This window comes from Sphingobium sp. TomTYG65 (genome assembly GCF_055395525.1).
Window position 1 is genome coordinate 1,676,941 of sequence record NZ_AP027330.1, and the last position, 53,711, is coordinate 1,730,651.

59 protein-coding genes (1 of these 59 running past the window's edge) are annotated in these 53,711 nt (G+C 62.9%); 20 read left to right on the forward strand and 39 right to left on the reverse strand.

Annotated elements, in window-relative coordinates; genetic code table 11:
• The 10 genes from mraY to ACZ5Y5_RS08260 form a co-directional block, all read right to left on the reverse strand.
• Positions 1 to 303, reverse strand: the 5' portion of a protein-coding gene (gene mraY, locus ACZ5Y5_RS08215) for a phospho-N-acetylmuramoyl-pentapeptide-transferase (RefSeq protein WP_464808162.1). Its footprint begins 771 nt before the window's first position; 303 of the gene's 1,074 nt are visible here — the first part of the coding sequence; it begins with the start codon at positions 301 to 303; the stop codon falls past the left edge of the window.
• Positions 303 to 1,679 (reverse strand): UDP-N-acetylmuramoyl-tripeptide--D-alanyl-D-alanine ligase, encoded by a 1,377-nt coding sequence (locus tag ACZ5Y5_RS08220; RefSeq protein ID WP_464808163.1) that lies wholly within the window; start codon positions 1,677 to 1,679, stop codon positions 303 to 305. Before ACZ5Y5_RS08220 ends, mraY begins: the two co-directional genes overlap by 1 nt.
• A complete protein-coding gene (locus ACZ5Y5_RS08225; protein ID WP_464808164.1) occupies positions 1,676 to 3,118 on the reverse strand; it encodes a UDP-N-acetylmuramoyl-L-alanyl-D-glutamate--2,6-diaminopimelate ligase in 1,443 nt (480 codons plus the stop codon). The genes ACZ5Y5_RS08220 and ACZ5Y5_RS08225 overlap by 4 nt, the downstream gene beginning before the upstream one ends.
• A 1-nt stretch (position 3,119) precedes the next feature.
• Positions 3,120 to 4,832 (reverse strand): peptidoglycan D,D-transpeptidase FtsI family protein, encoded by a 1,713-nt coding sequence (locus ACZ5Y5_RS08230; RefSeq protein ID WP_464808165.1) that lies wholly within the window; start codon positions 4,830 to 4,832, stop codon positions 3,120 to 3,122.
• The gene (locus ACZ5Y5_RS08235) at positions 4,832 to 5,482 is read right to left on the reverse strand and encodes a colicin transporter (RefSeq protein ID WP_464808166.1); all 651 of its coding nucleotides are present in this window, start codon (positions 5,480 to 5,482) and stop codon (positions 4,832 to 4,834) included. The genes ACZ5Y5_RS08230 and ACZ5Y5_RS08235 overlap by 1 nt, the downstream gene beginning before the upstream one ends.
• Positions 5,479 to 6,435 carry a 16S rRNA (cytosine(1402)-N(4))-methyltransferase RsmH gene (rsmH, locus tag ACZ5Y5_RS08240; RefSeq protein ID WP_464810504.1) on the reverse strand — a complete coding sequence of 319 codons (957 nt, stop codon included), beginning with the start codon at positions 6,433 to 6,435 and terminating at the stop codon, positions 5,479 to 5,481. Before rsmH ends, ACZ5Y5_RS08235 begins: the two co-directional genes overlap by 4 nt.
• Positions 6,435 to 6,932, reverse strand: coding sequence for a division/cell wall cluster transcriptional repressor MraZ (locus ACZ5Y5_RS08245; RefSeq protein WP_464808167.1), 498 nt, complete (start codon positions 6,930 to 6,932; stop codon positions 6,435 to 6,437). The genes rsmH and ACZ5Y5_RS08245 overlap by 1 nt, the downstream gene beginning before the upstream one ends.
• Before the next feature lie 183 nt (positions 6,933 to 7,115).
• A complete protein-coding gene (locus tag ACZ5Y5_RS08250) occupies positions 7,116 to 8,042 on the reverse strand; it encodes a Gldg family protein (protein WP_464808168.1) in 927 nt (308 codons plus the stop codon).
• A 333-nt stretch (positions 8,043 to 8,375) separates the two neighbouring features.
• Positions 8,376 to 8,681 (reverse strand): hypothetical protein, encoded by a 306-nt coding sequence (locus tag ACZ5Y5_RS08255; protein ID WP_464808169.1) that lies wholly within the window; start codon positions 8,679 to 8,681, stop codon positions 8,376 to 8,378.
• 41 nt (positions 8,682 to 8,722) lie between these two features.
• Positions 8,723 to 9,718 carry a cysteine synthase A gene (locus ACZ5Y5_RS08260; protein WP_464808170.1) on the reverse strand — a complete coding sequence of 332 codons (996 nt, stop codon included), beginning with the start codon at positions 9,716 to 9,718 and terminating at the stop codon, positions 8,723 to 8,725.
• A 163-nt stretch (positions 9,719 to 9,881) separates the two neighbouring features.
• Between ACZ5Y5_RS08260 and ACZ5Y5_RS08265 the strand changes: the two genes are divergently transcribed.
• Positions 9,882 to 10,811 carry a cell wall hydrolase gene (locus ACZ5Y5_RS08265; protein WP_464808171.1) on the forward strand — a complete coding sequence of 310 codons (930 nt, stop codon included), beginning with the start codon at positions 9,882 to 9,884 and terminating at the stop codon, positions 10,809 to 10,811.
• A gap of 344 nt (positions 10,812 to 11,155) precedes the next feature.
• Entirely contained in the window at positions 11,156 to 11,284 is a 129-nt protein-coding gene (locus tag ACZ5Y5_RS08270; protein ID WP_066527336.1) for an entericidin A/B family lipoprotein, read from the forward strand.
• A gap of 50 nt (positions 11,285 to 11,334) precedes the next feature.
• On the opposite strand, the gene tatC is transcribed toward ACZ5Y5_RS08270, so the two are convergent.
• From tatC to ACZ5Y5_RS08315, 9 genes are all read right to left on the reverse strand, one after another.
• Positions 11,335 to 12,114: a twin-arginine translocase subunit TatC gene (tatC, locus tag ACZ5Y5_RS08275; protein ID WP_464808172.1), complete on the reverse strand. Its 780-nt coding sequence runs from the start codon at positions 12,112 to 12,114 to the stop codon at positions 11,335 to 11,337.
• The gene (tatB, locus tag ACZ5Y5_RS08280) at positions 12,111 to 12,521 is read right to left on the reverse strand and encodes a Sec-independent protein translocase protein TatB (protein ID WP_464808173.1); all 411 of its coding nucleotides are present in this window, start codon (positions 12,519 to 12,521) and stop codon (positions 12,111 to 12,113) included. The genes tatC and tatB overlap by 4 nt, the downstream gene beginning before the upstream one ends.
• A gap of 31 nt (positions 12,522 to 12,552) precedes the next feature.
• The gene (locus tag ACZ5Y5_RS08285; protein ID WP_464808174.1) at positions 12,553 to 12,792 is read right to left on the reverse strand and encodes a twin-arginine translocase TatA/TatE family subunit; all 240 of its coding nucleotides are present in this window, start codon (positions 12,790 to 12,792) and stop codon (positions 12,553 to 12,555) included.
• 29 nt (positions 12,793 to 12,821) lie between these two features.
• A complete protein-coding gene (gene scpB, locus ACZ5Y5_RS08290) occupies positions 12,822 to 13,415 on the reverse strand; it encodes an SMC-Scp complex subunit ScpB (RefSeq protein WP_464808175.1) in 594 nt (197 codons plus the stop codon).
• Entirely contained in the window at positions 13,412 to 14,194 is a 783-nt protein-coding gene (locus ACZ5Y5_RS08295; protein WP_464808176.1) for a segregation and condensation protein A, read from the reverse strand. The genes scpB and ACZ5Y5_RS08295 overlap by 4 nt, the downstream gene beginning before the upstream one ends.
• 106 nt (positions 14,195 to 14,300) lie before the next feature.
• Positions 14,301 to 15,314, reverse strand: a complete 1,014-nt coding sequence (gene nagZ, locus ACZ5Y5_RS08300; protein ID WP_464808177.1) for a beta-N-acetylhexosaminidase — start codon at positions 15,312 to 15,314, stop codon at positions 14,301 to 14,303.
• Positions 15,315 to 15,415: 101 nt separating this feature from the next.
• A complete protein-coding gene (locus ACZ5Y5_RS08305) occupies positions 15,416 to 16,126 on the reverse strand; it encodes an SPOR domain-containing protein (RefSeq protein WP_464808178.1) in 711 nt (236 codons plus the stop codon).
• 19 nt (positions 16,127 to 16,145) lie between these two features.
• The gene (gene argS, locus ACZ5Y5_RS08310) at positions 16,146 to 17,873 is read right to left on the reverse strand and encodes an arginine--tRNA ligase (RefSeq protein ID WP_464808179.1); all 1,728 of its coding nucleotides are present in this window, start codon (positions 17,871 to 17,873) and stop codon (positions 16,146 to 16,148) included.
• A gap of 99 nt (positions 17,874 to 17,972) precedes the next feature.
• The gene (locus ACZ5Y5_RS08315) at positions 17,973 to 18,581 is read right to left on the reverse strand and encodes a hypothetical protein (protein WP_464810505.1); all 609 of its coding nucleotides are present in this window, start codon (positions 18,579 to 18,581) and stop codon (positions 17,973 to 17,975) included.
• A gap of 154 nt (positions 18,582 to 18,735) precedes the next feature.
• On the opposite strand from ACZ5Y5_RS08315, the gene ispH reads away from it, so the two are divergent.
• The 3 genes from ispH to rnhA all read left to right on the forward strand — a co-directional run bounded on the left by ispH (position 18,736) and on the right by rnhA (position 21,181).
• Positions 18,736 to 19,683 (forward strand): 4-hydroxy-3-methylbut-2-enyl diphosphate reductase, encoded by a 948-nt coding sequence (ispH, locus tag ACZ5Y5_RS08320; protein ID WP_464808180.1) that lies wholly within the window; start codon positions 18,736 to 18,738, stop codon positions 19,681 to 19,683.
• A 3-nt stretch (positions 19,684 to 19,686) separates the two neighbouring features.
• The gene (thrB, locus tag ACZ5Y5_RS08325) at positions 19,687 to 20,661 is read left to right on the forward strand and encodes a homoserine kinase (RefSeq protein ID WP_464808181.1); all 975 of its coding nucleotides are present in this window, start codon (positions 19,687 to 19,689) and stop codon (positions 20,659 to 20,661) included.
• A 73-nt stretch (positions 20,662 to 20,734) separates the two neighbouring features.
• Positions 20,735 to 21,181, forward strand: coding sequence for a ribonuclease HI (rnhA, locus tag ACZ5Y5_RS08330; RefSeq protein WP_464808182.1), 447 nt, complete (start codon positions 20,735 to 20,737; stop codon positions 21,179 to 21,181).
• Positions 21,182 to 21,217: 36 nt separating this feature from the next.
• On the opposite strand, the gene ACZ5Y5_RS08335 is transcribed toward rnhA, so the two are convergent.
• The 3 genes from ACZ5Y5_RS08335 to ACZ5Y5_RS08345 form a co-directional block, all read right to left on the reverse strand.
• The gene (locus ACZ5Y5_RS08335; RefSeq protein WP_464808183.1) at positions 21,218 to 21,583 is read right to left on the reverse strand and encodes a UrcA family protein; all 366 of its coding nucleotides are present in this window, start codon (positions 21,581 to 21,583) and stop codon (positions 21,218 to 21,220) included.
• A 180-nt stretch (positions 21,584 to 21,763) separates the two neighbouring features.
• On the reverse strand, positions 21,764 to 22,867 hold the full coding sequence (locus ACZ5Y5_RS08340; RefSeq protein WP_464808184.1) for an NAD(P)/FAD-dependent oxidoreductase: 1,104 nt from the start codon (positions 22,865 to 22,867) through the stop codon (positions 21,764 to 21,766).
• Positions 22,864 to 23,829: an alpha/beta fold hydrolase gene (locus ACZ5Y5_RS08345; RefSeq protein WP_464810506.1), complete on the reverse strand. Its 966-nt coding sequence runs from the start codon at positions 23,827 to 23,829 to the stop codon at positions 22,864 to 22,866. Before ACZ5Y5_RS08345 ends, ACZ5Y5_RS08340 begins: the two co-directional genes overlap by 4 nt.
• Positions 23,830 to 23,870: 41 nt before the next feature.
• On the opposite strand from ACZ5Y5_RS08345, the gene ACZ5Y5_RS08350 reads away from it, so the two are divergent.
• The 7 genes from ACZ5Y5_RS08350 (at position 23,871) to ACZ5Y5_RS08380 (ending at position 30,948) form a co-directional block, all read left to right on the forward strand.
• Entirely contained in the window at positions 23,871 to 24,344 is a 474-nt protein-coding gene (locus ACZ5Y5_RS08350) for an A24 family peptidase (protein ID WP_464808185.1), read from the forward strand.
• Positions 24,345 to 24,394: 50 nt separating this feature from the next.
• The gene (gene cpaB, locus ACZ5Y5_RS08355) at positions 24,395 to 25,411 is read left to right on the forward strand and encodes a Flp pilus assembly protein CpaB (protein ID WP_464808186.1); all 1,017 of its coding nucleotides are present in this window, start codon (positions 24,395 to 24,397) and stop codon (positions 25,409 to 25,411) included.
• A 1-nt stretch (position 25,412) separates the two neighbouring features.
• Complete coding sequence (locus tag ACZ5Y5_RS08360) at positions 25,413 to 26,930, forward strand: type II and III secretion system protein family protein (RefSeq protein ID WP_464808187.1); 1,518 nt, start codon at positions 25,413 to 25,415, stop codon at positions 26,928 to 26,930.
• 17 nt (positions 26,931 to 26,947) lie between these two features.
• Positions 26,948 to 27,592 (forward strand): CpaD family pilus assembly lipoprotein, encoded by a 645-nt coding sequence (locus ACZ5Y5_RS08365; protein ID WP_464808188.1) that lies wholly within the window; start codon positions 26,948 to 26,950, stop codon positions 27,590 to 27,592.
• 2 nt (positions 27,593 to 27,594) lie between these two features.
• Positions 27,595 to 28,881: an AAA family ATPase gene (locus tag ACZ5Y5_RS08370; protein ID WP_464808189.1), complete on the forward strand. Its 1,287-nt coding sequence runs from the start codon at positions 27,595 to 27,597 to the stop codon at positions 28,879 to 28,881.
• 62 nt (positions 28,882 to 28,943) lie between these two features.
• Positions 28,944 to 29,942 carry a type II secretion system F family protein gene (locus ACZ5Y5_RS08375; protein WP_464808190.1) on the forward strand — a complete coding sequence of 333 codons (999 nt, stop codon included), beginning with the start codon at positions 28,944 to 28,946 and terminating at the stop codon, positions 29,940 to 29,942.
• Between the two features lie 16 nt (positions 29,943 to 29,958).
• Entirely contained in the window at positions 29,959 to 30,948 is a 990-nt protein-coding gene (locus tag ACZ5Y5_RS08380; protein ID WP_464808191.1) for a type II secretion system F family protein, read from the forward strand.
• 64 nt (positions 30,949 to 31,012) lie between these two features.
• Here the strand turns inward: ACZ5Y5_RS08380 and ACZ5Y5_RS08385 are convergent, their stop codons facing one another.
• The 5 genes from ACZ5Y5_RS08385 to ACZ5Y5_RS08405 all read right to left on the reverse strand — a co-directional run bounded on the left by ACZ5Y5_RS08385 (position 31,013) and on the right by ACZ5Y5_RS08405 (position 34,086).
• Positions 31,013 to 31,705, reverse strand: a complete 693-nt coding sequence (locus ACZ5Y5_RS08385; RefSeq protein WP_464808192.1) for an aspartate/glutamate racemase family protein — start codon at positions 31,703 to 31,705, stop codon at positions 31,013 to 31,015.
• Between the two features lie 57 nt (positions 31,706 to 31,762).
• Positions 31,763 to 32,416, reverse strand: coding sequence for a hypothetical protein (locus ACZ5Y5_RS08390; RefSeq protein ID WP_464808193.1), 654 nt, complete (start codon positions 32,414 to 32,416; stop codon positions 31,763 to 31,765).
• Complete coding sequence (locus ACZ5Y5_RS08395; RefSeq protein ID WP_464808194.1) at positions 32,413 to 32,694, reverse strand: proton-translocating transhydrogenase family protein; 282 nt, start codon at positions 32,692 to 32,694, stop codon at positions 32,413 to 32,415. Before ACZ5Y5_RS08395 ends, ACZ5Y5_RS08390 begins: the two co-directional genes overlap by 4 nt.
• Before the next feature lie 122 nt (positions 32,695 to 32,816).
• Positions 32,817 to 33,935, reverse strand: a complete 1,119-nt coding sequence (locus ACZ5Y5_RS08400; protein ID WP_464808195.1) for an NAD(P) transhydrogenase subunit alpha — start codon at positions 33,933 to 33,935, stop codon at positions 32,817 to 32,819.
• A 25-nt stretch (positions 33,936 to 33,960) separates the two neighbouring features.
• Positions 33,961 to 34,086, reverse strand: coding sequence for an aa3-type cytochrome c oxidase subunit IV (locus ACZ5Y5_RS08405; RefSeq protein ID WP_464808196.1), 126 nt, complete (start codon positions 34,084 to 34,086; stop codon positions 33,961 to 33,963).
• Between the two features lie 154 nt (positions 34,087 to 34,240).
• Here ACZ5Y5_RS08405 and ACZ5Y5_RS08410 point away from each other — a divergent pair, with 154 nt between their 5' ends.
• Together ACZ5Y5_RS08410 and ACZ5Y5_RS08415 are read left to right on the forward strand one after the other, a co-directional pair.
• Complete coding sequence (locus tag ACZ5Y5_RS08410) at positions 34,241 to 35,689, forward strand: sigma-54-dependent transcriptional regulator (protein ID WP_464808197.1); 1,449 nt, start codon at positions 34,241 to 34,243, stop codon at positions 35,687 to 35,689.
• An 89-nt stretch (positions 35,690 to 35,778) separates the two neighbouring features.
• Complete coding sequence (locus ACZ5Y5_RS08415) at positions 35,779 to 36,411, forward strand: hypothetical protein (protein ID WP_464808198.1); 633 nt, start codon at positions 35,779 to 35,781, stop codon at positions 36,409 to 36,411.
• 45 nt (positions 36,412 to 36,456) lie between these two features.
• Here the strand turns inward: ACZ5Y5_RS08415 and folP are convergent, their stop codons facing one another.
• Both folP and ACZ5Y5_RS08425 read right to left on the reverse strand, forming a co-directional pair.
• The gene (folP, locus tag ACZ5Y5_RS08420) at positions 36,457 to 37,581 is read right to left on the reverse strand and encodes a dihydropteroate synthase (RefSeq protein WP_464808199.1); all 1,125 of its coding nucleotides are present in this window, start codon (positions 37,579 to 37,581) and stop codon (positions 36,457 to 36,459) included.
• Positions 37,582 to 37,679: 98 nt separating this feature from the next.
• Entirely contained in the window at positions 37,680 to 38,804 is a 1,125-nt protein-coding gene (locus ACZ5Y5_RS08425; RefSeq protein WP_464808200.1) for a DNA methyltransferase, read from the reverse strand.
• A 287-nt stretch (positions 38,805 to 39,091) separates the two neighbouring features.
• On the opposite strand from ACZ5Y5_RS08425, the gene ACZ5Y5_RS08430 reads away from it, so the two are divergent.
• From ACZ5Y5_RS08430 to ahpF, 4 genes are all read left to right on the forward strand, one after another.
• Positions 39,092 to 39,436, forward strand: a complete 345-nt coding sequence (locus ACZ5Y5_RS08430) for an ArsR/SmtB family transcription factor (RefSeq protein WP_464808201.1) — start codon at positions 39,092 to 39,094, stop codon at positions 39,434 to 39,436.
• Positions 39,437 to 39,568: 132 nt separating this feature from the next.
• On the forward strand, positions 39,569 to 40,231 hold the full coding sequence (betI, locus tag ACZ5Y5_RS08435; protein ID WP_464808202.1) for a transcriptional regulator BetI: 663 nt from the start codon (positions 39,569 to 39,571) through the stop codon (positions 40,229 to 40,231).
• 118 nt (positions 40,232 to 40,349) lie between these two features.
• Complete coding sequence (gene ahpC / locus ACZ5Y5_RS08440) at positions 40,350 to 40,913, forward strand: alkyl hydroperoxide reductase subunit C (RefSeq protein WP_464808203.1); 564 nt, start codon at positions 40,350 to 40,352, stop codon at positions 40,911 to 40,913.
• 166 nt (positions 40,914 to 41,079) lie between these two features.
• A complete protein-coding gene (ahpF, locus tag ACZ5Y5_RS08445; RefSeq protein WP_464808204.1) occupies positions 41,080 to 42,663 on the forward strand; it encodes an alkyl hydroperoxide reductase subunit F in 1,584 nt (527 codons plus the stop codon).
• 597 nt (positions 42,664 to 43,260) lie between these two features.
• On the opposite strand, the gene ACZ5Y5_RS08450 is transcribed toward ahpF, so the two are convergent.
• From ACZ5Y5_RS08450 to glmM, 5 genes are all read right to left on the reverse strand, one after another.
• The gene (locus ACZ5Y5_RS08450) at positions 43,261 to 43,932 is read right to left on the reverse strand and encodes a L,D-transpeptidase family protein (protein ID WP_464808205.1); all 672 of its coding nucleotides are present in this window, start codon (positions 43,930 to 43,932) and stop codon (positions 43,261 to 43,263) included.
• Between the two features lie 101 nt (positions 43,933 to 44,033).
• On the reverse strand, positions 44,034 to 44,633 hold the full coding sequence (locus ACZ5Y5_RS08455) for a ribonuclease HII (RefSeq protein WP_464808206.1): 600 nt from the start codon (positions 44,631 to 44,633) through the stop codon (positions 44,034 to 44,036).
• On the reverse strand, positions 44,626 to 45,387 hold the full coding sequence (gene thiD / locus ACZ5Y5_RS08460) for a bifunctional hydroxymethylpyrimidine kinase/phosphomethylpyrimidine kinase (protein WP_464808207.1): 762 nt from the start codon (positions 45,385 to 45,387) through the stop codon (positions 44,626 to 44,628). The genes ACZ5Y5_RS08455 and thiD overlap by 8 nt, the downstream gene beginning before the upstream one ends.
• Positions 45,384 to 45,608, reverse strand: coding sequence for a DUF1272 domain-containing protein (locus ACZ5Y5_RS08465; protein ID WP_464808208.1), 225 nt, complete (start codon positions 45,606 to 45,608; stop codon positions 45,384 to 45,386). Before ACZ5Y5_RS08465 ends, thiD begins: the two co-directional genes overlap by 4 nt.
• Before the next feature lie 105 nt (positions 45,609 to 45,713).
• On the reverse strand, positions 45,714 to 47,054 hold the full coding sequence (glmM, locus tag ACZ5Y5_RS08470) for a phosphoglucosamine mutase (protein ID WP_464808209.1): 1,341 nt from the start codon (positions 47,052 to 47,054) through the stop codon (positions 45,714 to 45,716).
• Positions 47,055 to 47,143: 89 nt separating this feature from the next.
• On the opposite strand from glmM, the gene ACZ5Y5_RS08475 reads away from it, so the two are divergent.
• Positions 47,144 to 48,550 carry an alanine/glycine:cation symporter family protein gene (locus ACZ5Y5_RS08475; RefSeq protein WP_464808210.1) on the forward strand — a complete coding sequence of 469 codons (1,407 nt, stop codon included), beginning with the start codon at positions 47,144 to 47,146 and terminating at the stop codon, positions 48,548 to 48,550.
• A 49-nt stretch (positions 48,551 to 48,599) separates the two neighbouring features.
• Here the strand turns inward: ACZ5Y5_RS08475 and ACZ5Y5_RS08480 are convergent, their stop codons facing one another.
• The 5 genes from ACZ5Y5_RS08480 to ACZ5Y5_RS08500 all read right to left on the reverse strand — a co-directional run bounded on the left by ACZ5Y5_RS08480 (position 48,600) and on the right by ACZ5Y5_RS08500 (position 51,420).
• Positions 48,600 to 48,782, reverse strand: a complete 183-nt coding sequence (locus ACZ5Y5_RS08480) for a CsbD family protein (protein WP_464808211.1) — start codon at positions 48,780 to 48,782, stop codon at positions 48,600 to 48,602.
• 142 nt (positions 48,783 to 48,924) lie between these two features.
• Entirely contained in the window at positions 48,925 to 49,449 is a 525-nt protein-coding gene (rpsI, locus tag ACZ5Y5_RS08485) for a 30S ribosomal protein S9 (protein ID WP_464808212.1), read from the reverse strand.
• Positions 49,449 to 49,928 (reverse strand): 50S ribosomal protein L13, encoded by a 480-nt coding sequence (rplM, locus tag ACZ5Y5_RS08490; RefSeq protein WP_464808213.1) that lies wholly within the window; start codon positions 49,926 to 49,928, stop codon positions 49,449 to 49,451. The genes rpsI and rplM overlap by 1 nt, the downstream gene beginning before the upstream one ends.
• Positions 49,929 to 50,059: 131 nt before the next feature.
• On the reverse strand, positions 50,060 to 50,380 hold the full coding sequence (gene cutA / locus ACZ5Y5_RS08495; protein WP_464808214.1) for a divalent-cation tolerance protein CutA: 321 nt from the start codon (positions 50,378 to 50,380) through the stop codon (positions 50,060 to 50,062).
• Positions 50,377 to 51,420, reverse strand: coding sequence for a COX15/CtaA family protein (locus ACZ5Y5_RS08500; RefSeq protein ID WP_464808215.1), 1,044 nt, complete (start codon positions 51,418 to 51,420; stop codon positions 50,377 to 50,379). The genes cutA and ACZ5Y5_RS08500 overlap by 4 nt, the downstream gene beginning before the upstream one ends.
• A 141-nt stretch (positions 51,421 to 51,561) precedes the next feature.
• Here ACZ5Y5_RS08500 and ACZ5Y5_RS08505 point away from each other — a divergent pair, with 141 nt between their 5' ends.
• Positions 51,562 to 53,598, forward strand: coding sequence for a hybrid sensor histidine kinase/response regulator (locus tag ACZ5Y5_RS08505; protein WP_464808216.1), 2,037 nt, complete (start codon positions 51,562 to 51,564; stop codon positions 53,596 to 53,598).
• The last annotated feature ends 113 nt before the right edge of the window (positions 53,599 to 53,711 follow it).

The following is a 53,711-nucleotide window of genomic DNA, read 5'->3' on the forward strand; positions in this document are numbered from 1 at the left end:
GCAAGCCCATACATAGATGGACGACAGATCCATCCACAGAAGGACGGACGAGATCATCGACGTCAGGATCATCAAGCCGCCCATCGTCGGCGTACCGCGCTTGGCGAGATGGGTCTGCGGACCATCGTCGCGGATAGGCTGACCCTTGCCCTGGCGGACGCGCAGCCAACCGATGAAACGGGGGCCGAGGACCAGACCAATGATGAAGGCGGTGGCGATCGTCGCGCCAGCGCGGAAGCTCAAATAGCGGATGAGGTTGAACACCCCCGCAAAGTCCATGGTCTGGGCGAGCCAGTAGAGCATCAGTTCTTATGTTCCCCAAGCGCGGCGACCAGGCGCGACAGGCCGATGCCGTTCGACCCTTTCACCAGGATTGCGTCGCCCGCGCGCATTTCAGTCTGTATGAGAGTGGTGGCCGCAGCTGCGTCTGCCACGTGATCAAAAGCAAGCATGCCGCCCAGCGCGTCGGCCAACGGTTTCATCTCGTCGCCCACCAGAATGGCGTAGTCCACCTGCCCTGCCGCTAGCGGCTCGGCGAGCCCTGCGTGCAGTTCCCGGCTGCGATCGCCAAGTTCACGCATGCCGCCCAGCACCGCGATGCGGCGGCTTGCATGTTCCTTGCCCAATTGCTTGAGCGTTGCCGCCATGCTGAGCGGATTGGCATTGTAGCTCTCGTCGATCAGCAGCGCTTCGCCGCCCGCGATGGACAAGGTCTTGCGTTCGCCCCGGCCCGGCAGACCGGGCATCTCGGCAAGAGCGAGACCCGCAGCCGCCAAATCGCCGCCCAGCGCCTCCACCGCTGCCAGTACGGCAAGCGCGTTTGACACCCAATGTTCACCTGGCGCCCCCACGGTGAAGCAAAGCTCTGCACTCGGCAGGGTCGCGGTAACCAGCGTGCCGCCATTCGCGGCAGGGACCATGTCGCGCGCGCGGACGTCAGCCTCTTCATCAAAGCCGAAGGTCAGGATGCGTGCGGCGTGCTGCTCCGCCTTGGCGTAAAGCGTGGCCACATGGGGACTGTCGTAGGGGATGATCGCAGTGCCGTCCGGCTCCAACCCTTCGAATATCTCAGCCTTAGCCTCCGCTATCTTCTCCTCAGTGCCGAAGAACTCGATGTGCGCAGGCGCGATGGCGGTGACGATCGCGACATGGGGGCGAACCTGCTGTGTGAGCTGGGCCAGCTCGCCAGCATGATTCATGCCCATTTCAAAGACACCGAAGGCCGCATCGCGGGGCATCCGCGAGAGGCTTAGCGGCACGCCCACATGATTGTTGTAGCTTTTGACTGAACGATGAACTTCGCCGGGACAGACGCGATCAAGCGCCTGAAAAAGCGCTTCCTTGGTGCCCGTCTTGCCGACCGATCCAGTGACGCCAACCACCTTACCTTGCATCCGCGCCCGCGATGCACGGCCCAGCGCCTCCAGCGCGGCCGCGCTATCCCGAACCAGAATGTGGGGCTGGGCTATCGGTTCGCTGACGATGGCTCCTGCCGCACCTTGGCCGAACGCCTTTTCGACGAAATGATGGCCATCCGTCCTCTCACCCTTCATCGCGATGAACAGGTCGCCGCCGGTGACTTCACGGCTGTCGAAGGCCACACCCGAAACGGCGAAGGGCGCCGATGCGACGCCCCCTGTGGCCTGCGCGATTTCGTCGGAGGTCCAAAGCTCGCTCAACCAGCGCACTCCCGGGCAACGGTTACATCGTCGAACGGCAGCACCCGGTCGCCGATGATCTGGCCCTGTTCATGCCCCTTGCCCGCCAGCAGCACGATATCATCCGCACCAGCCTGCGCAATGGCGGCAGCGATCGCAGCGCGGCGGCCGCCAATTTCTTCCGCGCCCGGAGCGCCCGCCATGATGGCTGCGCGGATCGCGGAGGGATCCTCAGAGCGTGGATTGTCGTCGGTGACGATCACATGATCGGCCATGTCGGCCGCGACTTTGCCCATCTGCGGGCGCTTACCCGCGTCACGGTCTCCACCCGCGCCAAAAAGAGCGATCAGGCGGCCGCGCGTATGGGGTCGCAGCGCCTCAATTGCGGCCCGAAGCCCATCAGGCGTGTGAGCATAATCGACATAGACCGGCGCACCGGCCTTTGTGATGACCGCGCGCTCCAGACGGCCGCGTACGGGCTGGACGCGGCTCAACAACTCAAGAACCTTTGCCACATCCTCGCCACCTGCAATGACGAGGCCTGCAGCGGTCAGCGCATTTGCTGCCTGATACGCGCCGATGAGCGGCAAATTGACCTGGTAGGACTGGTTTGCGGCTTCGACCTCCAGCGTCTGGCCCAACTGGGTCGGGGTGCGGTTGGCAAGACGCAATGCTTGCCCCTGCACCCCGACGCTCAGCACACGAAGCCCCCGCTTCGTAGCTCGCTGCATAACCTTGTCCGACCATTCGTCATCAGCCCAGACCACGGCAGCGCCGTCGGGCGCGACGACTTCGTCGAACAGCCGCATCTTGGCATCGAAATAGCTGCCCATGTCGCTATGATAGTCGAGATGGTCACGCGACAAATTGGTGAAAGCGGCCGCCGAGACCGGCAGTCCTTCGGTCCGATATTGGGCGAGGCCATGGCTGGACGCCTCGAACGCGGCATGGGTGATGCCTTCCCGCTTCAGGCCCGACATGTTGGACAGGAAGGTCACGATGTCCGGCGTGGTAAGGCCGGTTGAGACCTGATCGACCGAAGTCGTAACCCCCAACGTGCCGATTGAGGCGGAATGATGCCCCAACATGCGCCACAGCTGCCGTGCAAGCTCCACCGTGGAGGTCTTGCCGTTGGTGCCGGTGACCGCAACGGTGACATCAGGAAAGGGCGCGAAATATCTGGCGGCCAGCAAGGCGAAGAGGCGACGGGGATTGTCATGGGCGATGTGAATCGCCCCGTCTACCTTTACTTCCGGTCGCGCCACGACAGCGACAGCGCCCGCCCGCACGGCTTCAGGAATGAAATCCTCACCATTCACGCGCAGGCCCTGGAAAGCCCCGAAAACGGTGCCAGGCGCGACTTTCCGGTTATCGATCGCGAAGCCCGACACCGAAGCATCTAGAGGCGCTTCGGTGTCGAGCTTCACATCCAGCCCCTCGATAAGCGACCCGAGGCGCATCTCACTCTTTCTCCTTGTCCTGCCCAAGCAGAGGCATGAGGTCGGAGATATCGACGTCGCGCCGTTCGTCGGGCAGCACCCCCAACATCGGCCCTGTGCGTTCAACAACACGCTTGACCACCGGAGCAGCTGTCCAGGCGGCCGTGCGCAGGCCGAACGTCTGGGCGTTGCCCTTGGGCTCGTCCATCATCGCCAGCACGACGTAACGGGGATTATCCATAGGAAATGCGGACGCGAAAGTCGTCACCAGTGAACTCTTGTTATACCGGCCTTCTTCAGGCTTCTCTGCGGAACCCGTCTTGCCGCCTACCCGGAATCCCTTGGCATCGGCGCTGCGACCTGTACCCGCCGCAACGATCATCCGCAACAACTGCCGCATCCGCGCGCTCGTAGCGGCGGAAAAGACGCGGTGGCCCTCGGGCACTTCATTGGCGTGCAGCTTGCGCAATGTGGCCGGACGCCAGATCCCGCCATTGACCAGCGCGGCATAAGCGGCGGCTAGGTGGAGCGGCGTCACGGCGATGCCATGGCCATAGGAAACGGTCATGGTCGTGATGCGCCCCCAATTGTACGGCCAAAGGCTTTTGGCGCGCTCCTTCAGTTCGATCGGCGCACGCTGATCGAATTGCAGGTTGCGGAACAACTGCTGCATCGGCGCGGCGCCCATTTCGTCAGCAATGCGCGCTGTGCCGATGTTGGAGCTATGCACGAGAATTTCCGGCACGTTGACCCAGCGACCCAGCGCGTGATCATCCTTGATGCGGAAGCCTGCGACGGCAAGCGGCGCCGTCGCGTCATAGCGCTTGGCCATGGAGGTCACCACGCCGCGATCCATCGCCTCAGCGATAGAGAGCGGCTTGAAGGTCGAGCCCAGTTCGTAGCGCGCCTGCACAATGTGATTGCACAGCGGCGATTCGCTACATGTCTTGCCGGCATAATTTTGCAGCTTGTTGGGATCGAAGACAGGGATCGAGGCCATGGCGATCACCTCGCCGGTATTGGCGTCCATAATGATGCCGCCCGCGCCCTTGGCGTTTTGAGACACCATCTGCGCATACAGTTCGCTTTCGAGCGCACCCTGCACCCGGCTATCGATGGAAATGGCGAAGGGCTGGCCCCGCAGCGCCGGATCGGTCAGGCGGTCATTGAATGCCGCCTCGACGCCCATGCCGCCGGTCCCTTCCGCATTGGGCGCAAAGCCCAAGACATGCGCCGCAAGGCTCCGCTGAGGATAGAGGCGCTCCTTTTCTCGCGGAAACTCGATCCCAATCTCGCCCAACGCATTCACCGCCGCGACTTCCTCGGGCAGTGCGCGGCGGCGGAGATAGGCCCAGCCCTTGCCAGTCAGCTTCTTGTAGAAGGCCGCTTCAGGCTCATCGGGGAAAATCTCGTGCAGCTTGCGAGCAAGTTCGGCAGGCTCGCCGATCAGCTTGGAGGGACGCACGGCGATGGAATAGGCGTCCATGGTGCGCGCCAGCGGCACGCCGTTGCGATCGACTATGTCAGCGCGCGCAGGAATGAGGCCCGACACGCCGTCTCCGCCTTCCGCGCCATGGGCGAAAATACCCACCCATGTCAGCCGCAGGATCACCACCGCCGTTATCGCCATGAACAGAATCAGCAGCAGCATCAGGCGATTATGTGCGATCGCCGTTAGGTCAACGCGCTGCTTGCTCGCCCTCGGGCCGCCGGGCTGAACGATGATCGTCGCCATCAGCGTGTCCCCTTCTTGCGCTCGCGAGCGGCCTTGCTGCTTATATCGCCCATAGTGCTGTCATCGAGCAGCTTCGCATCCAGCATCGCCATCCGCTCAGCACGGCGGGCGACAGGGTTGGGCTTCGATATGTCGGCATCATCCTTCGCCTTTTCCGCAGCACTGCGGGGCGCCGGCTTGGTGACCGCGTCAACATTGTCTGCGGCATGCGCCTCGCGGATGACAGCAATATCGCTCTGGATCTGAGTCGCTGCAGGACTCGCCGGAGCGGGCTGAGCAGCGGAAGGCAGATCGGCAGGAGTTTCGACCATGGCTACCATCACGGGCGGCGCGACATAATCGGGACCATTGGGCTGAATGCCATCCAAATTCGCCAGTGCACGCTCGCCGCCCAGATATTGCTGGGCCGTGGGCGTCGCATACATGAAGTCTTCCTGGTTCCACCGCTCAAGCTGCCGCATGCTGGCGCGAGCGCTGAATTCGGTTTCCAGATAGCGGATGTCGGCCCGTGCCCGCGCGATCTGCGCCTGCACCTTCATCAGTTCGTTACGCTCAGTGGCGACCTTAAGCGACACGAGATAAGCGCCAAGCGCCCCCAGCGCCACGAGCAGGATCCAGATCAGGCTCTGCAATCTCTTGACCGCGATCATGGACGCGCACTCCGGGAGGAACTGGGAACGGGAGCCGCCGTGCGGACCGCGCTGCGCAGCGTGGCAGAACGGGCGCGCGGGTTGCGGGAGAGTTCCGCCTCACTGGGACGGACCGCCTTTGCTGGCTTGTGAAAGGTTGGCGCAGCGCCAGCTTGCCGCTCCGGCAGGTGGCGCGATCCAGCCCCCTCCCCGCCGCTACGTTTGCGCAGGAACTGTTTGACGATGCGATCTTCCAGGCTGTGGAAGGTGACGATGGCGAGCCGGCCACCTTCTTCCAAGATCGCTTCCGCGGCCTCGAGCCCCCGTTCCAGCTCTTCCAGTTCGCGATTCACATGGATGCGTACTGCCTGGAAGGTCCGCGTCGCAGGGTCTTTCTTGTCGTGCGGTTTATGGCCCAGCGCCCGGCGCACCACACTGGCCAACTGGCCGGTTCGCTCCAAAGGACGAGCATCAACGATCGCGCGGGCAACCCGGCGCGAGCGCGGCTCTTCACCATAACGATAGAGGACGTCCGCAATTTCCTGTTCAGGGGCATTGTTCAGGAAATCGGCGGCGCTCATTCCGCTCTGGCTCATCGTCATGGTGAGAGGACCATCCGATTGGAAAGAAAATCCCCGCTCCGGCCGATCGAGCTGCATCGAAGACACGCCGATATCGAGCGTCACGCCCGACACGGAAGTCACGCCCCGTTCGCGCAGCAGTTCCTGCATGTGAGAGAATTCACCAGCGATCAGGGTAATGGTTTTGCCATCGGCCAGCGCCTGCCCCTCCCGAATCGCATCCGGGTCGCGATCGAAGGCAAAGACCTTTGCCCCTTTGCCCGCCATCGCAGCCGAATAGCCGCCCGCGCCGAAGGTGCCATCGACATGGATCTCGCCGGGGTTGATGGCGAGGGCGTCGAGCACCTCATTGAGCAGAACCGGGATATGGCGATCCGGGTCGGGGACGGCGATCACTTGACCCCTCCGGCAGCGCGCTGATCCAGCCAGCGGCGGACCTTGTTCCGGATCAGTTCCGGCCGATCCTTGCTATCGACCAGCGTTTCCGGCTTCCAGATCTGGATGTATCGACCCACGCCATAGAAGAAGACGGCATCCGTGATGCCATATTCATCCTTGATGTCCGGGTGCATGGCGAAGCGCCCGCCGTCATCGAAATTCACCTCCTCGATGGTACCTAGACGCCGTTCCAGTTCCAGGTCGGCATTATAGTCGCGGCCGGCCGCGCGCGCCTCGCGGGAGAGCTCTTCAACCTCGGTGAACAGGAAGCGGCGGTGCGATTCTCCAAAGCCGGTGGCGCAGGGGTTGTCGCCATGGACGGAGAGGTAAAGCCGGGTTTCGCCGCCGCTGGACAGCTTGACCTGCCGGCGCATCTCCAAGGGCAGCACGAAACGGCCTTTGCCGTCCGCGACGCTGAACGCGTTGCCCGTAAAGAGAATGATTTCCGACACGTTCGGACTGCTGCCCCTTTATTCGCAGGGGTGCAGGCCGCCATCCGCCAAACCGCGTCATTGCGGCCGGCGCACAGGACTAACAAAGCCTGACAAACCCCTATGGCTTTTAGATACCAAGCGGCGAGCCCCAAGAAAAGGGAAAAGTCGGGAGATTTTGGGAAATCCTGTTTTGTTCTGGATTTAATCTGCTCTCGGCGCTCCCGCGAACCTGTGGCGAGCCGATGACAGATGTGCAAGCCAGCCATTCGATCGCGGCATGAGCATGGTTCCCACTATCGCCCATAAAATCCCGGTGGTGATCGCCCAGCGAAGGGCGCTAATCAGATCGGTGGACGATATTAACCAGTGCCTGGCGGCGGCTATGGCGCCGCCACCCAGCTGCTGAACCACGAAAGCAGGTGTGTCAGCACTCCAAGCCCGTGGGCTAAGCGGCGTCGCCTGATCCGCCAGCCAGAGCCGGTCATCTATCAGATCGGCATCCGCGACGAGTACGGCATGGCCGCGGCCGATTGCGCAGTGGGCGACCAGCGCGTCCTGCTCCGCCCGGCAGTTCGAACCATCGCGCAATTCGAAGGAGGACGCCGCCATAGTCGTGAGCAGGCGGCCGTCAGCAAGCATCTGCCGCTCTTCTCCAACAGAGGAAGGAGGCAGCAGTTCGACGCCCCAATGCGCCAGCAGCGGCGCTAGCATGCTGACCGGTGGTGCCCGGCGGCGGTCGCCCAATGGCAGGGACGATGGCCAACGCAGCAAAGGATCGGCGAGCAACAGCATGGTGCCGCCACGGCGCACCCAATCGTTTAGGGCGGACAGCTCAGCACGCGACATATGGCGGGGCTGCGCCAGCAATAACGCTCCCGCGTCCTGCATGGTGGGGGACAAGGGGCTATCGGCGGGCCTAACATCGAATCGCTGATGCAATATCCGGATTATCGGAGCGTCCTGCCGCGCCTGAACACCGCCCTCACCTTCGCGCCAGAAAAGAGGCAGGGCGCTGATCACCGCTAGTGCAGGCCGCTCCTTTGCGGGCTTGACGGGGGGATCAGCAGCGAGCCAGCAGGAAAATATCGCCAAGCCGGCAAGGCCGAGACCGACCCAACGCTGCCGCATTATGAATATGCCCGCCCCGGCAGCGAGCAGTAGGGCCAGACTTAACCAAACAAGAGCGAAGGGATCAGGCGCGTGCCCAGTTGCGAGCCAAGCGAAGAGAAGCACTATACCCCCGCTTCCCAAGCCGGCCCAGACGGCGTGAAGAACGCTGCGCCTGGTCCGCAGAGCCGCTGCGACGAGGATAAGGATCAACGCCGGCCAAGCCCAGGCGCGTAGATCGACTTGGCCAGTTCGCAACGGCGCAGGAAGTCCGCCGAGCAGTATGACCAACGGCCCAGCGCAAAGTATCGCAAAGGTGCGCAGCACTGTCATGAAGTGCGCGCTATTCGCAGGTCAGCGCCCGGCAGATTGCGGATCGCGATCCATCGGCTTGCTTAGATTGGGATCAGGTTGCAGGTCGGGTACGATCGGCTGCTGCTCCGGTGCAGGCTGCACGCCAAGCTCCGCCAACGGCTCCTTCGGCGCGACGGCATTAAGATCGAGAGTGGGCACGGTGGGCGGCGGAACCGCCGGATCATCGATCCGCGCCTTATCAATCACGATATTTGCGAGGCCAACAAGGAGCACCACGCCCGCCAGCCCGGTGAGGCCGATCTGGACACGCTGCAACCCTTCCTGCCGGCGAGGATGTTCAGCCATTGACGCGCTCTTTTTATCGTCGCCGCGACCCGTGTCGGCGATCAGCGATTGTGCGCGAGCCAGGGGAAGACCGTCAAGCCCTTCGACTCGAGCCACTCGCGATTATACAGCGTCGAAAGATAACGGAATCCAGTGTCGCACAGGATCGTGACAATCCGCTTGCCTGGTCCAAGTTCCCGTGCAAGCGCCACAGCGCCAGCTACATTGATGCCCGACGACAGGCCCAGGCAGAGCCCCTCTTCGGCCAGCAATCGCTTGACCCAATGCAGCCCCTCCTCGTCAGAGATACGGAACTGCGTATCGATCGGCGCGCCCTCCAGATTGGCCGTGATACGCCCCTGCCCTATGCCTTCGGCGACGGAGGAACCTTCAGCCTTCAACTCGCCATGCGCATAATAATTGTAGAGCGCGGCGCCGTAGGGATCGGTCAGCGCAATGGTGATATTTTCATCATGCGCCTTCAGACCCAGCCCTACGCCCGCAATCGTTCCTCCGGTTCCAGCTGCGCAGGTAAAGCCGTCAATCTGCCCGTCCAACTGGGTCCAGATTTCCTCTGCGGTGCCGACAATATGCGCCTTACGGTTCGCTATATTGTCGAACTGGTTCGCCCAGATGGCATTCTCCGTCTCTTCCGCAATGCGGCGGGAGGTGTGGACAAAATGGCCGGGATTTGAATAGGCCGCTGCGGGCACGGTGACAAGTTCCGCACCCAGAGCGCGCAAAGTGTCCATCTTTTCGCGGCTTTGCGTCTCGGGCATGACAATGATCGTCTTGTAACCCTTGGCATTTGCGACCAGTGCAAGCCCGATACCGGTATTCCCCGCCGTTCCTTCCACAATCGTGCCGCCGGGGTTCAGCAGCCCCTTTTCCTCGGCATCATTGACGATGAACAGCGCAGCGCGATCCTTCACCGAAGCGCCAGGATTGGCGAACTCGCATTTTCCGTAGATGTCGCAGCCGGTTTCTTCCGAGGGACCGGCGAGGCGCACCAGCGGCGTGTTGCCAATCAGGGCGAGGCTATCATTATGGACTAGCATTGCTCCCGCATAGCGGAGCGGATGTATGCTTGCCAAGCAAGGGAATGCTGATCCACCCAAAGAGCCGGTTGCAATGCCTCCCGAGCGTGCCGGGCTCGTCGGGAAGAAACTGGCAACGCTTTTGCGCTAACGCATTACGACGGCGCATTTGCCGTAAGGATTTATGAGGCTGACGGACTGGAATATGGAGGGTAGGCAGGGGCGGCATGCGGCATGGGCCGCTTTCGCGCTGATAGCGCTTGCCGTGCCGCGCCTGATCACGGCCGCGCCGCTGGACCTACTGGCTGGCGCGGCTCAGAGTAACGATGTCGCGGAGAGGCCGGGCGAGAATTTCCCGGGCTCCGCCTATTTCTTTGCAGACGGGATGTTTCCAGCCTTTCCGAAATATGCAGGCGGAAGCGACCATGTCTTAAAATTGGATGCGGTCGAGGCGGCGCCGGCGGCCGTGTTCCGGGGACGGACGCCGCTCGACAGCTATCGCGCGGTCAACTGCCTGACCTCGGCAATCTACTATGAGGCGGGCAATGAGCCCGAGGAAGGGCAGCGTGCGGTCGCCCAGGTAGTGCTGAACCGGGTACGCAGCCCTCTTTGGCCGCATAGCGTGTGCGGCGTAGTCTATGAAGGGTCCGAACGGACTGATTCCCGGTGCCAATTCACCTTTAGTTGCGACGGGTCCATGGCGCGGGGGAGCCATGTGCAAAGCTGGACGCGGGCCCGCCGCATTGCGGAGCAAGCCCTTGGGGGCCGCGTATATGCGCCGGTCGGACTCGCGACCTTCTACCACACGCTGGCGGTAAGACCGGGCTGGGCAGCATCGAAGCGACCGGTCGCAGTGATCGGCGCGCACATCTTTTATCGCAGTGCCGGTTTCCATGGCACTGAGGCCGCATTTCGGGTGCCCTATCCGGGTCGCGAATGGCAATCGGGGCCTGCCCTTCGGAGCTGGCCACCCTCAACGCATATAGCAGAGGTTCCAGTGAAGCCGGTGGAAGTCAGAAGCCTACCTATGCCGAGCTCACCGGACGTAAAAGATGATCTGCCCCCTTCGACCATTCGTCCGGAGTATCGCAACAGCGGGCGCCCGCTGATTTGAGCAGCCATTTTTATCGTGAAGAACGATCGTTCAAAACCAAGTGGCTGATTTCATAGGACAATAAAAAAATGGGCGGTCTAGCAGAACGGCGGAACCAAATGGCCGGATGAGGGGTTCTGCATACCGGATAGCAAATCTTTTGCCCCCCGCTCTTGCTATCCAAAAAAATATGAGCCCGGAACGCATCTCCCCCCCCCCGACGCGTTCCGGGCTCAGAATTTTTGGGGAATCCTCCTGATATTAGAGATATTTCCGGCTGCGGAACGTAATTCCTGGCCGTGGGTTCTCCTCCTCAGCCGCCGGATAGCGCGGCCGTCCGGCTTTAGTTTTTCTAGGAGATGATCATGACGAGGAAGATCCTTGCCGCCCTGCTGCTTACGGGTTCGCTGATGGTAGCCGCATGCAATACAGTGGAAGGCGCGGGCAAAGACGTGCAGAGCGCTGGCCAGGCTGTGGAAAACGCCGCGCAATAAGCGCCGTGAAGGCTCCCACCCTTACAGGCCCGCTTCGGCGGGCCTTTTTGTCAGGTCGACAGGTCGGTTGTTTCAGAAGCGGCGCGGGCCTGTTTGCGGTCGGTGAACCAGATCGCCATGATGGTGATTTCGTAGAGCAGCAGGAGGGGAACGGCGAGCATGAGCTGCGAGACGACGTCGGGTGGAGTGAGAACGGCCGCCAGGACGAACGCGCCGACGATCATGTAGCGGCGGAGGCCGATCAACTGGGTGCGGGTGACGAAGCCTGCCCGGTTCAGCAGCATCAACAGCACCGGCATCAGGAAGCTGATGCCAAATGCAAGAATGAACTGCATGACTAAAGTGAGGTAGGCGTCGGTGCTTGGCAGGGCTTCGACTTGTATGCCTCCGCTATTCCCTTGAAATTGAAGGAAAAAATGGAATGCTGTCGGCATCACGACATAATAAGCGAGGCTGGCACCCATCAGGAACAGTACCGGCGTCATGACCAGAAATGGCAGCAACGCCTTCTTTTCCTTGGCATAAAGGCCGGGTGCGATGAAGGCCCAGAGTTGGTTCGCGATAATCGGGAAAGAGAGGCAAAAAGCGCCGAAAATCGCGACTTTCACCTGCACGAAGAAGGCTTCGTAGAGCTTTGTATAGACAAGCCGCCCGCCGCCGTCGCCAAAGGCTTCCTTAAGGGGATGGACGAGAAAAGCGAACAGCTTGTCCGAGAAATAGAAGCAGATGGCCCCTGTGATGAACAGCGCATACACGCATTTCAGGAGCCGGCCCCGCAGTTCGATCAGATGGTCGAGCAGCGGCGCTTTGGTGTCGTCGATGTCCTTCATGCGGGAGTGTCGCCCTTACCCGTAGCCGGTTGCGCTGCGATATAAGGCGGACCATCTGCGGCAGGCGCGGGCGCAGGTGTGGAGGCAGGCGCCGATTGGGCGACAAAGGGCGGCGACGCGTCGGCAGCCGGCGCGGACAGCGGCTCCATCGCAGGAGCGGCAGGCGCGTCAGCCGGATGCTCCTGCATGATCCGCCGGTTCTGGTCGGCCCACTTTTTTTCGAGTTCTTCCATTTCGACTTCCCGCACCATGGCGTCGATGCCGGTGCGGAAATGGCGCGCCATGCCGCGCGCCTTCCCAACGATCTGCCCTACCTTGTAAAGCGCGCGCGGCAAATCCTTTGGGCCGATCACGACCACCGCGACGATCACGATCAGCAGAAGTTCGGACGAACCGATATCGAACATGCGCGCCTACCGTTTGGGCGTGAAAAGAAAATCAGGCCTTGGTCTTTTCTTCGGTCGCGCTCGGTGCGTCCTGTTCGGGCACCCGATGCCCTTCGATCCGTGTCGCGGGCTTGGCAGGGGCGATGTCGTCATCATCGTCGGCCATGCCCTTCTTGAAGCTCTTGATGCCCTTGGCGACGTCACCCATCAGCCCGGAAATCCGGCCGCCGCCGAACAGCAGCATGACCACCAGGAGAACGATGACCCAGTGCATCAGCGAAAAGGAACCCATTTTAACTTTCTCCTGAAACGTAGCCCTATCTAGGCTTCTTCGTCGTCATTTTCCAGAACGGATTGGGCGCCCAACCCCTCCAGCGCCAAATCGACCGGATCGAGCAATCCGGCAGCGCGCAGATCATCCATTCCCGGCAGATCCCGGCGGCTGCTAAGGCCGAAATGTGACAGAAATTCGTGCGTGGTCGCATAGATGAGCGGCCGCCCCGGGACTTCGCGCCGCCCAGCGGGGCGGACCCAGCCCGCCTCCATCAGCACATCGAGCGTCCCTTTCGCCACCTGAACGCCGCGAATAGCCTCCACCTCGGCACGACTGACGGGTTCATGATAGGCGATGATCGCGAGCGTTTCCATCGCTGCGCGGGAGAGCTTGCGGGTCTCGTCCTTCTCCCGCCGCAGGATATGAGCAAGGTCGGCAGCCGTCTGAAAATGCCAGCGCCCACCCCTCTCGACCAGATTGATGCCTCGCCCGGCATAATGGTCCGACAACGCAGCAAGTGCGGCAGGCAGATCCCCAGCCTCCCCCACGTGCAGCCGCAGTTCAGCGGGACTGAGCGGCGTTTCGGCTACGAACAGCGCAGCTTCCACCGCGCGGATGAAGTCATCGGGCTCTTGCATCACAAAAGGCGTCCCCCGCTCTGATCCGGCAGAGCCGCGCGCAGGTAGATCGGCTCGAAAATGCCTTCCTGCTGTATTTCCAGCCGCCCCTGCCGCGCCAGTTCCAGTGCCGCGACAAAGCTGCTGGCGAGCGCCGATCGCGCCATCGGCCCATCCTGTCCGTCAGGCAGGAAGGATTCAAGCGTCGTCCAGTCAATCGCCGCACCGACCAGCGCCCCGACCCGCTGGATCGCTTCATCCAGCGTCATGACCGGCCGAACCGCGACCATATGGACGGCGGGCTGTGTGCGCGCGCGGACCTGCCCATAGGATTGGATCAGGTCGTAAAGGCTGGCGGCCCAATTCGCCTTGCGAACGAGGCGTAGTCCTTCGGGACGCGGGCGCATGAACACGTCGCGGCCAATACGGTCGCGCGCCATCAGCCGGGCGCCCGCCTCCCGCATTGCGTGCAGCCGCTGGAGCCGCAATTGCAGGCGGAGCGCCAGTTCTTCGGGGCTCGGATCGGGCTGGGCCTGCTTGGGCAACAGCAGCGAGGATTTGAGATAAGCGAGCCAGGCGGCCATCACCAGATAGTCCGCGGCCAGTTCCAGCTTCAGCTTCCGCGCGCCTTCGATATAGGCGAGATATTGTTCGACGAGCGCGAGAATGGAGATTTCGCGGAGATCGACCTTCTGACTGCGGGCAAGTGCGAGCAGCAGGTCGAGCGGCCCTTCCCAGCTTTCGAAGCTGACGGTGAGCATATCCGGACGCGGTGCGGGCGGCGGGGTGAAGAGGTCGTTCATAGCCGCAGCCCGGCCCCGATTATCGATGTGCTCCTGCGCAGGCAGGAGCCTAGCTGCGCCGCCTGATTTGGGCTCCTGCCTGCGCAGGAGCACGGCAGACGCATCATCACGCGGGCACCAGCGCGAGCAAGGTGTCACGGGTGGCGAGGAGTTGGTCAAGCGGGGGACTTTCCTTGACCAAGCTGGCGCCGGTCATGGCGTGATCGAGGCGAGCCTTCGATTGCGGGCTTATTTCTGGAAGGAGATTGGCGATCCCAACCATATCGTCCATCCGCCCCCAGCAATTGAGCGCAAGGTCGCATCCGGCCGCCACCACGCCGGCGGCGAGTTCGGGGATGCTGCCCTTCAGCGCCTTCATATCCAGATCGTCGGACATGAGCAGGCCGTCAAAGCCGATGCGTTTGCGGATGATCGTGTCGATGACCGAGGCGGAGAGGCTTGCCGGAAGATCCGGGTCCCAGGCCGTATAGACGACATGAGCGGTCATGCCGATAGGGGCGTCCTTCAGCGCCTGGAACGGGGCGAGGTCGGTCGTCAGCGCTTCTTCGTCCGCCGTCACAATCGGCAGTTCATGATGACTGTCCACCATGGCGCGGCCGTGGCCGGGCATATGCTTGACGATGCCTACCACGCCACCTTCGGCCAGTCCTTCGATTACCGCACGGCCAAGCGCTGCGACGCGCATGGGTTCAGCGCCAAGAGTGCGGTCGCCCATGATGTCGCTGGCGCCCTCCTGCCGGACATCGAGCAGGGGCAGTGCATCGACGGTGATACCCGCTTCGGCAAGAGTGACGGCAATAGCGCGCGCGTTGGTGCGCGCTGCGGCGATCGCGCTGGAGGGAGCAAGGTCGTACAGGCGGTCGAACACCGCACCGGGCGGGAAGCTGGGCCAGACGGGCGCCTGCATGCGGGCGACGCGCCCTCCTTCCTGATCGATCATGATGAGCAGGTCGTCGCGGCCATGCAGCGCGCGCAAATCATCGGTAATCGCGCGCAGTTGCGTGGGATCGACGATGTTGCGGCGGAAAAGAATATAGCCCGCTGGCTGCGCATCGGCAAAGAAGGCGCGTTCGTCAGCAGTGAGGGTTTCGCCGGAGAGGCCGAAGATTACCGGTTTCATGGATGACGATGGTAGCGGCGAAGGCGCGCGCTGTCGAAGGGGTTGTTTGGGGCGAAGATAAGCTATCCCCTCTCCCATTTAGGGGAGAGGGAGCCGGTTTGTTAGTTCACCACCAGGCAGCTCTCGCCCGCGACCTTTAGCCTGCCGCAGAGGGTATTTGCCTGAGCGCCCGCGGTGGCGCGGAGACGGTAGAGGGTGCTGCCGCCTACTTCGGTCGGTTCGACCGACATGGTCAGCGGCGCGAGATAGGCGAAGCGTTTCGACAGGCGCGTCCACGCATCGCGCGCGCCGGACTGGCTTCCATAGGCGCCAAGCTGGATCACTGCGCCGCCTTTCCTGGCGGGCTGGCTGGCGGCGGGGCGTACGTTGGTTTCGTCTGCAACGCGTGCCGTCACGCTTTGCGAGGGCTTGCCGGGCGAAGCCTGACGCAGCTTGGCGGGAGCGGTCGGCGTGACGGGCGCTTCGGGCACACGGCTGGGGTCGATGCGGCCGTCGCGGGCCACGCCTTCGCTGGCCGCGAAACTGGCGTCGCCTTCGCCTTCGAACTTCTTGGCGTCCGCCTCGTTGGCCGGGACCTTGTAATCACCCGCTGGCGCAGCAATCAGCTTGCCTTCACCGCCGTCGGCTGAGCGATTCTTGAGCAGCCAGACACCGGCCACCACGCCGCCGAGCAGGACGAGAGCGCAAAGGATGAAGCCGAGCAGGCGGACGGGGGAAAGCCCCTCCTCCTCTTCATCCTCGATACCGGGCTCGAGCCAAGGCAGACGCTCCTCGTCGTCGAGATCGAGCCGCCCCCTCGCAAAGTCGCCCATTTACCCTGCCTCCGCCTGGCTATTGCATTTCCGTCAACGCGGCCACGCCCATGAGGGCAAGGCCGTTACGGATGATCTGCCCGATTCCGCGGCTTAAGAAAAGGCGTGCGGATGTTGTCTCAAAATCATCCATCAGGATGACGCGAGCGCGCGGATTGTCGTTGCCCAAATTCCACCAGCTGTGGAATTCCGAAGCCAAGTCATTGAGATAAAACGCTATCCTGTGAGGTTCGCGGGCTGAAGCGGCGCCTTCCACCACCCGCGGAAACTGTGCCGCCAACTTAACAAGGTTAAGTTCTGCAGTCCCAAGGCGGGACAGATCCGGGGCAGGAAGTGCGATTCCAGCCTCTTCCGCCCGGCGCCCGAGCGATGAAATGCGGGCATGGGCGTATTGGACGTAGAAGACAGGATTGTCCTTCGACGCCTCCACCACCTTGGCAAAATCGAAGTCCATCTGGGCGTCGGCCTTGCGCGTCAGCATGGTGAAGCGGACGACATCCTTGCCGACTTCGCGCACCACATCGGCGAGTGTCACGAAATTGCCCGCGCGCTTGGACATTTTCACCGGCTCACCATCGCGGAGCAGGCGGACCATCTGGATGAGCTTGACGTCGAAGCGCGCCTTACCCTCCGTCAGCGCGGCAACAGCGGCCTGGATGCGCTTGACGGTTCCGGCATGGTCGGCGCCCCAGATGTCGATCAGCTGGTCGGCGGTCTGGGCCTTTTGAAAATGATAGGCCATGTCAGCGCCGAAATAGGTCCAGCTGCCGTTGGATTTCTTGATCGGGCGGTCCTGATCGTCGCCGAATTTGGTCGAGCGGAACAGCGGCAGTTCGACCGGCTCCCAATCTTCGGGCGTTTCACCCTTGGGCGCTTCGAGGACGCCGTCATAGACGAGGTCGTGATCGCGCAGCCACTGTTCGGCAGCCTCGGGTTTACCGGCGGCCTGAAGTTCAGCTTCGGAGGCGAAGATGTCGTGGTGGATGCCGAGCAGAGCGAGGTCGCTGCGGATCATCTCCATCATCGCGGCCACGGCCTTGGTGCGGAAGAGGACCAGCCAGTCGCTTTCCGGCGCGGCCACGAACTTGTCGCCATATTCGGCGGCGAGCGCCTGGCCGACGGGAACCAGATAGTCGCCCGGATAGAGCCCCTCCGGGATTTCGCCGACATTTTCGCCCAGCGCTTCGCGGTAACGGACATGGGCGGAGCGGGCGAGGACATCGACCTGCCCGCCTGCGTCGTTGATATAATATTCGCGAATGACCTTATGCCCGATATATTCGAGCAGGGTTGCGAGTGCATCGCCTACGACAGCGCCCCGGCAATGGCCCATATGCATGGGGCCGGTAGGGTTGGCGGAGACATATTCGATATTGACCGTGACGCCCTCGCCCGCGGTGGAGCGGCCATAATCCGCCGCCTCGGCATGAATGGCGGCGAGTTCAGCACGCCAGGTGGCGTCGGTGAGCTTCAGGTTGATGAAGCCGGGCCCGGCGATGGCGGCGCTTTCCACCTCTTCAAGCTTTTCGAGGCCGGCGACGATCTTTTCAGCCAAGGCGCGCGGGTTGGTGCCTGCAGGCTTGGCCAGGACCATGGCGGCGTTGGTCGCAAGGTCGCCATGGCTCGCGTCGCGGGGCGGCTCTACCGTGACAGGCTTGCGGTTGAGACCTGCGGGCAGCGTGCCGTCAGCCTCGAGCGCGTCAAGTACGGCGTTCAGATGAGCGGTGAAGCGTATGTAGAGGGACAAGGGGACGGACTTTCTTGCAAAGTCCGTTCGTCCTGAGCCTGTCGAAGGACGCGCGTGGGCTTCGACTTGTCTCAGCCCGAACGGAGAATGGGGCTGCGCTTAGCGGGTCGCGTTATATCGGAGCTGATCCTGGGTCAGATTGAACCCCACGAGCAGCTCGAAACTGGTTCGTTGAAGCGCCGCCCGGACATCGGGCTGGGCGAAGGGATCGATAGCCGCGTCGGCATCGCCCGCCTTGCGCTTCTGCGTGATCTTCGCCTGAATGTCCGCGGGCAGCGTCGCTGCGGCCTTATCGACATAGGATCCGGCCTTGGCGGTCGCGGTAGCGCGATACTGACCTGCGGGGAAGTCCAGCACGACCTGACCCACACGCTTCGCGACCACGGCGTTGCCGCCACGCACCACAGCGGAGAAGAAGGGTAGCGTCACCTGCCGTGCGGCGGTGGCGTCGCTGCGGCGGGCGTTCACAGTGAAAGTCGCCTCGCTATAGAATTGCGCGCCTTCCGAGCAGGTCGAACGCAGATTGCTGATGTTCGCGACCACATCGATCGCGCGCGCATCGGTGCTGCCCGCCGAATTGAAGAGGGTGATATCGCCCGTATAAGCCGGGATCGCCGCGACGGGACAGGCCGAGCGGACGGCGACAATGCCGCCTGTGGGATCGATTTCCCCCCGGCGCGAACAGCCTGCAAGGGCAAGGGCGAGCATTCCAGTCAGCGCAAGTCGAGAAAAGGTCACGAGGCAATCCCTTGGGAACAGGCTGGGGCTTCTTATCCGCACCCCGCCGCTCACGCAACCTAAAGGAACGCGCGTCCGTCCCTCACCCCTTCCTTCCGGCGCGACATTGGCCTAAGCGGCAGGCATGACCGTTCGTCCTCCCTTGAAGCTGCTGATCGCCGCGCCGCGCGGCTTTTGCGCCGGTGTCGATCGCGCCATCATCATCGTCGAGAAGGCGATCGAGAAATATGGCGCGCCCGTCTATGTCCGGCACGAAATCGTCCATAACAAATATGTGGTCGATAGCCTGAAGGCGAAGGGCGCGATTTTTGTCGAGGAACTGGATCAGGTGCCCGATGGCGTCCCGGTCGTCTTTTCCGCCCATGGCGTGCCCAAAGCGGTGCCGGCCAAGGCGGAGGAGCGCGGACTGGATTATCTCGACGCGACCTGTCCGCTTGTCAGCAAGGTTCACCGTCAGGCAGAGCGGCAGGTAGAGGCAGGACGCCACATCCTGTTCATCGGACATAAGGGCCATCCAGAGGTGATCGGCACCTTCGGCCAAGTCGATGCAGGTCATATGACGCTAATCGAAACGGTGGAAGATGCGGAGACTTTCACGCCCACCGATCCGGACAATCTCGCCTTTCTGACCCAGACGACACTGTCGGTCGATGACACCGCCGCGATCGTGGAGACATTACAGCGCCGTTTTCCTTCGATCCACGCGCCGAAGGGCGAGGATATCTGCTACGCGACCTCGAACCGGCAGAGCGCCGTCAAGGCGATCGCGGCCCATTGCGATGCCGTCTATGTGATCGGTGCGCCGAACAGCTCCAATTCGCTGCGCCTGGTCGAAGTCGCCGAGCGTGAAGGCACTTCCGCGCGCCTGATCCAGCGGGCCGACGAGATCGACTTCAGCTGGCTGGCGAATGTCCGCACATTGGGCCTGACGGCGGGTGCATCCGCTCCCGAAGTGCTGGTGCGCGAAGTGGTCGATCGGCTAGCGACACGCTTCGAAGTGACAGAGGACCAGGTGGAAACGGCGCGCGAAAGCATCGCCTTCAAACTGCCCCGCGGGCTGGAGGCTGCGTAAGGAATGGCGGTCTATACTCATGTTCCGGCCGAGGAGATCGACGCCTTCCTCAGCCGCTATGATGCGGGACGGCTCGTTTCGGCTAAGGGCATCGCCGAAGGGGTGGAAAACAGCAATTACCTGCTGGAAACCACCGGCGCTGACGGCAATGGGCACCGCTACATCCTGACGCTGTATGAGAAGCGGGTGAATGAGGCGGACCTGCCCTTCTTCATGGATCTGCTCGATCATTTGGGCGCGCGCGGCTGTCTGGTGCCCCGCTTCATCCCCGACCGGGAGGGCAAACGGCTTCAGCAGCTTGGCGGACGGCCTGCCTGCCTGATCGAATTTCTGACCGGCATATCTTTGACCGAGCCGACGGCGGCTCAAGCGCGGGCAGCCGGGGCTGCGTTGGGGCAGTTGCACCGCGCGGCTGAAGGCTTCACGAGCGAGCGGCGCAATGCGCTGGACCTTGCCGGATGGCATGACCTGGCGGCGAAGTGCGGGGAGCATTTCGACGAGATCACGCCGGGGTTGGGGAAGCGAGTCGCCGAGGAACTGGCTTTCCTTGATGCACATTGGCCGGCTGACTTGCCGCATTCGGTGATTCACGCAGACCTGTTTCCCGACAATGTGCTGATGCTGGGTGATGAGGTGACCGGGCTCATCGACTTTTATTTCAGCTGCACCGACATTCGCGCTTACGACCTTGCCGTGACGCACAGCGCCTGGTGCTTCAGCAACGACGGGGAAGAGTTTTTCTCGGAGCGTTCGGACGCGCTCCTGGCGGGTTATGAGGCAGCGCACGGCCTGTCCGACGCAGAACGGGCGGCCTTTCCGACGCTGTGCCGGGGCGCAGCGCTGCGGTTCCTGCTGACGCGCGCCTATGACTGGATCAACACGCCGCCCGATGCGCTGGTGACGCGTAAAGACCCCCTCGCCTATCTGCGGCGGTTGGATTTTTATGCAGGCGCCGGAGCGGAGCTGCTGGCCGCGTGAAGACCCATTTCCTGTTCCGTCCGGTTCGAGCACATCCCTTTCTCGGCCTCGCTCGACACGAGCCGAGGCGGGGATGACCGACCTTCCGCAAGTTGAAATCTTCACCGATGGCGCGTGCAAGGGCAATCCAGGCCCTGGCGGCTGGGGAGCGGTGCTGCGCTTTGGCGACAAGGAGAAGGAGATTTCCGGCGGCGAGGCGATGACCACCAATAACCGCATGGAGATGATGGCAGCAGTGGAAGCGCTGAACGCGTTGAAGCGCCCGTGCCAGGTGACGCTCTATACCGACAGCAAATATGTCATGGACGGCATCACCAAATGGGTATTCGGCTGGCAGAAAAATGGCTGGAAGACCGCCGACAGAAAGCCGGTAAAAAATGCTGAGATATGGCAGACGCTACTTGCAGCAGCCGCACGGCATCAAGTGACCTGGCAGTGGGTGAAAGGTCATGCAGGTCATCCCGAAAACGAACGTGCTGACCAACTCGCCTGTGCGGCGGCCGAAAGCTTCCGGTCGTAGGGAGCGTTTGGCGGCGCTCCCCTAGACCCGACCGGCTCAAGGATAGCGTTGCTGCCAGTCAGCCGGATAAGGCGGTTGCCACGGATTGCCAGCGACCCAGGTCGTACCGCGTGGCGCGAAGCCTTCCTCCACCGTCCCGGCACGCGCCATCGCATCCTTCAGCGCGGCGTCGCGGCATGAAGGCACGACCGCCGAGCCGCTGTCCGTTTCGCCTAGCTTATCGCACAGGAAACGGGCCGTGAGAGCCAAACGATGGCGAAGCTCATCCCTTCCAGCCTTGGTGCTCAGGTCGAGATCGGCATAGCTGACAGGTTGCGAGAGAGATCGTACGCTGTCGGGCGCTTTGCCGATGACGGTTATTTCCTCACTGTTCTGAGCAAAGCTTGTGCCGCTGCTAGCCATAAACAGCCCGGATAAAATCAGGGCTGAACCTGATAGTATCGACTTTCTCATGACGGCATCCTCCTATTCAAGGATTGGCCGCTTCTTTATTGTTGCACATCTAGGCGCTGGGCGGCCAACGAACTAACGTGAGGCGTGGCGGTTCGTTCCGCTTGCGACGCCGAGACGCGCCAGCCAAGCTTAGCGGAAGCGAGCTGGCGAATAGATCACAGGCTCTATCGCGGCGACAGCATCATGCCTTGCGTTCCCCGTCAGCAAACTCGCACCCAGCAGCGCCGCCGCTGGTGCGGTCTGGATGCCGAATCCGCCCTGCCCAGCGAACCAGAAGAAGCCGGGAGCAGCGGGATCGAAGCCGAAGACGGGCGCGCGATCGGCTGCGAAGCTGCGCAAGCCTGCCCATTTGCGCTCAACAGCTTCGATCGGCCAATCCACCACTTCCTGAAAACGGGCAATCGCCTCCGCGACCGCCAATTCTTCAGGCGCAGCATCGCAGGGGGCTGACGGTTCCTCGTCATGCGGGGTCAGCCACACACGCCCTGGCCCCTCCGGCTTGAAATAGAAGCGCGAAGACAGATCCATGATCAAGGGCAGATCAGCGGAGGGCATATCGGGCACGCGCAGCTGCACCACGTTGCGCAGCAGGGGCGTTATGCCGATGGGGGCTACGCCGCTGCGCTGCGCGACATCGTCGGCCCATGCACCGGCCGCATTCACCAGCACACCGCAGTCGATTGCGCCTCCACTGGTCTGGAGCCGCCATCCTGCGGAGCCGCCACTGGCGCTTGCAAGGGAGACGCCCAGCTGCAACGTCCCGCCCCTTGCGCGGAATTGGCGGAGGTAAGCCTGGTGCAGCGCCGCCACGTCGATATCGCATACGGCGGGCTCCAGTAGCCCGACAGTCCATTGCGGGCGCAGCCCCCGCACCAACCCAGCGGGTTCAACGGGGCGCAGTTCGACCCGGCCTGCGAACTCCTTCATCAACCGGTCGCGTGCGGGCTCGTCACCGGCACGCCCGATGTGCAAGGTGCCGCGAGGAGACAGAAAGGATCGCGGAGAAAAGTCAGGGTCCGGCGATCTGAGCAAGGGCCCCGACGCGCTCGTCAGCGGCTGAACCAAGCGGCCGCCATAGGTTTCTTCCCAAAAAGCGACGGACCGGCCGGTGGCGTGATAGCCAGCGCTATCCTCCCGCTCCAGGATCAGCACAGAGGCTTCGCCCACCAGTTCCGCGCCAAGGCTTGCGCCGGCAATGCCGCCGCCGATGATCACGATGTCGAAGTAGCTCATGACGGTGCTGCTTCATCCAGAAAATCATCGATCCGCCGCAGGGCATCAAGCCGGACTGGGTCCAGCTCACGCAATATCTCATGCGCCGCTTCCGCCCCATAAACATGCAGCCGCGCACCGGGAATGCGCGCGGCGATGCGGCGGATGGCGGGGGTGGAAACCAGCCGGTCAGCCTCGGTCGCCAAGACCAGCAACGGAACGGCGATCCGCTCCAAGCCGCCGCCATGCTCCAATTCGCGCGTCGATTGCAGCGCCTGCGCCACCCAGCGCCAGCTTGGCGCACCTAAGGCCACATCCCTGCTATGATCGCGCCACCAGAGTTCGTCGGCATAGCGTTCCGGATCATGCGTCAGCCGCTTCTGACGCATTGCCCGCTGACGGCCGGAGTCCTCCTTTTGCGTCCACGCCTGGCGGCTTTCCAGGCCGAGGGCGCACATGGAGCGCGCTATAGCGACCGCCAGCCAGCGTGGCAGGGGAGAGGTGTGGACGTCCATCATCGGCGCGATGGCGACGGCGGCGTGGGGCGGCGGCATCCCTTCGGCGAGTGCGCGCAGCAGTAAGTGCCCGCCCATGCTGTGTGCGACGATCACGCAAGGCCCGGGTCCATGGCTGCGCCAGTCGGACACGAACGCGTTCAGGTCCGCGATCCATTGCGCGAAGTCATCAATGTGGCCGCAAAGCGGATCGCCGGTCAGCCTGCCCGATCCCCCCTGCCCCCGCCAGTCGAAGGCGGTGACGGCCCAGCCGCGGCCCGCCCAATGATCGATGACCTCCAGATATTTCTCGATCATGTCGCCGCGACCGCCCAGCATGAGCAATCGGCCGCGCTCTCCGTCGCCCAAATGGTAGCGGCGCAGGGGCCAGCCGTTAGGCGCGGACCAGTAGTCCAGCCGCCCGTTCATCGGCCAGGCGCGGCGGTCAAAGGCCGGGAGAACGGAGACGGGCGAATCCATGGGGCGCATGGTTACGGTTTGGTAAGCCATCGGGTCTAGGGTTTAGATCCATGATGGGGGAATATTTCAGACTGGCGCTGCTGTGCGCCCTTGGCCTGCTGCTGATCACCGCATCCGTGACGGATTTGCGATCGCGCATCATCTCCAACCGGCTGAACCTTGCCATCGCTGCGCTCGCGCCGCTCTGGTGGATGGCCAGCGGCTTGCCGGTGTGGCCGGGCATGGTGCTGCAGGTGGGCGTCGCGCTGGCGGTGTTCGCGCTGTTTGCCACGCTCTTCGCCATGGGCTGCATGGGCGGCGGCGACGTGAAGCTGTTGGGCGCACTGGCGCTGTGGTTCCCCTGGGCCGCCATGCTGTCGATGTTGATGGTGATGGCGCTCATCGGCGGCGTGGTGACCATCGTCACAGTGGTGCACCACCGCATGACCAGAACGCTGGGCCAACCCCAGATTCCTTACGGTATCGCAATATCCGTCGCCGCGCTGTGGTTGATTGGCGAACGATATCTTAACCATTTTGCGTAAAATTCGGGGCTCGGGCGCAACTCGCCTGATTGAGGGAGACGAATTTCATCATGGACGGCAAGAAAATCGTGCTGCTGGCGGGAGCGCTAATCATAGCGATCACAACAGCCCTTCTCGCGCGCAACATGCTGAGTTCGTCAGGCGCGCCGCAAGCCAGTGCCTCATCCATGCCCGTGGAAGCAGACCAGCCCCATGTTCTGGTCGCGACCAAGGCGCTGCCTGTTGGCACCATCCTGGACGCGGAAAGCTTCCGCTTTCAGCCCTGGCCCAAGGATCTGGTCGAGCAGGCCTATTATATTCAGGGCCAGGCCGATCCCGCCAAGCTGGTGGGAAGCGTTGTGCGTACCGCCATTTCGGCCGGTCAGCCCATGACGGTCGGTTCGGTCATCAAGCCGGGTGAGCGCGGTTTCCTCGCCGCAGCTCTCGGGCCGGGCATGCGCGCCGTCACCGTGCCGGTATCGGCGCAGAATTCGGTCGCGGGCTTCGTCTTTCCCGGCGATCGCGTCGATCTTATGCTGACGCAGAGCGTTTCGGGCGGCGGTGACGGTGAACCGCTCAAAGTTTCCGAGACCATCCTGCGCAACCTGCGCGTCCTCGCCACCGATCAGCGCATGGACGCGCTGGGCGCGGACGGAAAGCCAGTCGTGCAGACCTATTCCAACGTGACCATCGAAGTGACGCCCAAGATCGCGGAGAAGATTGCGGTGGCGCAGACCATCGGATCGCTGTCGCTGACGCTGCGATCGATCGCTGACAACACCTCCGACCTCGATGCCGCCATCGCGGGTTCCGATGTCGATATGGCGGATGCGACCAATCCGAACGCGGAAAAGAAGATCATCGCCAAGCTCGCCGCTCGCCCGATCGACAAGGGCAGCACCTATTCCACCGGCGCCGACGTGTCTCGCTACCAGCGCAGCTCCGTCCCCGCCAAGCCGCTGCAGACCGCCTCTGCCGCCGCCGTACCCGCTGGGGGCGCTCCGGCAGCGATCGGCGTGGGCAGCGGACCCGTGATCCGCGTCGCGCGCGGCACCAATGTGACCGTCGTTCCGGTCGGGGGGAAATAAGATGAAGCGTCTCAACCTTCAGGCGGGTAAGGCGGTAGTCAAACCGCTGATCGGCCCCGCCATCGCACTGGGCCTGGCGGCCGCCATGGCGGCCGCGCCGACGACCGCCCTCAATGCAGCGCCCGCGTCCATGCAGGACAATGCGATCCTGATGTCGGTCGGCGGCAGCAAGGTCATCAACCTCAACGCCAAGATGTCGGACGTCGTGATCGGCGACCCCAATGTGGTCGATGTTCATGTCCGCGCCCAGAACCAGCTTTACCTGATCGCCAAGGCGGCGGGCGAAACGACCGTCTTCGTCACCGCGACCAACGGCAAGGTGCTGTTTTCCGGCACAGTGCGGGTCGGCAACAACCTGACCAGCATCGACGACATGCTGAAGCTGGCGATGCCGGGGGCTGACATCGCGGTCAACAAGATGAACGGCATGGTCCTGCTGACCGGCACCGTCGCGGCTCCCGAGGATGCCGCAGAAGCGGAGCGGCTGACCCAGGCGTTCGTCGGCAAGGAGGTGACGGTGGTCAGCCGCCTGCGCACCGCCACGCCGCTGCAGGTCAACCTGCAGGTGAAGATCGCGGAAGTGAGCCGCGACCTCGGTCATCAGATCGGGGTGAATATTTCGGCGCTTGCGAACGGCCCCGGCCGCGTGATCGACAGCATCGGCCGCGCCGATCGCAACTTCGTAACGCGTTCCACCAGCGCGACAGGTACGACATACACTTTCAACCAGCCGAGCGACGGCAGCACTTCACTGGGCTTCGTTGCTAACCTGCTGGGCATGGACGTTGCAGGCGCGCTGGACCTTGCCGAATCGAGCGGCCTTGCGACAGCCCTTGCGCAGCCCAATCTAACCGCGCTGTCGGGCGAAACGGCGAGCTTCCTGGCGGGTGGCGAATATCCCTACACCGTTAGCAACGGCACGCAGGGCAACAGCATCGAGTTCAAGCAATATGGCGTGCAGCTTGCCTTCACGCCGACCGTGCTGGCCGATGGCCGCATCTCGCTTCGCGTGCGTCCGACTGTATCGAGCCTGGACTTTTCGGTGAACACGACCGTCCCCGCGCTCAAGAGCCGCACGGCTGAGACTACGGTCGAACTGGGTTCGGGTCAGGCCTTCATGATCGCGGGCCTGCTCAACAACGACACCGCAAATTCGATCAGCAAGACACCGGGCTTCGGCGAGATTCCGATCCTGGGCAGCTTGTTCAAGTCGCGTCGCTTCCAGCGGCATGAAACCGAACTGGTCATTCTGGTCACCCCCTATCTGGTGAAGCCGATGAACGCTTCGGAGGCTCGCCTGCCCACAGACGGCTTCCGGAACGCCAATGTGGGCCAAGGCCTGCTGTTGCAGCAGGGTAATGACGGGGTGAGCGGCGCCCGTGCGCCGATGCCGCGCCGCGAGCCCACTGGCCCTGCCCCCACCCCCGGCCCGCAAGCGTCCGCACCACTCCCGCCGCTCGCGTCCCGTGATGAGGGCAAGCGTTCGGCCAAGGCCGCCGCGCCCGGCTTCAGCTTCTGATCGGAAGGACGACAATCATGACTTCCATATCCGCAAAGAATATCGTCCGCGTCGGCCTGGTCGCCTTGCTGGCGCTGCCGCTGGCAGCTGAGGCCAAGCCCAACCGCAGCGTGGATTCGGTCCACCAGCCGGTGGTCAGTCACACAGCCTTCATTTATGATGTGCAAGCGGGTTCAGATGGCGGCTTGCCGGCCGCCGAAGCTCGCCGCCTGGACGATTGGTTCGCATCCATCGGCCTTGGCTATGGTGATCAGGTAGCTATCGTAGCCGATGGCTATTCCAACCCAACCCTGAACGAAGGCATCGCCGATGTCGTCGCCCGCCACGGCATGCTGGTGGGCGAGGACAGTTCGGCCGCCGCAGGCGCGGCTCCCGCTGGCAGCGTCCGTCTGGTCGTGCGCCGCGCCACTGCGAGCGTTCCCGGCTGCCCTGACTGGTCTAACAAGTCCGAAACCGGTCTTAGCCTGGGCAGCGGGTCCAATTTCGGCTGCGGCGTCAATGGCAGCTTGGCCGCCATGGTCGCCAATCCCAATGACTTGGTCCGTGGCCAGACCAACGAAAGCGATCTGCGCACCGCAACATCGAACCGGGCGATTTCGACCTATCGCGAAAAGGCGCCGACCGGATCGGGAGATCTCAAATCGCTGTCGGGAGGCCGCTGATCATGAACGCACCCTGGAAACCTGCCATGTCTGGACAGCGCGATCCGTTCCACGCCTTTGTTTGCGACGACCATAGCCACGACATGCTGGCGATGGTTGCGGCCGAAATGGGCTGGGCCCCTGAAAAGGTGAACAAGGGCGGCATGCGCAACGCCGTACAGAGCCTGTCGGTCAGCGCATCACCGCAGATCCTGTTCATCGACATGTCGGAAAGCGGCGATCCGTTGAACGATATCAACAGCCTGGCGGAAGTCTGCGAACCAGGTACGGTGGTGATCGCGGCGGGGCAGGTCAATGACGTGCGCCTATATCGCGATCTGCTCGCGAGCGGCATTCAGGACTATTTGCTAAAGCCCTTTGGCGCCGATCAGTTGCGCGACGCTCTGGCACAGGCGCAGGCGGTGTTTTTCGCGCCGCGCGACGCTGCTCCTGAACGTCCGCACATGACTGCGGCAGTCATCGGCACGCGCGGTGGCGTGGGCGCATCCAGCATTGCGACGTCGCTGGGCTGGCTGCTGTCGGAAAAGCAGAAGCGGCCTACCGCCCTGCTCGACCTGGACGTTCATTTCGGCACCAACGCGCTGGCGATGGACCTTGAACCCGGCCGCGGGCTTACCGACGCGATCGATAATCCCAGCCGCATCGACGGCCTCTTCATCGAACGCGCCATGGTGCGTGCGAGCGACACGCTGGCCATCTTGTCGGCCGAAGCGCCGATCAGCCAGCCGATGCTGACGGATGGCGGCGCTTTCTATCAGTTGCTGGAGGAATTCCGCGCCGCGTTCGAGTGCAGCGTGATCGACCTGCCGCGCCATATGCTGATCCAGCATCCGCACCTGATGAGCGACGTCAATGTGGCGGTTGTCGTCACCGAACTGACGCTGGCGGCTGCGCGCGATTCGATCCGCATTCTTTCCTGGCTGAAGAGCAATGCGCCACAATCGCGCGTGTTGGTGGTCGCCAACCGCGTGCATGCGGGCGTCCCGGAAATCAGCCGCAAGGACTTCGAAACTTCTATCGAGCGCAAGGTCGATATCCTTATCCCGTTCGACCTGCGCATCGCGGCTCAGTCGGCCAAGCTCGGCAAGACGCTGGCGGAGACGGCCAAGGGCAGCAAGGTCGGGACGGCCTGCGCATCCTTGCTCGATGCGGTGGTTGGCGCAGCCGACGAGCGTGACGCCGACGGCGAAGGCAAAGCGGCGAAGAAAAAGAAGGGCGACTCCCTGCTGGGCAAGATCGGCGATCTCAAGAGCCTGATCCCCGCCCGCAAGGACAAGGCGACAGCGTAAGTTCAAAAGCATGTCGCGCCGCCAGGGGGCGGCGAGACGGCTTTACGGGAATGGGCGAACAGATGGACGGAAATTTCATCCTGCTACTAGTGCTGCTGACCTCCCTGATAGGGCTGGTCGCATTTGCGTTCGCCGGGCCTTCCGCCGACAAGGCCAGCAAACGGCGGGTCGCCCTGATCCGGGAACGTCACAGCGGCTCGACCGATGCGCTGATGGAAGCGCGGATGCGCAAGGCCATCTCTAACCGGCAGCCCGGCACCGAGATGAAGATGCTTGTGTCGCTGGTCCCCAATCCGGAAAATCTCGCCAAGCGCATTCGCATGACCGGCAAGAAGTGGACGGTCAGCCAATATATGACGGCATGCGCGGTCGTGTTCCTCACACTGTGCGCATTTCTGTTCATACGCGGCTTTCCTCCACTGCTGGCTATCATGGTCAGCCTGGCGGCGGGTCTTGCCCTGCCCCATTTGTGGGTCGGGCGCCTGATCAAAAAGCGCGTGCTTCAGTTCACCGCCAAATTTCCAGACGCTCTGGAGCTGCTGACGCGCGGCCTGCGCTCGGGCTTGCCGATCACCGAAACGCTGGGCGTCGTAGCGGGCGAAGTGCCGGGCCCTGTCGGTGAAGAGTTCAAGCTGATCACCGAACGGATCAAGATCGGCAAGACGATGGATCAGGCGCTGCAGGAAACGGCAGACCGGCTCGGCACGCCGGAATTCCAGTTTTTCGTCATCAGCTTGGCGATCCAGCGGGAAACCGGCGGCAACTTGGCCGAAACCCTGTCGAACCTCGCCACGGTGCTGCGCCAGCGCGCTCAGATGAAGCTGAAGATCAGGGCCATGTCCTCCGAATCCAAGGCGTCGGCCTATATTATCGGGGCGCTGCCATTCCTGGTTTTCGGCATGATCTGCTACATCAACTTCCAATATATGGCCCCGTTCTTCACGGCTGACCCGGCTGGCCTGTTCGGGATGTCGACGATGCAGGTGATCGGCATTGGCGGCATGTGCTGGATGGCCATCGGTGTCTTCATCATGGCGCAGATGATCAACTTCGAGATCTGACGGGAAAGAGACAGACATGGAAACCGCTCCCGTCGCCGGAACGCTCTTCGGCCTTTCCGCTACCGACTTCGGCACCTTGCTGGCCGCCGTCGCGACCCTGGCGATGCTGTTCGTTCTCTATTCGGTCATGACCGTGCGAGATCCCATGGCCAAGCGCGTAAAGGCTCTGAACGAGCGCCGTGAGCAATTGAAGGCGGGTATCACCGCCTCCACCGCCCGCCGCCGCGCGAAGCTGGTCAAGAAAAATCAGGCGACGGACCAGATGCGGTCGTTCCTCTCGAGCCTGAAGGTGCTGCAGGACGATCAGCTCAAGGACGCGCAGATCAAGCTGGCGCAGGCGGGCATCCGGTCGAAGGATTGGGCGGTCGCCGTGATCTTCGGTCGCATGGTGTTGCCGATCGTGATCGGCGGCACGGCGGCGCTGCTGCTGTATGGCGTTGGCATGTTCCCGGACTGGGGCGGCGCCAAGCGCTTCATGGCGTTCGCTGGCGCGTTGCTGCTATCCTACAAAGCGCCGGACATCTTCATCGACAACCAGATTCAGAAGCGCTCCGCGGCGATCCGCAAGGGGTTGCCGGACGCGCTCGACCTGCTCGTCATCTGCGCCGAAGCAGGCTTGACAGTCGATGCGGCCTTCGCTCGCGTAGCGAAGGAATTAGGCAAGGCTTATCCCGAGTTGGGCGACGAATTCCAGCTGACCGCGATCGAACTCAGCTTCCTGACCGAACGGCGCATGGCCTTTGAAAATCTGGCGACGCGCGTGAAGCTGGACGCAATCAAGGGCGTGGTTACGACCATGATCCAGACAGAGAAATACGGCACGCCGCTCGCCTCGGCGCTGCGCGTGCTGTCGGCTGAATTCCGCCACGAACGCATGATGCGTGCCGAGGAAAAGGCCGCGCGCCTGCCCGCAATCATGACGGTGCCGCTGATCCTGTTCATTCTGCCGACGCTGTTCGTCGTGATCCTGGGTCCGGCGGCCTGCTCGATCAGTACGGCGTTCTGACGAATTTAGAGGGGAGAAGGGGGCGTCGAAAGGCGACCCCCTTTTTGTTGGTTCAGGGCAGAGCTTAGTCGCCGAGGATCACATCCACACCGGCCCGCGCATGGATGGCCGTGCCGTCGTAGATCGGCAACACATTGGCCTTCACATCGACGATCATCTCCAGCTCCGTACAGGCGAGGATCGCCGCCTGGACATTTTCCTTCGCGATGTCGGTCAGTTCGGACCGCATATAGCGTTCAGAGTCGCGGCTGACCTTGCCGATCGTCAACTCCTCATAGACGATGCGGTCGATACGCTCGGCCAGTTCCAGATCAGGGGGCAGCAACGAAATACCGTGGCCCACTAGCCGCTGGCGGTAGAATTTCTCGGTCATGACATTGCGGGTGCCAATCAACGCCGCCTTGTGCACGCCGTCTGCCTTCATCTTGCGGCCAACGGCGTCGGCAATGTTGATGATCGGCGTGTCCACGCCCGCCTGAACCTCGTCATAGACGCGGTGCATGCTGTTAGCGCAAATCAGCAGGGCCTTGGCTCCAGCCTGTTCGAGCCGCCGGGCTGACGCGATCAGCACTTGCGCCGCATAGGCCCATTCCTCATCCGTAGTGGAGCGGCCGATATCGGCGAAGTCCAGACTTTCGATCAGCAGCGGCGCGCTATGCTGGCCGCCCTTCGCGCGGTAAACCGCCTGATTGATGATCTGATAATAACGCGCCGTCGATGTCCAGCTGAGACCGCCGATCAGACCGAGCTTTTGCATGTAGCGCCTTATCCTAATTGCCCCGGCAGGAATCTCCTGCATCTTTCCGGTCAAGCGTTACGGACGGCGCCCCGCATCGGCAAGCCCCTTCCAGTGTGCTCTACCACATATGCGCAGCGCGCTGCCCATACCCGCCGCTCCGGCGAGCCCGCCCGCAACTACCATACCGACATTCTGCAGCAGGAAGGCCAAGGCCGCCGCCGACCAACCCGCCATCGCGATCGTCAGCGCAAGCAGCGCCGGACCGGCTATGCTGCGCCGGATTCCGGCAGCTATGGAAAAGGAAGATGCGGCTCCGCCCGCCAGCATGGTCAGCACCAGCAGCAGCGCTTGCTGAGTCTCGACCTTATCGCTGCCCTCGGCGATCAGTCCAAAGGCATAGGGGTTCAACCAGATGGCGGCGGCCGCGCATAAGGCAGCGCACCCGCTCAGCCCGACGAGCGACGTCAGGAGCGAGATCAGCCGAGGACCAGGCCATTCACGCGCTAACAGCAGACCTACTGCGGCGCCAATGACCAGCGCGCCGATGATTTCGGGCGTGTTGATGACGTCGATGCCATAGGCCGCTGCGGCGCACAGCAGAAGAACCCCTGCCGCTGCGGCATGAAGCTGCGCCCGTGCTGATAGGCCGCCAACCCGCCATATCGCCAGGACGAACAGCAGTGCGGCTAATACCCAGGCGAGCGTAATTGTATCGATGGCGACGATCATCGCCGAGACGCAGTCCGCTTAACCAATTCCGAGCGGCGCACGGCGATAAAGCTTCCGCAGAAAGAGGCGCTCGCGAGGAGGACAGCCGCCAGACCGAGATAGCGCGCAGCGGCACTGCCGGTTTCGGCCGCGACGATCAGCGCGCCAGCGACGCCGGCGGACGATAGCAAGATAAGCCGGCCGAGAAGGCTTGGTACATTATCAAGCGGTACGCGCCATACCGCAATTGCGCCAACTATACAGGCGAGGAGAAAGGAAAAGAAGAGAAGTGCGCTCATTCCGGTTCCTGAGTTCCTCTTCCTCTTGCAGGAACTGGGCAGAAGGAATGGAGAAGGCGTACGATCCTATTCCCCCTCCTGCCCCCTCCCCGCCGTGTGCGGCAGGGAGGGTCAGACAGCCACTACAGCAACCGTTCGCTAACGACCTTGCCGCCCTGCGTCACGCGGATGGCGTTGCCGATTTCCTCGTCCAGCACCGGCGCATTCTGTTCCTTGTTCCAGAAGGCCGAGAGGAAATTGTAGAGGTTACGGGCGAACAGGGCTGACGAGTCTGCAGCGAGGCGCGAGGGCACATTCTTGTGACCCACGATCTTCACACCATGGCGTTCGACCACCTGGCCCAGCACCGCGCCCTCAACATTGCCGCCCTGCTCGACCGCCAGATCGACGATCACGCTGCCCGGCCGCATCGTCGCGATCTGCGCATCGGTGATGAGGCGGGGCGCGGGCTTGCCCGGGATCAGCGCTGTGGTGATGACGATATCCTGCTTGGCAATGTGGCTGGATACCAGTTCGGCCTGAGCCTTCTGATATTCGTCCGACATCTCGGTGGCATAGCCGCCCTTGCCTTCGCCTTCGATGCCAGCGACGCTCTCGACGAACACCGCCTTGGCGCCAAGGCTCTCGATCTGCTCCTTGGTCGCGGAGCGGACGTCGGTCGCCGACACCTGCGCACCCAGACGCTTGGCAGTTGCGATCGCCTGAAGCCCTGCGACGCCCACGCCCATGATAAATGCCTTGGCCGGCGAGACAGTGCCTGCCGCGGTCATCATCATCGGGAAGGCCCGGCCATATTCATAAGCCGCGTCCAGCACAGCCTTGTAACCGGCAAGGTTCGACTGCGAGGAAAGAATGTCCATCGACTGCGCGCGCGTGATGCGCGGCATGAATTCCATGGCCAGCGCTTCATAGCCCGCAGCTGCATAGGCATCGACGCGCGCCCGCTCGACAAAGGGGTTCAGCCCCGCGACGATCCACGCACCGGGCTTGGCGCCGCCGATGCTGGCCACTTCAGGACCCTGCACACCCAATATGATGTCTGCGTCAGCGACCGTTGCCGCCCGATCGGCGACCGTCGCGCCCATCGCGGCATAGTCGGCATCGGCGATGGCGGCGGAGAAACCCGCGCCAGCTTCCACAGCGACATCGGCGCCAAGCGCCTTGAACTTCTTGACTGTTTCCGGCGTACCGGCAACGCGGCGCTCGCCCTCGGCAAGCTCCTTGATGATTGCAATCTTCATCGACATCCCCCTCGCGGCGCTGATCTTAGCTCGAGATCAGGACGACGACGATCGCGGCGAGCAGCGCGCAAGCGATGGTTCCCCACTTTACGAGGGACACGAACCCCACATAGGTCTGGGTCGCGCTCTCGATATTTCCTTCTGACGCCATGTCCAATCCCTTGTCAGCCTGTTTTAAGCGGGCCCCTCTTATCGACAAGCCCCTCCCCCCTCAACCTCGAAACAGAGGAAGAAAAACTTTCCGGTTAAGGGCGCCTTTACCCCCATGCGTTAGGCTACGCCCATAGTTCAAGAAGAGGGGTAAGATGGCGCGCGACGGCGTTCCCATGCTGATGCTGATCGACGAGGAGCCCGCCCAGCGCAGGCTCGTATCCGCGCTTGCAGCCCGCGCCGGATGGCGCACGATCTTTGCCAATGACGGCGATATGGCGATCGCCATGCTCGGCACGCAGGATGGCATGCGGCTCGACGCGGTGCTGCTCGACCAGTGGAGCCCCGGCTATGACGCGGCTGGATTGATCCGCGAGTTGCGCAGCCGCCGCCCGGCGCTACCGATCCTGATCCTCACCGCGCACAACAGCGTTGCGATCGCTGTAGAGGCGATGCGAGCAGGCGCCACCGATTATCTGGCGAAGCCGGTCGCCCCCGAGCGGCTGCTCGCGGCGCTCAACGCCACCGTTTCACACGAACATGGCAAGGGTGAGTTGCGGCCGCTGACGGAAAAGATTTCCGCCGCCCTCTCCTTTGAAGATGTCGTTGGCGCAGCGCCCCAGTTCCGCGCAGCACTGGCGATCGCGGCGAAGGCTGCGCGGGCGCGTGTCCCCGTGCTGATCGAAGGGGAAAGCGGCGTCGGCAAGGATGTGATCGCCCGCGCCATTCACGCCGCGTCGCCCCGCCATAAGCAGTCGATGGTTACGGTGAACTGCGGAGCGATTCCCGCTAACCTCGTCGAGTCGGACCTGTTTGGCCATGAGCGCGGCGCTTTCACCGGCGCGTTCGAACGGCAGGTTGGCAAGTTCATATCTGCCGACATGGGCACCATTTTCCTGGATGAAGTCAGCGAAATGCCGCTCGAAGCACAGGTGAAGCTGCTGCGCGTGCTGCAGGATGGCGAGGTGCAACCGATCGGCGCGCGGCGACCGATCCATGTCGATGTGCGGGTTATCGCTGCCACTAACAAGCGCTTGGTCGATGAGATTGAGGCGGGGCGTTTTCGGGAAGACCTTTATTATCGCCTGAACGTCGTGCAGTTGACGGTCCCGCCCCTTCGGGAGCGGATCGGGGACGTGCCGGCGCTCTGCCGTCATCTGCTGGCGCGGATCGCGGTCCAACCGGGGCTGCGAAGCCTCGGTCTTACCGACGACGCGCTTGCGCTGCTGATGCAGCATGATTGGCCGGGCAATGTGCGCCAGCTGCAGAACGCGCTCTTCCGCGCCGCCGTTTTGTGTGAAGGCGACGCGCTTACGCCGCAGGATTTTCCGCAGATTGCGGCGCACATCCGCTCTCGCGTCGAGGGTGAACCACTGCACCCGCGCCTGCGCGCCGTGCCTCAGACACATCGGGAAGCAGCCGGGATCACCCTGTTCGAAGGTGACGGCCATGTGCGGCAACTGGCGGAGATCGAAGCAGACGTCATCCGCCTCGCCATCGGCCATTATCGCGGCCGCATGACCGAAGTAGCCCGCAGGCTAGGGATCGGCCGTTCAACGCTCTACCGCAAGCTCGCCGAATTGGGCATCGACAGCGCCGCCTGAAGCACGCTTGGGCTGCTCAGGGCTCATCCTGCCGCGCCGTATATCGTTGCGACGTTGAAATGTCGGGCGGCCTATGCTTTGGGAAGGGCATGAAAAGCTCCAGCGTCGCAGCCTGCCTTCCCATTCTTCTTCTGGTCGCCTGCGGGCGCGCCGAACCGGTCGAGGACCTGCCGAGTCAGGAAGAATTGGCTGCCGCGGCGAATGCCGCTGCCGCCAAGGCGGTCGCCGCCGAAAAGGCCGAGACTAGCGCGACGCGCAATTATGTGAATATCGAGCGGGGCTTTTCCATCACGTTCCCCGAAGGCTGGGAAAAGGATGCGTCAGCGAGCAACGCGAATGGGGTCGTTTATCAGGACCCCGGTGCGGGCGCCGACGTACGTATTTTCTGGCAGCGCAATGATGAGAAACAGACCCTGCAGCAGGTCGTCTCGGCCATGAGCAGCGGTTCGGAAGGCGTGGATGGCGACTTTGTCGGAGACAACGAATATCGCGGGACGGCGAATGACGGCGAAGGCAATAACGTCGCCGTTCGCCTGCTACGCCAGCCTGACGGTTCGATCGTGACCGCGACGTTCGTCTATCCAGAGATGCTGAGCGAGCAATATCAGGCGATCGCAGAGAAGGTGCTCGACAGCCTGCGGATCTTCGGGCGGAAGGCGGAAACGGCGGAGGGTGGTACTGCGCCAGAAGCCGCGAGCAACGCATCGGCCGGCTCGGAATAAGCCTCGCGGTTTAGCCGGCATGCTCCCGGCAACTGCTCCCTGCAGCTAAACCGCGCTTAAACCCGCGTCTGCCAAGCCGCGCCAGAGGTGGAGCGCCTGGACGCTCTCCTTCACATCATGCACGCGCACCATCTGCGCGCCCAGTTCCACCGCGCGGAAGGCGAGAGCGACCGACCCACCCAGCCGGTCGGGTGCAGGCGCTTCGTTGGACAGCGCTCCGATCAGCCGCTTGCGACTCCCCGCAAAGAGGAGTGGCAGGCCAAGCGCCTGAAAGGTCGCCAGCCCGTTCACCAGCGCCAGATTGTCGGCCAGCGATTTTCCAAAGCCCAAGCCCGGATCGATCATGATCCGGTCCCGGCTGATACCCGCCGCGATGCAGGCGTTGATCCGCGCTTCAAGCATATCGAAAACGTCGGCGACCACATCGCCATAGCCGTTCAGATTGTCGTGCGGGTCGTCACCTGCAGACGGAGCATGCATCAGGATGACAGGGCATGCCGATGCAGCGGCGACTTCCATTGCCCGGGGATCATGAGCCAGCGCGCTGACATCATTGATGACCCTGGCGCCGGCGGCTAGCGCCGCCTCCATCACGGCCGCCTTGCGCGTGTCAATTGATACCGGCACGCCAGCCGCCGCAAGCCGTTCGATCACGGGGACCACGCGAGCAATCTCATCACCCTCCCATAGCCTGGGAGCCTTGGGCCGTGTCGATTCGCCGCCCACGTCGATCAGTGCCGCGCCCGCCGCCGCCATGGCAAAGCCCGCGTCTGCGGCTGCACCAGGATCGTCCATATGCTTACCACCGTCGGAAAAGCTGTCGGGCGTTACATTGAGGATCGCCATCACCTGCGGCGCATCGAACCGGATGGTGCGGTCGCCGAGCGCAAGCGGCGGGCGCGTCGCAGAGATATTGGCGGCGAGTTGCTTTGCCCGCTCCACCAGCGGCTTGGGCAGGCCAGCGAGCGCATCGACGAATCCGGCCACCGGCAGGGTCGTCCGGGCCAGCCGCTCCCGTCCGCTGAGCAGTATCAGTTCATAACCCTGGAACCAGACAAGCCCATTGCTCATCCGCGCCGCCGATCCCTCGGCCAAGCCGATGGGAGATGGCACGAACCATGTCGGTTTTAGATAGAGCCGGGCGTCAGCGGGTATATGGGAGGCGATCATTCCTGATTCCGTTCACCTGAACTCGTCGAGGGATGCTCCCTCTTTAAGAAAGAGGGAGATTGCGACAAGCCCCGCCAGAATTGAATGGCCTTCGCAGATCAAGGCTCGTTCGCGAGCAGATAGGTCTGCCGCAGAGCGTCGATCGGCTTCAGCCCGCCTTCGGCCTCATAATGCCAGAAGGTCCAGCCGTTGCAACTCGGCGCATTCTGTAGCGTCGCTCCCATTTTGTGGATCGAACCGCTGTCACTGCCGACGCTCAGGGACCCGTCCGCGCGCACGACCGCCTCCCAGCGCCGGCGAGAGTCTGTCAGCATCACACCCGGCTGGAGATAGCCGGTTTCGACGAGCGTGCCGAAGGCGACCTTCGGCTGAGCCTTGGCGCTCTGCATGATGGTCAGCGCGGATTCGTCGAGGGGCAGCGCAGCCTCGATCCGCTCCATCGCTACCTCGATATAGCTGTCTTCCCGTTCGATGCCGATCCATTTGCGGCCGAGACGCTTGGCCACCGCGCCGGTCGTGCCAGTGCCGAAGAAGGGATCGAGCACCACATCGCCCGGCTTGGTGCAGGCGAGGAGGACGCGATAGAGCAGCGCCTCGGGCTTTTGAGTCGGATGCGCCTTGGTGCCGTTCCGCTTTAGCCGCTCCTGACCGCCGCAGATCGGCAGCACCCAGTCCGAGCGCATCTGCAACTCGTCGTTGAGCGTCTTCATCGCCTTATAGTTGAAAGTGTATTTCGCGTCCTCACCCTGGCTGGCCCAGATCAGCGTCTCATGCGCGTTGGTGAAGCGAGTGCCCTTGAAATTGGGCATCGGGTTGGACTTGCGCCAGATGATGTCGTTGAGGATCCAGAACCCCTCATCCTGCAAGGCGGTGCCGACGCGGAAGATGTTGTGATAGCTGCCGATCACCCAGATGGTGCCATTGGGCTTCAGGATGCGACGAGCCTGCGCCAACCACGCCTTGGTAAAACGGTCATAGCTGCCCAGCGTGTCGAACTTGTCCCAATCATTATCGACCGCATCGACGCGGCCGCCTTCGGGCCGAAAAAGGTCGCCGCCCAGCTGCAAGTTATAGGGGGGATCGGCAAAGATCATGTCGATGCAGGCGTCGGGCAACTTCGCCATTTCCGCGATACAATCGCCGCGCAACAGGCGGTCGGCCTCAATCTCGACCGGCGCGATCGCCTTTTTACGCCGCGGCGCGACGCGTTCCATGACACCCATTTTCGTGACCCCCATTCGTTTCGAGGCCAGCGTTGAGTCCTCGGGAGTCCCCCGTCAAGATCAACAGTTTAGGAGTTAAGCCTGACAAAAAGGTTAACATCGGAAGAACGAAAGCGGTAGCCACGACATATTGAGTCCCGTTAAGCATAACAGACTCAATATCAGGTGGTGTGACTCAAAAGACTCAGCCGCCGGACAGCCGCAACTTTTTTTGGTTAATGCGGCTGGATCATCTAAAAAGCGGTCTGCTCTTGATCTTCCCATAACCCTTTGGTTATGGCTTCGCAATGAACGATGCTCTTTCCAATGGTGACCGGTCGACCGCTTGCGATGAACTTTTCAAGGCGCTGTCCGATGGTACGCGCCGTGCCTTGCTCGAATATCTGGTGCGCGAAGGGGAGCAGAGCGTTCATGCGCTGACCGCCGTTTCAGATGTGTCCCAACCCATGGTTTCACGTCATCTGGCCAAGCTGAAGCGCGCACGGCTCGTTACGGCCCGCCGCGCCGGGCGGGAAACCTTCTATGCCGCTCGGGTGAAGGGGCTCGCCCCTGTGGTCCAGTGGATGGCCATTTATGGCGCGCTGTGGTCGCAGCGCTTTACCGCGCTCGAAGAATTGGGCGAACCGGCCTGAAGTGCTGTTCACAGCCATCTTTCCACTTGCATTGCGCCCTGAAATAGTGATCGCATTTCGTGATCCATGTTGCGGGAAGGGGGCAGTGCGGGCTGTTCTAAGGGGGCGCGGCATGGTGGCGGGAAAAGAGACGTGGAGCATAAGACTGCAGGCCGATTAGGCAGGGTTCAGGGACGGGCGCGCTTTGTCAGGGAATCGCCCGATGTCAGACGCCAGGCGTTGATCGAAGCAACGGCGCGCTGCCTCGCTGAAAAAGGGGTGGGCGCTACGTCCGTGCGCGCGATATGCGCGCGCGCTGGCGTTTCGGCAGGCCTGCTCACCCATTATTTCGATGGTGTCGATGCCCTCATCCTCGCGACCTACCGCGATGTGGGGGAAAAGGTCGCCGCAGCCATGGAGCAGGCCGTTGCGGAGGCGGGTCCGGACCCATTGGACCGGCTGTGGGCCTATTTGCGTGCCAATTTCCAGCCGCCGGTGCTGGATCCCAATCTGCTTGCCACGTGGATTTCCTTCTGGAGCCTGGTGAAGACCAGCCCGAAAATCGCCGCCACCCATGCGGAAACCTATGGTGGGTCGCGCGAGCGACTGGAGGTCCTGCTGCGAGAGGCTGCGCCGCAAATCCCGCGTCTCGCCGCACGTATCGCTGCGATCGGCCTGACAGCGATGGTAGATGGGCTATGGCTGGAACTCTGCCTCGATTCCTCGACGTTCACGATCGACGAAGCGCTCGAGATGGTGAGGGAAGCGATGACCTATGTCATCCAGAAGCCAAGAGACGGATCAATCGATCAATAATTCGGCCTTTAATCGCTTTTCTCAATCAGCGGTTTAAAGAAAAGCAATTTCCCCCTTCCCCTCCGCGCCCCTACATAGGCCGGGCAACAGCAACCCCTCAGAAGGAACTGCAAGGCCCATGGCGCTTATCAACACCCCCATCAAGCCGTTCAAGGCGACCGCTTTCAAGGAAGGCAAGTTCGTCGATGTCACCGACGCCGACGTAAAGGGCAAGTGGGCGATCTTCTTCTTCTACCCCGCCGACTTCACCTTCGTCTGCCCGACCGAGCTGGAAGACCTCGCCGGCATCTACCCGACGCTGCAGTCGCTGAACGTGGAAGTTTATTCGGTGTCGACCGACACGCACTTCAGCCACAAGGCCTGGCACGATACCTCGCCCGCGATCGGCAAGATCAACTATTATATGCTGGGCGATCAGTCGGGTCAGATCACGAACAATTTCGATGTGATGCGTCCGGATGTCGGCCTTGCTGACCGCGCCACCTTCCTGGTCGATCCGGAAGGCGTGATCCAGTTCATGGAGATCACTTCGGAAGGCGTAGGCCGCAACGCGACCGAACTGCTGCGCAAGGTCAAGGCTGCGCAATATGTCGCCGCTCACCCCGGCGAAGTTTGCCCGGCCAAGTGGGAAGAGGGTGAAGAAACCCTGGCTCCTTCGCTCGACCTCGTCGGAAAGATCTAACTCTACCTGACCTTTCGCCGGGCCGGGTCGAGCAACTCCCCGGCCCGGCGGGGGTTTCATTCTGACATTTCAACCGCTGTCATGCCGGGCGTTCGGGTCGTACCCCACCGGCAAGCGGACCCGCGTGCCCCGGACCGGTGCGCCAATTCAATGGAGCTATGAGAAGATGTTGGACGCAAATCTCAAAGGCCAGCTCAAGGCTTATATGGCGAACATCACGCAGCCCATCGAGCTGGTGGCGTCGCTCGACGGAGGCGCGAAGTCGCGGGAGCTGGAAGGACTGCTCAACGAAATCGCCGAGCTGTCGGACAAGGTGTCGCTGGTGCTGGCAGGCCATGACAAGCGCAAACCCAGCTTCATGATCCGCCGCGCTGGCACGGACATAGGCGTGACATTCGCCGGTATCCCGATGGGCCACGAGTTTACCTCACTGGTGCTCGCCCTGCTGCAGGTTGGCGGCCATCCATCCAAGGCGGCGCAGGACGTCATCGATCAGATCAAGGATCTGGACGGCGACTTCACGTTCGAAACCTATTTCTCGCTCTCATGTCAGAACTGCCCCGACGTGGTGCAGGCGCTGAACCTGATGAGTGTCCTCAATCCGCGCATCCGCCACGTCGCCATCGACGGCGCGCTGTTCAAGGAAGAGGTCGATGCGCGCCAGGTGATGGCCGTGCCCACCGTATTCCTGAATGGCGAACCCTTCGCCAGCGGCCGGATGGAACTGGAGCAGATCGTCGCGAAGATCGACAGCGGCGCGGCTGACCGCGCGGCTGAGAAGATCCGCAAGCAGGACCCTTTCGAGGTGCTGGTCGTCGGCGGCGGGCCTGCGGGCGCGGCATCGGCGATCTATGCCGCGCGTAAGGGCATCCGCACGGGCGTCGCCGCAGAGCGGTTCGGCGGCCAGGTGCTCGACACCATGGATATCGAGAATTTCATCTCGGTAAGCCGCACCGAAGGGCCTAAGCTCGCAACCGCGCTCGAGCAGCATGTGAAGGATTATGACGTCGAAATCATGAACCTGCAGAAGGCGGCGAAGCTGATCCCGGCCAAGACCGAGGGCGGCTATCATGAGGTCGTTCTGGAAAATGGCGCAAGCCTGAAGGGCCGCACCGTCATCCTTTCGACCGGCGCGCGCTGGCGGCAGATGGGCGTGCCGGGCGAGGATGAATATCGCAACAAGGGCGTGGCCTACTGCCCGCATTGCGACGGCCCGCTGTTCAAGGGCAAGCGCGTGGCGGTGATCGGCGGCGGCAATAGCGGCGTCGAGGCGGCGATCGACCTCGCCGGCATCGTGGCGCATGTCACGCTGATTGAGTTCGACAGCCAGCTACGTGCGGACGCGGTGCTGCAGCGCAAGCTGGCCAGCCTGCCTAACGTCCGCATCATCACCTCCGCGCTGACGACGAAGGTGGAGGGTGACGGGGCGAAGGTGACGGGCCTTTCCTACAAGAACCGCAACCACGGCACCGATCATGATATCGAACTGGAAGGCATTTTCGTCCAGATCGGTCTCGTTCCCAATACCGAATGGCTGAAGGACGCCGTCGCCCTTTCTCCGCGCGGCGAGATCGAGATTGACGCACGCGGCGAAACTAGCCAGCCAGGGATATTCGCTGCCGGCGATTGCACGACCGTGCCATACAAGCAGATCGTGATCGCCATGGGTGGGGGTTCGACGGCGGCGCTTTCCGCCTTCGACTATCTCATCCGCCTGCCCGCGTCGGCGGAGACGGCTGAAGCAGCCTGACAAGACAACCCCCGAGCGGGGGGTTGGGAAGCGGTCGCCCCCAGGCCCGGTGGCGGCCGCTTCTTAATTTCCGCCCCGTTTTCCGCCAATTTTGCCCGAAGTTCACAGTGTATGCGCGCGCGTGCCTGCGCGCGCGTAGGCGTGAGGGCGCGATGTACCGGACATTTCAAAGAGGAGCGCGGCATAGACTGGTCAGGGCGAAATAGGACAGGCATGACTCAGCGCCAACGGAGTGAATAGGGCGCTTTTCGACGGGGTTGTGGCCGTCGCGTCACACATGGCCCCGGCGAGGAGTGGCGTCACGGCGAGCAATAGGAGCGCCGGTTCTTCGTCACCAGGACTGAACCGGGGTTCCACTTAACTTCCTCGGTTGAAGGAAGCGGGCTTGCGGCTCAAGGCCGGAATGACGGCCGAGTTGTCGATTGGCGATCAGTCGCAGACATCGCCCTCCCCCGAGGCTTCAAACAGGATGCTGGCTGATTTGAAGGGTTGGGAGCTTCCCGCTCGACCGTTGTAAATTGCCGCTGATGTTGCGCCAGCCCACCCCCTGGCCCCCTCCCGCTTGCGGGAGGGGGAACGCCGCTACCTAGACCCCAACTACCAACGGCGCAGGCGCGGTCGGAACACGCTGGGGTCGATGGTGAGCATCGGTGCGTCGCGGGTCGCTAATTCCACCGGGGCTTTCTCCAGCACCGGGGGCTGGGCATTGGGCGTGAAGGTCACGACGGCTGTTCCGGGGTCGTTCAACACGAGCGTGTCGAGCATCAGTGCCGGGCCTAGCTCATCCGCATTCACCCGCACCAGCGTGCCGATCTGGGTGAGACCGAACAGCTTGCGAGCGAAAGCGTGCGGCAGGCGGATACAGCCGTGGCTTGCCGGATAGCCCGGATTATGCCCGGCGTGCAGCGCGATTCCGTCCCAGGTCAGCCGCTGCATGAAGGGCATCGGCGCATTACTGTAGATGTTCGACCTGTGCCATTCCCGCTTCTGCAGAATCGGATATTCACCCGTCGGCGTGCGATGTCCCTTTGTTCCGGTCGATACGCTGGCCATGCCGACGAGCCGGTCGCCGCTATAGACATGCACCATCTGCCGCTCGATGCTGATGATCAGATAGAGCGGGCCATCGAACGGGCCTTCTTCCAACCAACGGTAAGCGCCGGGCGCGAGGGATCCGCTGGCGGGAACCTCGGCCTGGGCGAACACTGGTGGCGCGCCCAAAGAGAGAGCGAGAATGCTAAGCAGGGCGAGGGCTGGCAGAAAGCGCATTAAGTCTTTCTTAACCATCCGCAGGCGCGGTTCCAGTCTGGAATTTTCCGGCAAGCGCGCGCGGTCATCCCGTCATGGGACGAGTCTAGTAAACCTCCCCGCTACAGCAGCATCAACTGAGCGACGGGCGCAAAGCTGCGTCGATGGAGCGGTGTCGGCCCATATTCCCTTAGCGCAGCCAGGTGCATCGGGCTGCCATAGCCCTTGTTCGTTTCCCAGCCATAATGGGGGTGCGAGGCAGCCGCCTCTACCATCATCCGGTCGCGCGCTTCCTTAGCCAGGATCGACGCGGCGGCGATGGACAGGCATTTGGCGTCCCCTTCCACAACAGCGGTCGAGGTCCAGCGCCATTTGGGGCAGCGGTTGCCGTCCACCAGCACATGCGCGCAGTCATGACTGAGCGCCTCCATCGCTCGCGTCATGGCCAGCATCGTCGCCCAGAGGATGTTCAGGCTGTCGATTTCCTCCACCGACGCGACGCCGATTCCCCAGCAGAGCGCTCGCGCCTTGATCTCTCCCTCCAGCATCGCGCGGCGAGTGGCGGTCAGTTGCTTGCTGTCATTAAGGCCATCGGGACAGTCATCCTGCCTGAGAACTACGGCAGCGGCGACCACCGGTCCTGCAAGCGGGCCCCTGCCCGCCTCATCCACTCCGGCGACGAGGCCGGGATGATGCAGAAGTTCATGCGCGAAATCAGGCATGGAGATGAAATCCGAAGGGCGCGCCCATGGGCCCATGTCCCTGCCCTAGGCCCGGCGACAGCGTCAGCGCTTCGCGAACATATTTGCGCGCGCGCTCGATGGCGTCGATCAGCTCCCAGCCCTGCCCGAGGCCCGTTGCAATGGCGCTGGCCAGCGTGCAGCCGGTGCCGTGGGTGTGAGGCGTGTCTATGCGGGCATTGCTCCAGGCCTTGCGTACGCCCTGAGGGCCGATCAGCCGGTCGGTGAGCATCGTCCCCTCCCCATGCCCGCCCTTGGCAAGCACATGGGTGTCGAAGCGGATCGCGATCTCTTCCCCGCCGAGCGCCGCCAGTTCGGGAATGTTGGGCGTCACCAGCGTCGCCAAGCTCATCAGCCGCTCAAAGACTGCAATGGTCGCTTCATCCGCAAGGGCTGCGCCGCTGGTGGCGACCATGACCGGATCGAAGACGATTGGGACATTTTTCAGCCTGGAGAGCCGGTCCGCGACGGCGGCAGCGGTTTCAGCCGAACCGATCATGCCGATCTTTACCGCATCGATCCCGATATCGCCGATGACGCTGTCCATCTGCTGCACCACCATCGGCGTGGGTATGGGGTGGACGCCCTGTACGCCCAGCGTGTTCTGCGCAGTGATCGCAGTGATCGCCGTCATGGCGTGGCCGCCAAGCAGCGTCACCGTCCGGATATCCGCCTGGATACCCGCGCCGCCGCCACTGTCCGATCCGGCGATGATCAAAATGCGTGCTGGCTTCATGCCTTATGGTGACGCTGGGGGGTTGCTGGATGACGGGCGAGCGCTTCGCCAACGCGGGTCGGGCGGTCCATCAACTCGCCGCCGCAATTGGGGCAGCGATCGTCCAGCGCCTCTGCACAAGGCGCGCAGAAGGTGCATTCGAAGGAACAGATGAACGCGCCGGGTTCATCGGCGGGCAGGTCCGTGCCACAGCGTTCGCAGTCGGGGCGCATTTCAAGCATGACAGGATTCCGTCAAACTAGCGGAAGCTGGCATCTCTGGACGAAGGGCATGGCTGATCTGAGGGAGATCCCAGCTTTCGCTGTGATGACGATGAGCGGGAAGCGTCATGCGGCCACTCTCGCCACAGCGTCGCAGATGCGTTCGACGACATCCTTCACCTGATCCTCGCGGTCGCCTTCGGCCATCACGCGGATGACAGGCTCCGTGCCGGAAGGACGGATGACGAGGCGGCCGCAGCCGTTAAGTTCCGCTTCGGCCTGGGCGATCACGCGCTTGACCTCATCATGCTCCAGCGGCTTCCCGCCGGAAAAGCGGACATTCTTGAGCAGCTGCGGCACCGGGTCGAACTGGTGCAGCACTTCACTCGCAGGCTTGCCTGCGCGGACGAGCGCCGCCAGCACCTGTAGCGCGGCCACGGTGCCGTCGCCGGTCGTGGCATAATCTGACAGGATCATGTGACCCGACTGCTCGCCGCCGACATTGAAGCCGCCCTCGCGCATCCGTTCCAGCACATAGCGGTCGCCGACCTTGGTCCGCTCCAGATTGATGCCCTGGCCGGCAAGGTGCCGTTCCAGACCGAGATTGGACATGACAGTCGCCACCAGACCGCCGCCCCGCAGCGAGCCTTCGCGCGCGAAATTGCCTGCGATGAGCGCCATGATCTGATCGCCATCGACGATCTGGCCCTTTTCATCCACCACGATCAGCCGGTCCGCGTCGCCGTCCAGGGCTATGCCGATGTCGGCCCCGGATGATACGACCGTTTCCTGACACAGAAGCGGCGATGTGGATCCGCATGCATCGTTGATGTTGACGCCATTGGGCGTGACCCCGATCGCGATCACTTCCGCGCCCAATTCCCAAAGGGCGGATGGGGCGACCTGATAAGCTGCGCCATTGGCGCAATCGACGACGATCTTCAGTCCGTCGAGGCGCAGATCTGCCGGGAAGCTCGACTTGACGGCATGGATGTAGCGACCGCGCGCGTCCTCCACGCGGCGGGCGCGGCCGATGTCGGCAGGGGCCGCCAGCGGGATATCCTGCTCCAGCATCGCCTCTATCTTCAGCTCATCCTCGTCGGACAATTTGTATCCGTCAGGACCGAACAGCTTGATGCCATTGTCGGCATAAGGATTGTGGCTGGCGGAGATCATGACGCCCAGATCCGCGCGCATGGAATGGGCGAGCAGCGCGACCGCAGGCGTGGGGATCGGGCCGAACTGGACGACATCCATGCCCACTGCGGTGAAGCCCGCCACAAGCGCATTTTCCACCATATAGCCCGAAAGGCGGGTGTCCTTGCCGATCACCACCCGATGGCGGTGACTGCCGCGCTGGAAATGCTTGCCCGCGGCCATGCCGACCTTCATCGCCAGCTCCGCCGTCATCGGCCACTGGTTGGTGCGGCCCCGGATTCCATCGGTGCCGAAATAACGCCTGCTCATGATTCTCGTCCCGCAAAGCGACCTAAGCTGCCGTCATCCATAGCAATCTTTGTTCGACTTTCCACCGGAGACCGGTCATTCCTTAGCAGATGGACGGGTTCAATGCAGCGGTGGACGCGCTAGCGGGCGCCGTCTTTTTCAAGGTGCCGCTGCTGGGCGCGCAGATCGAGTTGATCGTGCTGTATCTGGCTGTGCCGATGCTGTTCTTCACGATCTGGCTTGGCTTTCCCAATGTGCGCGCCATCGGACGCGCGCTGCGCATCTTACGGACGCAGCCCGGTGCGGGCGAAGCGAAGGGGGATGTCAGCCAGTGGGGCGCGCTGACCACCGCGCTCGCAGGCACCATCGGCCTTGGCAATATCGCTGGCGTCGCGGTGGCGCTAACCATGGGCGGGCCGGGTGCGATCCTGTGGATGTTCGTCATCGGCTGGTTCGCGATGACCGTGAAAATGGCCGAGGTGACGCTGGGCCTCAAATATCGGACCTTCGACAGCCGCGGGCATGTGCATGGCGGTCCCATGTATGTGCTGAGGGCGGTCGGTGCCGCGCGCGGATGGCCGCACCTGGGACTGGTGCTGGGCGGGCTCTATGCCTTCTTCGCGCTGTTCGGGGCGATCCCGATGGTGCAGGTCAACCAGAGCTTCGCGCAGGTGAAGGTGGTGACGGGGCTATCCAACGGCTGGGCCTATGGCGTCTTGCTCGCCGCCGCCGTGGCGCTGGTGACGCTGGGCGGCGCGGCTTGGCTGGGCGAAGTGGCGAAACGGCTGACTCCGCTGAAGGTGGCGGTCTATCTGGTCGGCGTTGCGGCGGTGCTGATCTTCCATGCGCCAGCCATTCCGGGTGCACTGGCCGAAATCTGGCACGGGGCGTGGAGCGGCAGCGCTGCGACGGGCGGCGCCGTCGGTGCGTTCGTCGCGGGGATGCGGCGGGCAGTGTTCGCGAGCGAGGCGGGTGTCGGTTCCGCCGTGATGGCGCACAGCCTGGCGCGCGTGCGGCATCCGGTGTCGGAGGGACTTGTCGCTTTGCTCGAACCGCTGCTGGGCACGATGATCGTCTGCGCTGTGGGCGGTCTGGCTCTGGTCGTCGCGGGCACATGGCGATCGGGGCTGGAGGGAATCGCGATCACCTCCGCCGCCTTTGCGCAGGTGTCTCCCTGGTTTCCCTGGCTGCTGGCGGTGGTGGTGGTGCTGTTCGCCTATTCGACGTTGGTGGCCTGGGGCTTCTATGGGTTGCAGGCCTGGGGCTATTTGTTCGGCAATGGGCCGAAGGCGCAGTGGAGCTACAAGATCCTCTACATCATCGCCCTGCCCCCGGCCGCTGCGATTGATCTCGGCCGAGTGGTGGACATTGTGGACAGCAGCTTTTTCCTGATGGCCATTCCCAATGTCATCGCGCTTTATCTGTGCGCGGGTGAGTTGCGGCGGGATGTGCGGGCCTATCTTCGCGGGCCGGCAGATCGGGAGCAGCGGGCCGGCGAGGCCGAGGCTTTCGGGTAAAAGAAAGGCCCCGCCATCGGCGAGGCCCTTGGTGCACTTCAAGCTTCGATCAGATGTCGTCGCCAAGTGCGCCCTTGACCGAACCCTTGATATTCTGCGCCGTGCCCTTGGCCTTTTGCGCCTTGCCTTCAGCGGCCAGATCAGGGTCGCCCTGGTTACGGCCTACATTCTCCTTGATGGCGCCAGCCGCCTTGTTCCCAGCCGCTTTCACCTTGTCGGTCAGTTCGCCCATCGGGTCCTCCTGTCGTTAGCTACAGCAGGTTAACAAGCCAGGTTAAGGAAGGTTGCCACCGATACGGAGGCGCAACAGCTAAGGGCAAAAAGAAAGGGGCCGGAAATCCAGCCCCTTTCCAAAAACTCTTGCGAGTAGGATCTTAGCGCTTCGAGAACTGGAAGCTGCGGCGGGCCTTCGCCTTGCCGTACTTCTTACGCTCGACGGTACGGCTGTCGCGTGTCAGGAAGCCTTCGGCCTTGACCGCGCTGCGCAGCGCTGGTTCATATTTTGACAGCGCCTGGGCGATGCCGTGCTTCACGGCGCCGGCCTGACCCGACAGACCGCCGCCCTTGACGGTGGCGATCACGTCATACTGACCTTCACGCTCGGTAACACCGAACGGCTGGTTGATGACCAGACGCAGGGTCGGACGAGCGAAATAGACTTCCTGATCACGGCCGTTGACCGTGATCTTGCCGGTGCCGGGCTTCACCCAGACGCGGGCGACGGCGTCCTTGCGGCGGCCGGTGGCGTAGGCGCGGCCGAGGCTGTCGATTTCCTGCTGACGCAGGGGAGCCGAGGGCTGAACCGGAGCGATCGGCGCGTCGGCGGCCGGAGCGGCAGCAGCAGGCGCGTTAGCGGCCAGCGAGGCGAGGTCGGACAGGGACTGGCGGTTATCGGACATTATGCACCCACCTTGTTCTTGCGGTTGCGCGATGCGAAATCGAGCACTTCGGGGTTCTGCGCTTCGTGCGGATGTTCAGCGCCGGCGAAGATGCGCAGGTTGCGCATCTGCTGACGGCCGAGCGGACCACGGGGGATCATGCGCTCAACAGCCTTTTCCAGGACGCGCTCAGGGAAACGGCCTTCCAGGATCTTGGCAGGCGTGGTTTCCTTGATGCCGCCGGCATAGCCGGTGTGCTTGTAGTAAACCTTGTCGGTCAGCTTGCGGCCGGTGAACTTCACCTTGTCCGCGTTGATGATGATGACATTGTCACCGCAATCAACGTGGGGGGTGAAGGACGGCTTGTGCTTGCCGCGCAGGATGTTCGCGACGGTCGAGGCGAGGCGGCCGACGACGAGACCTTCCGCGTCGATCAGGATCCACTTCTTTTCGACCGTTGCCGGGGTTGCCGGCTTGGTGGTCTTCATCAGCGCCTTCATGGTGCCAATCTCCAGAATGAAATAGTGAATTGAACGTGTTTTGAGGGCGTTCAAAGATGGGCGCTAATGACCGGCGCACCTTCAGAAGTCAAGAGATTCGGCCACTTTCCTGACGGGTAAAATAATACCCGTCACTTTGCGATCTGGTCCGCGACCCATTTTGCATAGCTGAGATCCGCCATTTCGACCGGCAGAGCGAGGATCGCAGGCACGTCATAGTCATGAAGTTCGGCGATCCGCGCCATCAGCGCATCGCGGCGCGAGGGGGTGGTCTTGAACAGCACCGGCACCTCGGCCGACGTTTCCATGACGCCGTTCCATTCGTAGATGGACGTCGCCTGCCCCAGCATATTGGCGCAGGCGGCCAGCCGCTCCTCGATCAGCTGACGCGCCACACGATCGGCTGCCTCAGCCGAGCCGAACAGCGTATAGACGAGCGCGACCCCGCTCATGCCCGGAGCGTCCCTATCGCGTGCGCGCCCCACGCGGCCGAAGCGACGACCAGCGCGCCCACCGCCTGATGAAGCACCGCGAGCGGCAGGGCGATGCCGCTGATGACGGTGGCGATACCGAGGGCGATCTGCGTGCCGACAGCCGCGTTGATCGCGATCGACGGCCCACGCTGCCCCGCCCGCTTGGCCTTGCGCGCCAGCAGGATCAGCATGGCGGCGGCGACCCACGCCCACCAGCGGTGGATGAAGTGAACCAGATAGGGATCGCTGGACATGGTGGCCCAAAGCGAACCAAGCCATTCTATGCCCTCAGGGACGAAATGGTCGTTCATCAGCGGCCATGTGTTGGAGACATAGCCCGCGTCCAGCCCGGCGGTGAAAGCGCCAAACAGCAGCTGAAAGAACAATATCAGCAGAACGACCAGAGCGAAGGGGCGCAAGGCCGCAGGCCGCGCCGCCGGATCACGCGCCAGCGCGCGCAGGTCGAGCGCGGTCCAGATAAGGCCGCCCATGATGAAGAGTGCGGTCAGCAGATGAATGGCGAGGCGATAATGGCTGACATCGGTGCGCACCGACAGGCCCGACTTCACCATCCACCAGCCGATCGCGCCCTGAAGCCCGCCCAAGGCGAGCAACGCGACAAGGCGCGGGCCATAGCCCTCAGGGATCGCGCGGCGCCAAGCGAACCACAGCAGCGGCAGCGCGAACGCGACGCCGATCAGACGGCCGAGCAGCCGATGCACCCATTCCCAGAAGAAGATGAACTGGAAGTCGGAAAGGGTCATGCCCTGCCGAAGCTGCTGATATTCGGGAATCTGCTGATAGAGGCGAAACGCCTCCATCCACTGGTCATGGGTGATCGGCGGAATGGCGCCGGTAATCGGCTTCCACTGGGTAATCGACAGACCTGATTCGGTCAGGCGCGTAATACCGCCAACCACAACCATGCAGAAAACCAGCGCCGCAACGGCGAGCAGCCAGCGGGCGATGGACGCGGGGCGCGATGCGGACATGGCCGGGCGGAGGGCAGTTGCGGTCATGGCGCCGATCCATGCGCCGATGCCCACATCGTTGCAAGAGGGCGACCCTGAGACAAAAGGTCGCAGCAGGCAGGCTGCGGGGGATACAAATGAGTGGACAGGCGTATGTTCGGCTATGCGGTTCTTAACAGAGGATAATCGATGACGGCGACGGCGAACAACATCGCCACGATGATCGCCGCGCACGGACCGCTAGGCGAGCTGACCGCTCGTATCGGCGGCCAGTCGCCGCTGGGGCCGGTCGATCAATGGTCGCCCGCTCTGGTATCCACGGTGCGGCTGATGCTGTCGTCCAAGGCGGAGATCGTGCTGTTCTGGGGTCCGGACCTGTGTGCGCTCTATAATGAAGCCTATGCGCCGACGATCGGCGACAAGCATCCCACCGCGCTTGGCCGTCCAGCGCGCGAGGGCTGGGCCGAGCTGTGGCATGATCTTGAGCCCCTGCTGCTGTCCGTAGTCGAGCAGGGCGAGACCGTCCATGCCAAGGATCGCCCCTTTTATATCGAGCGGGACAGCGGTCGGGGCGAAGAGGTATTTTTCGACATCAGCTATTCGCCCGTATTCGAAGGCGACGGATCGATCGGCGGCGCATTGTGCATCGTCAGTGAGACGACGCAGCGGGTAAAGGCAGAGCGCGACATGCAGGCCGAGCGTAACCGCTTATGGACGCTGGCGCGCGATCCGTTCCTGGTGGCCGACATGGGGGGTACATGGCTGTCAGCCAGCCCGGCATGGACCGACATATTGGGATGGACCCAGGAGGAATTGGTCGGCCGGACGTCGGAATGGATGGAGCACCCGGACGATGTGGCGCGGGTGCGGAGCGAATTGGCGACGCTTCAGCAAGGATTGCCGACATTGCGGTTCGAGAACCGGTTTCGGGCGAAGGACGGCAGCTATCGCAACTTCAGCTGGACGGCGGTGCCGGACAATGGCCTGATCTATTGCGTGGCGCGCGATGTTACCGAGCAGCGCGCCCATGCGAGGGCGCTGGCCGATACGGAGGCGGCGTTGCGGCAGGCGCAGAAGATGGAGACGCTGGGGCAGCTGACCGGCGGCGTCGCGCACGACTTCAACAATCTGCTGCAGATCGTGACCGGCAATCTGGAATTGCTGCAACGCGGGCTGAGGGAAGAGGACAAGCTGCGGCGGGCGGCGGACAACGCCATGGCGGGAGCCCAGCGGGCGACGATGCTGACGCAGCGGTTGCTGGCCTTTTCCCGCCGCCAGCCGCTGGCGCCGGTGCGCGCCGACCCCAACCGGCTGGTCAGCAATATGTCGGACCTGCTCAGCCGCACGCTGGGCGAAACGATCGAGGTGGAGACGATCCAGGCAGCCCGCGCCTGGCCAGTGGAAATCGATATCAACCAGATGGAAAATGCGCTGCTCAGCCTGGCGGTCAACGCCCGCGACGCGATGCCGGGCGGCGGCAAGCTGACGATCGAGGTCGCCAATACGCATATCGATGACCATTATGCCGCGCAGGAAGAAGATGTCCTGCCCGGCCAATATGTGCTGATCTGCATGTCCGATACCGGCCAGGGCATGGACCCCGACACTCTGAGCCATGCGATCGAGCCCTTTTTCACCACCAAGGAGGTGGGGCGCGGCACGGGCCTGGGACTGTCGATGGTCTATGGCTTCATCAAACAATCCGGTGGCCACATCCGCGTCTATTCGGAGGTTGGGCAGGGAACGAGCGTCAAAATCTACCTGCCGCGCCATCATGGTCCGGTGCCGGCGAATGACCGGTCGGAGGAGTCTCGCCGCGCGCCTGGCGGCGGCGGCCATGAAACGGTGCTGGTGTGCGAGGATGACGACAAGGTGCGGGCTTATGCCGTCGAGGTGCTGAGCGAACTGGGATATCGCGTGATCGAGGCGAGCAACGGCCCGGCCGCGCTGGACGCGCTGGATCGCGCCGTGCCGCCGGTCGACCTGCTGTTCACCGATGTGGTGCTGCCGGGCGGAATGACTGGCGCGGATGTCGCGCGGGAAGCCGCAGCGCGGAAGCCGGACCTGAAGATATTGTTTGCGACCGGCTATGCGCGCAACGCGATCTTCCATCATGGGCGGCTGGACCCCGGCGTCGAGTTGCTGACCAAGCCTTTCAGCTATGCGGATCTGGCCGCCAAGGTGCGGGAAATGCTGGACCGGCAGGACGCGCGGCAGGCGGGGTAAGGCATTTTTGGGGCCTGGACTCCGCCCCGCCTTAGAACGCAACTCGCACGACTTCGCTCGAAACGAACGGGGGTAGAGGGCAAGGCCGGGGATCGGGCGAGAGGCGGCCGCCG

Excerpts from the sequence above, each read along its gene's own strand:
- ACZ5Y5_RS08305 (WP_464808178.1), bottom strand. The coding sequence starts at position 16,126 with ATGGGCGACTTTGCGAGGGGGCGGCTCGATCTCGACGACGAGGAGCGT.
- folP (WP_464808199.1), bottom strand. The coding sequence starts at position 37,581 with ATGATCGCCTCCCATATACCCGCTGACGCCCGGCTCTATCTAAAACCG.
- ACZ5Y5_RS08475 (WP_464808210.1), top strand. The coding sequence starts at position 47,144 with ATGGACGGGTTCAATGCAGCGGTGGACGCGCTAGCGGGCGCCGTCTTT.
- rpsI (WP_464808212.1), bottom strand. The coding sequence starts at position 49,449 with ATGTCCGATAACCGCCAGTCCCTGTCCGACCTCGCCTCGCTGGCCGCT.
- ahpF (WP_464808204.1), top strand. The coding sequence starts at position 41,080 with ATGTTGGACGCAAATCTCAAAGGCCAGCTCAAGGCTTATATGGCGAAC.
- ACZ5Y5_RS08385 (WP_464808192.1), bottom strand. The coding sequence starts at position 31,705 with ATGCAAAAGCTCGGTCTGATCGGCGGTCTCAGCTGGACATCGACGGCG.
- ACZ5Y5_RS08230 (WP_464808165.1), bottom strand. The coding sequence starts at position 4,832 with ATGGCGACGATCATCGTTCAGCCCGGCGGCCCGAGGGCGAGCAAGCAG.
- thiD (WP_464808207.1), bottom strand. The coding sequence starts at position 45,387 with ATGAAGCCAGCACGCATTTTGATCATCGCCGGATCGGACAGTGGCGGC.
- ACZ5Y5_RS08340 (WP_464808184.1), bottom strand. The coding sequence starts at position 22,867 with ATGAGCTACTTCGACATCGTGATCATCGGCGGCGGCATTGCCGGCGCA.
- ACZ5Y5_RS08505 (WP_464808216.1), top strand. The coding sequence starts at position 51,562 with ATGACGGCGACGGCGAACAACATCGCCACGATGATCGCCGCGCACGGA.
- ahpC (WP_464808203.1), top strand. The coding sequence starts at position 40,350 with ATGGCGCTTATCAACACCCCCATCAAGCCGTTCAAGGCGACCGCTTTC.
- ispH (WP_464808180.1), top strand. The coding sequence starts at position 18,736 with ATGACCGTTCGTCCTCCCTTGAAGCTGCTGATCGCCGCGCCGCGCGGC.
- ACZ5Y5_RS08295 (WP_464808176.1), bottom strand. The coding sequence starts at position 14,194 with ATGAACGACCTCTTCACCCCGCCGCCCGCACCGCGTCCGGATATGCTC.
- ACZ5Y5_RS08480 (WP_464808211.1), bottom strand. The coding sequence starts at position 48,782 with ATGGGCGAACTGACCGACAAGGTGAAAGCGGCTGGGAACAAGGCGGCT.
- ACZ5Y5_RS08315 (WP_464810505.1), bottom strand. The coding sequence starts at position 18,581 with ATGCTCGCCCTTGCCCTTGCAGGCTGTTCGCGCCGGGGGGAAATCGAT.
- ACZ5Y5_RS08415 (WP_464808198.1), top strand. The coding sequence starts at position 35,779 with ATGAAAAGCTCCAGCGTCGCAGCCTGCCTTCCCATTCTTCTTCTGGTC.
- ACZ5Y5_RS08400 (WP_464808195.1), bottom strand. The coding sequence starts at position 33,935 with ATGAAGATTGCAATCATCAAGGAGCTTGCCGAGGGCGAGCGCCGCGTT.
- ACZ5Y5_RS08405 (WP_464808196.1), bottom strand. The coding sequence starts at position 34,086 with ATGGCGTCAGAAGGAAATATCGAGAGCGCGACCCAGACCTATGTGGGG.
- rnhA (WP_464808182.1), top strand. The coding sequence starts at position 20,735 with ATGACCGACCTTCCGCAAGTTGAAATCTTCACCGATGGCGCGTGCAAG.
- ACZ5Y5_RS08410 (WP_464808197.1), top strand. The coding sequence starts at position 34,241 with ATGGCGCGCGACGGCGTTCCCATGCTGATGCTGATCGACGAGGAGCCC.
- ACZ5Y5_RS08235 (WP_464808166.1), bottom strand. The coding sequence starts at position 5,482 with ATGATCGCGGTCAAGAGATTGCAGAGCCTGATCTGGATCCTGCTCGTG.
- ACZ5Y5_RS08425 (WP_464808200.1), bottom strand. The coding sequence starts at position 38,804 with ATGGGTGTCATGGAACGCGTCGCGCCGCGGCGTAAAAAGGCGATCGCG.
- ACZ5Y5_RS08270 (WP_066527336.1), top strand. The coding sequence starts at position 11,156 with ATGACGAGGAAGATCCTTGCCGCCCTGCTGCTTACGGGTTCGCTGATG.
- rplM (WP_464808213.1), bottom strand. The coding sequence starts at position 49,928 with ATGAAGGCGCTGATGAAGACCACCAAGCCGGCAACCCCGGCAACGGTC.
- ACZ5Y5_RS08370 (WP_464808189.1), top strand. The coding sequence starts at position 27,595 with ATGAACGCACCCTGGAAACCTGCCATGTCTGGACAGCGCGATCCGTTC.
- ACZ5Y5_RS08335 (WP_464808183.1), bottom strand. The coding sequence starts at position 21,583 with ATGGCTAGCAGCGGCACAAGCTTTGCTCAGAACAGTGAGGAAATAACC.
- ACZ5Y5_RS08375 (WP_464808190.1), top strand. The coding sequence starts at position 28,944 with ATGGACGGAAATTTCATCCTGCTACTAGTGCTGCTGACCTCCCTGATA.
- ACZ5Y5_RS08360 (WP_464808187.1), top strand. The coding sequence starts at position 25,413 with ATGAAGCGTCTCAACCTTCAGGCGGGTAAGGCGGTAGTCAAACCGCTG.
- tatC (WP_464808172.1), bottom strand. The coding sequence starts at position 12,114 with ATGAAGGACATCGACGACACCAAAGCGCCGCTGCTCGACCATCTGATC.
- ACZ5Y5_RS08395 (WP_464808194.1), bottom strand. The coding sequence starts at position 32,694 with ATGAGCGCACTTCTCTTCTTTTCCTTTCTCCTCGCCTGTATAGTTGGC.
- ACZ5Y5_RS08255 (WP_464808169.1), bottom strand. The coding sequence starts at position 8,681 with ATGGCTGAACATCCTCGCCGGCAGGAAGGGTTGCAGCGTGTCCAGATC.
- thrB (WP_464808181.1), top strand. The coding sequence starts at position 19,687 with ATGGCGGTCTATACTCATGTTCCGGCCGAGGAGATCGACGCCTTCCTC.
- ACZ5Y5_RS08225 (WP_464808164.1), bottom strand. The coding sequence starts at position 3,118 with ATGCGCCTCGGGTCGCTTATCGAGGGGCTGGATGTGAAGCTCGACACC.
- cutA (WP_464808214.1), bottom strand. The coding sequence starts at position 50,380 with ATGAGCGGGGTCGCGCTCGTCTATACGCTGTTCGGCTCGGCTGAGGCA.
- ACZ5Y5_RS08250 (WP_464808168.1), bottom strand. The coding sequence starts at position 8,042 with ATGCGGCAGCGTTGGGTCGGTCTCGGCCTTGCCGGCTTGGCGATATTT.
- ACZ5Y5_RS08430 (WP_464808201.1), top strand. The coding sequence starts at position 39,092 with ATGAACGATGCTCTTTCCAATGGTGACCGGTCGACCGCTTGCGATGAA.
- glmM (WP_464808209.1), bottom strand. The coding sequence starts at position 47,054 with ATGAGCAGGCGTTATTTCGGCACCGATGGAATCCGGGGCCGCACCAAC.
- ACZ5Y5_RS08380 (WP_464808191.1), top strand. The coding sequence starts at position 29,959 with ATGGAAACCGCTCCCGTCGCCGGAACGCTCTTCGGCCTTTCCGCTACC.
- ACZ5Y5_RS08500 (WP_464808215.1), bottom strand. The coding sequence starts at position 51,420 with ATGACCGCAACTGCCCTCCGCCCGGCCATGTCCGCATCGCGCCCCGCG.
- ACZ5Y5_RS08465 (WP_464808208.1), bottom strand. The coding sequence starts at position 45,608 with ATGCTTGAAATGCGCCCCGACTGCGAACGCTGTGGCACGGACCTGCCC.
- cpaB (WP_464808186.1), top strand. The coding sequence starts at position 24,395 with ATGGACGGCAAGAAAATCGTGCTGCTGGCGGGAGCGCTAATCATAGCG.
- ACZ5Y5_RS08350 (WP_464808185.1), top strand. The coding sequence starts at position 23,871 with ATGATGGGGGAATATTTCAGACTGGCGCTGCTGTGCGCCCTTGGCCTG.
- ACZ5Y5_RS08365 (WP_464808188.1), top strand. The coding sequence starts at position 26,948 with ATGACTTCCATATCCGCAAAGAATATCGTCCGCGTCGGCCTGGTCGCC.
- ACZ5Y5_RS08345 (WP_464810506.1), bottom strand. The coding sequence starts at position 23,829 with ATGCGCCCCATGGATTCGCCCGTCTCCGTTCTCCCGGCCTTTGACCGC.
- ACZ5Y5_RS08390 (WP_464808193.1), bottom strand. The coding sequence starts at position 32,416 with ATGATCGTCGCCATCGATACAATTACGCTCGCCTGGGTATTAGCCGCA.
- ACZ5Y5_RS08265 (WP_464808171.1), top strand. The coding sequence starts at position 9,882 with ATGAGGCTGACGGACTGGAATATGGAGGGTAGGCAGGGGCGGCATGCG.
- ACZ5Y5_RS08285 (WP_464808174.1), bottom strand. The coding sequence starts at position 12,792 with ATGGGTTCCTTTTCGCTGATGCACTGGGTCATCGTTCTCCTGGTGGTC.
- nagZ (WP_464808177.1), bottom strand. The coding sequence starts at position 15,314 with ATGAAACCGGTAATCTTCGGCCTCTCCGGCGAAACCCTCACTGCTGAC.
- tatB (WP_464808173.1), bottom strand. The coding sequence starts at position 12,521 with ATGTTCGATATCGGTTCGTCCGAACTTCTGCTGATCGTGATCGTCGCG.
- ACZ5Y5_RS08260 (WP_464808170.1), bottom strand. The coding sequence starts at position 9,718 with ATGCTAGTCCATAATGATAGCCTCGCCCTGATTGGCAACACGCCGCTG.
- ACZ5Y5_RS08450 (WP_464808205.1), bottom strand. The coding sequence starts at position 43,932 with ATGCGCTTTCTGCCAGCCCTCGCCCTGCTTAGCATTCTCGCTCTCTCT.
- ACZ5Y5_RS08455 (WP_464808206.1), bottom strand. The coding sequence starts at position 44,633 with ATGCCTGATTTCGCGCATGAACTTCTGCATCATCCCGGCCTCGTCGCC.